Source organism: Acidovorax soli (assembly GCF_014207955.1).
GTDB lineage: Bacteria > Pseudomonadota > Gammaproteobacteria > Burkholderiales > Burkholderiaceae_C > Acidovorax > Acidovorax soli_A.
Genome location: NZ_JACHLK010000004.1, coordinates 391,301 through 444,470 on the forward strand (window position 1 = coordinate 391,301; position 53,170 = coordinate 444,470).

Annotated in this window: 61 protein-coding genes and 1 pseudogene (1 of these 62 only partly in view); 32 read left to right on the forward strand and 30 right to left on the reverse strand. The window is 66.0% G+C overall.

Features of this window, described 5'->3' with window-relative positions; translation table 11 throughout:
* Positions 1-272: 272 nt before the first annotated feature.
* Positions 273-959: a hypothetical protein gene (locus HNP48_RS13460; RefSeq protein ID WP_184857624.1), complete on the reverse strand. Its 687-nt coding sequence runs from the start codon at positions 957-959 to the stop codon at positions 273-275.
* A 369-nt stretch (positions 960-1,328) separates the two neighbouring features.
* Here HNP48_RS13460 and HNP48_RS13465 point away from each other — a divergent pair, with 369 nt between their 5' ends.
* On the forward strand, positions 1,329-2,357 hold the full coding sequence (locus tag HNP48_RS13465; RefSeq protein WP_184857626.1) for an ImmA/IrrE family metallo-endopeptidase: 1,029 nt from the start codon (positions 1,329-1,331) through the stop codon (positions 2,355-2,357).
* The gene (locus HNP48_RS13470) at positions 2,354-3,010 is read left to right on the forward strand and encodes a hypothetical protein (RefSeq protein WP_184857628.1); all 657 of its coding nucleotides are present in this window, start codon (positions 2,354-2,356) and stop codon (positions 3,008-3,010) included. The genes HNP48_RS13465 and HNP48_RS13470 overlap by 4 nt, the downstream gene beginning before the upstream one ends.
* Here HNP48_RS13470 and HNP48_RS13475 read toward each other — a convergent pair whose 3' ends face one another.
* Positions 3,011-3,568, reverse strand: coding sequence for a hypothetical protein (locus HNP48_RS13475; RefSeq protein WP_184857630.1), 558 nt, complete (start codon positions 3,566-3,568; stop codon positions 3,011-3,013). It lies immediately after the preceding gene.
* On the reverse strand, positions 3,565-4,410 hold the full coding sequence (locus HNP48_RS13480; RefSeq protein ID WP_184857632.1) for a bis-aminopropyl spermidine synthase family protein: 846 nt from the start codon (positions 4,408-4,410) through the stop codon (positions 3,565-3,567). Before HNP48_RS13480 ends, HNP48_RS13475 begins: the two co-directional genes overlap by 4 nt.
* Positions 4,411-4,702: 292 nt before the next feature.
* Between HNP48_RS13480 and HNP48_RS13485 the strand changes: the two genes are divergently transcribed.
* The 4 genes from HNP48_RS13485 (at position 4,703) to mnmH (ending at position 9,345) form a co-directional block, all read left to right on the forward strand.
* Positions 4,703-6,373, forward strand: a complete 1,671-nt coding sequence (locus HNP48_RS13485; RefSeq protein ID WP_184857634.1) for a hypothetical protein — start codon at positions 4,703-4,705, stop codon at positions 6,371-6,373.
* A 152-nt stretch (positions 6,374-6,525) separates the two neighbouring features.
* Positions 6,526-7,053: a GNAT family N-acetyltransferase gene (locus HNP48_RS13490; protein ID WP_184857636.1), complete on the forward strand. Its 528-nt coding sequence runs from the start codon at positions 6,526-6,528 to the stop codon at positions 7,051-7,053.
* A gap of 106 nt (positions 7,054-7,159) precedes the next feature.
* The gene (gene selD, locus HNP48_RS13495) at positions 7,160-8,278 is read left to right on the forward strand and encodes a selenide, water dikinase SelD (RefSeq protein WP_184857638.1); all 1,119 of its coding nucleotides are present in this window, start codon (positions 7,160-7,162) and stop codon (positions 8,276-8,278) included.
* Positions 8,275-9,345: a tRNA 2-selenouridine(34) synthase MnmH gene (mnmH, locus tag HNP48_RS13500; RefSeq protein ID WP_184857640.1), complete on the forward strand. Its 1,071-nt coding sequence runs from the start codon at positions 8,275-8,277 to the stop codon at positions 9,343-9,345. Before selD ends, mnmH begins: the two co-directional genes overlap by 4 nt.
* Positions 9,346-9,393: 48 nt before the next feature.
* On the opposite strand, the gene HNP48_RS13505 is transcribed toward mnmH, so the two are convergent.
* Genes HNP48_RS13505 through HNP48_RS13520 form a run of 4 tightly spaced genes read right to left on the reverse strand, consistent with a single transcriptional unit; the run spans position 9,394 to position 12,402 of the window.
* Positions 9,394-10,581 (reverse strand): VWA domain-containing protein, encoded by a 1,188-nt coding sequence (locus HNP48_RS13505; protein ID WP_184857641.1) that lies wholly within the window; start codon positions 10,579-10,581, stop codon positions 9,394-9,396.
* Between the two features lie 36 nt (positions 10,582-10,617).
* Positions 10,618-11,232, reverse strand: coding sequence for a GNAT family N-acetyltransferase (locus HNP48_RS13510; RefSeq protein ID WP_184857643.1), 615 nt, complete (start codon positions 11,230-11,232; stop codon positions 10,618-10,620).
* A gap of 5 nt (positions 11,233-11,237) precedes the next feature.
* Positions 11,238-11,537 (reverse strand): hypothetical protein, encoded by a 300-nt coding sequence (locus HNP48_RS13515; protein ID WP_184857645.1) that lies wholly within the window; start codon positions 11,535-11,537, stop codon positions 11,238-11,240.
* Positions 11,538-11,547: 10 nt separating this feature from the next.
* Positions 11,548-12,402: a MoxR family ATPase gene (locus tag HNP48_RS13520; protein WP_184857647.1), complete on the reverse strand. Its 855-nt coding sequence runs from the start codon at positions 12,400-12,402 to the stop codon at positions 11,548-11,550.
* A 109-nt stretch (positions 12,403-12,511) separates the two neighbouring features.
* Here HNP48_RS13520 and HNP48_RS13525 point away from each other — a divergent pair, with 109 nt between their 5' ends.
* Complete coding sequence (locus tag HNP48_RS13525; protein ID WP_184857649.1) at positions 12,512-13,177, forward strand: cytochrome c; 666 nt, start codon at positions 12,512-12,514, stop codon at positions 13,175-13,177.
* Between the two features lie 264 nt (positions 13,178-13,441).
* Here HNP48_RS13525 and HNP48_RS13530 read toward each other — a convergent pair whose 3' ends face one another.
* The 3 genes from HNP48_RS13530 to HNP48_RS13540 form a co-directional block, all read right to left on the reverse strand.
* Positions 13,442-13,906 carry a hypothetical protein gene (locus tag HNP48_RS13530; protein WP_184857651.1) on the reverse strand — a complete coding sequence of 155 codons (465 nt, stop codon included), beginning with the start codon at positions 13,904-13,906 and terminating at the stop codon, positions 13,442-13,444.
* Positions 13,907-13,984: 78 nt separating this feature from the next.
* Positions 13,985-14,419: a DUF1841 family protein gene (locus HNP48_RS13535; RefSeq protein ID WP_184857653.1), complete on the reverse strand. Its 435-nt coding sequence runs from the start codon at positions 14,417-14,419 to the stop codon at positions 13,985-13,987.
* A 103-nt stretch (positions 14,420-14,522) separates the two neighbouring features.
* The gene (locus tag HNP48_RS13540; RefSeq protein ID WP_184857655.1) at positions 14,523-14,819 is read right to left on the reverse strand and encodes a hypothetical protein; all 297 of its coding nucleotides are present in this window, start codon (positions 14,817-14,819) and stop codon (positions 14,523-14,525) included.
* 239 nt (positions 14,820-15,058) lie between these two features.
* Here HNP48_RS13540 and HNP48_RS13545 point away from each other — a divergent pair, with 239 nt between their 5' ends.
* Positions 15,059-15,286, forward strand: coding sequence for a hypothetical protein (locus HNP48_RS13545; protein WP_260420219.1), 228 nt, complete (start codon positions 15,059-15,061; stop codon positions 15,284-15,286).
* Positions 15,287-15,315: 29 nt separating this feature from the next.
* Here the strand turns inward: HNP48_RS13545 and HNP48_RS13550 are convergent, their stop codons facing one another.
* Together HNP48_RS13550 and HNP48_RS13555 are read right to left on the reverse strand one after the other, a co-directional pair.
* The gene (locus HNP48_RS13550) at positions 15,316-18,363 is read right to left on the reverse strand and encodes a VIT domain-containing protein (RefSeq protein ID WP_184857656.1); all 3,048 of its coding nucleotides are present in this window, start codon (positions 18,361-18,363) and stop codon (positions 15,316-15,318) included.
* Positions 18,364-18,455: 92 nt separating this feature from the next.
* Positions 18,456-19,253: an IclR family transcriptional regulator gene (locus HNP48_RS13555; protein WP_184857659.1), complete on the reverse strand. Its 798-nt coding sequence runs from the start codon at positions 19,251-19,253 to the stop codon at positions 18,456-18,458.
* Positions 19,254-19,387: 134 nt separating this feature from the next.
* Between HNP48_RS13555 and HNP48_RS13560 the strand changes: the two genes are divergently transcribed.
* The 6 genes from HNP48_RS13560 (at position 19,388) to HNP48_RS13585 (ending at position 24,750) form a co-directional block, all read left to right on the forward strand.
* A complete protein-coding gene (locus tag HNP48_RS13560) occupies positions 19,388-20,089 on the forward strand; it encodes a 3-oxoacid CoA-transferase subunit A (RefSeq protein ID WP_184857661.1) in 702 nt (233 codons plus the stop codon).
* A gap of 27 nt (positions 20,090-20,116) precedes the next feature.
* Entirely contained in the window at positions 20,117-20,776 is a 660-nt protein-coding gene (locus tag HNP48_RS13565) for a 3-oxoacid CoA-transferase subunit B (RefSeq protein WP_184857663.1), read from the forward strand.
* Positions 20,777-20,825: 49 nt separating this feature from the next.
* Entirely contained in the window at positions 20,826-22,031 is a 1,206-nt protein-coding gene (gene pcaF / locus HNP48_RS13570) for a 3-oxoadipyl-CoA thiolase (RefSeq protein WP_184857665.1), read from the forward strand.
* A gap of 38 nt (positions 22,032-22,069) precedes the next feature.
* Positions 22,070-22,849: a 3-oxoadipate enol-lactonase gene (pcaD, locus tag HNP48_RS13575; protein WP_184857667.1), complete on the forward strand. Its 780-nt coding sequence runs from the start codon at positions 22,070-22,072 to the stop codon at positions 22,847-22,849.
* A gap of 111 nt (positions 22,850-22,960) precedes the next feature.
* Positions 22,961-23,695, forward strand: a complete 735-nt coding sequence (locus HNP48_RS13580) for an SDR family oxidoreductase (RefSeq protein ID WP_184857669.1) — start codon at positions 22,961-22,963, stop codon at positions 23,693-23,695.
* 50 nt (positions 23,696-23,745) lie between these two features.
* On the forward strand, positions 23,746-24,750 hold the full coding sequence (locus HNP48_RS13585; RefSeq protein ID WP_184857671.1) for a tripartite tricarboxylate transporter substrate binding protein: 1,005 nt from the start codon (positions 23,746-23,748) through the stop codon (positions 24,748-24,750).
* A 137-nt stretch (positions 24,751-24,887) separates the two neighbouring features.
* Here HNP48_RS13585 and HNP48_RS13590 read toward each other — a convergent pair whose 3' ends face one another.
* Entirely contained in the window at positions 24,888-26,141 is a 1,254-nt protein-coding gene (locus HNP48_RS13590) for a benzoate/H(+) symporter BenE family transporter (protein ID WP_260420220.1), read from the reverse strand.
* 66 nt (positions 26,142-26,207) lie between these two features.
* Here HNP48_RS13590 and HNP48_RS13595 point away from each other — a divergent pair, with 66 nt between their 5' ends.
* A complete protein-coding gene (locus HNP48_RS13595) occupies positions 26,208-27,722 on the forward strand; it encodes a PLP-dependent aminotransferase family protein (RefSeq protein ID WP_184857675.1) in 1,515 nt (504 codons plus the stop codon).
* Here the strand turns inward: HNP48_RS13595 and HNP48_RS13600 are convergent.
* Positions 27,712-28,320: a short chain dehydrogenase gene (locus tag HNP48_RS13600; protein WP_184857677.1), complete on the reverse strand. Its 609-nt coding sequence runs from the start codon at positions 28,318-28,320 to the stop codon at positions 27,712-27,714. The genes HNP48_RS13595 and HNP48_RS13600 overlap by 11 nt on opposite strands.
* Before the next feature lie 132 nt (positions 28,321-28,452).
* Here HNP48_RS13600 and HNP48_RS13605 point away from each other — a divergent pair, with 132 nt between their 5' ends.
* From HNP48_RS13605 to HNP48_RS13625, 6 genes and pseudogenes are all read left to right on the forward strand, one after another.
* Entirely contained in the window at positions 28,453-29,352 is a 900-nt protein-coding gene (locus tag HNP48_RS13605; protein WP_184857679.1) for a LysR family transcriptional regulator, read from the forward strand.
* A gap of 168 nt (positions 29,353-29,520) precedes the next feature.
* Positions 29,521-29,898, forward strand: coding sequence for a TipAS antibiotic-recognition domain-containing protein (locus tag HNP48_RS13610; protein WP_260420221.1), 378 nt, complete (start codon positions 29,521-29,523; stop codon positions 29,896-29,898).
* A 781-nt stretch (positions 29,899-30,679) separates the two neighbouring features.
* The gene (locus tag HNP48_RS13615) at positions 30,680-31,198 is read left to right on the forward strand and encodes a hypothetical protein (protein ID WP_221480195.1); all 519 of its coding nucleotides are present in this window, start codon (positions 30,680-30,682) and stop codon (positions 31,196-31,198) included.
* A pseudogene (locus HNP48_RS35815) lies at positions 31,123-31,305 on the forward strand (hypothetical protein); the annotation flags it as partial. The gene HNP48_RS13615 and the pseudogene HNP48_RS35815, both read left to right, overlap by 76 nt.
* Complete coding sequence (locus HNP48_RS13620; RefSeq protein ID WP_184857685.1) at positions 31,292-31,528, forward strand: hypothetical protein; 237 nt, start codon at positions 31,292-31,294, stop codon at positions 31,526-31,528. The pseudogene HNP48_RS35815 and the gene HNP48_RS13620, both read left to right, overlap by 14 nt.
* A gap of 112 nt (positions 31,529-31,640) precedes the next feature.
* Complete coding sequence (locus tag HNP48_RS13625) at positions 31,641-31,889, forward strand: hypothetical protein (RefSeq protein ID WP_184857688.1); 249 nt, start codon at positions 31,641-31,643, stop codon at positions 31,887-31,889.
* A gap of 5 nt (positions 31,890-31,894) precedes the next feature.
* On the opposite strand, the gene HNP48_RS35375 is transcribed toward HNP48_RS13625, so the two are convergent.
* The 4 genes from HNP48_RS35375 to gcvA form a co-directional block, all read right to left on the reverse strand.
* Positions 31,895-32,029, reverse strand: coding sequence for a hypothetical protein (locus tag HNP48_RS35375; protein WP_260420222.1), 135 nt, complete (start codon positions 32,027-32,029; stop codon positions 31,895-31,897).
* A gap of 173 nt (positions 32,030-32,202) precedes the next feature.
* Entirely contained in the window at positions 32,203-32,499 is a 297-nt protein-coding gene (locus tag HNP48_RS13630) for a hypothetical protein (protein ID WP_184857690.1), read from the reverse strand.
* Positions 32,500-32,535: 36 nt separating this feature from the next.
* Positions 32,536-32,997: a surface-adhesin E family protein gene (locus HNP48_RS13635; RefSeq protein WP_260420223.1), complete on the reverse strand. Its 462-nt coding sequence runs from the start codon at positions 32,995-32,997 to the stop codon at positions 32,536-32,538.
* 233 nt (positions 32,998-33,230) lie between these two features.
* Entirely contained in the window at positions 33,231-34,148 is a 918-nt protein-coding gene (gene gcvA, locus HNP48_RS13640) for a transcriptional regulator GcvA (RefSeq protein ID WP_184857694.1), read from the reverse strand.
* Positions 34,149-34,285: 137 nt separating this feature from the next.
* Here gcvA and HNP48_RS13645 point away from each other — a divergent pair, with 137 nt between their 5' ends.
* The 4 genes from HNP48_RS13645 to HNP48_RS13660 all read left to right on the forward strand — a co-directional run bounded on the left by HNP48_RS13645 (position 34,286) and on the right by HNP48_RS13660 (position 36,598).
* On the forward strand, positions 34,286-34,885 hold the full coding sequence (locus HNP48_RS13645; protein WP_184857696.1) for a LysE family translocator: 600 nt from the start codon (positions 34,286-34,288) through the stop codon (positions 34,883-34,885).
* A 50-nt stretch (positions 34,886-34,935) separates the two neighbouring features.
* Positions 34,936-35,190, forward strand: a complete 255-nt coding sequence (locus HNP48_RS13650) for a hypothetical protein (protein ID WP_184857698.1) — start codon at positions 34,936-34,938, stop codon at positions 35,188-35,190.
* Between the two features lie 201 nt (positions 35,191-35,391).
* Positions 35,392-35,967, forward strand: coding sequence for a hypothetical protein (locus tag HNP48_RS13655; RefSeq protein ID WP_184857700.1), 576 nt, complete (start codon positions 35,392-35,394; stop codon positions 35,965-35,967).
* A gap of 100 nt (positions 35,968-36,067) precedes the next feature.
* Positions 36,068-36,598, forward strand: coding sequence for a GreA/GreB family elongation factor (locus tag HNP48_RS13660; protein WP_184857889.1), 531 nt, complete (start codon positions 36,068-36,070; stop codon positions 36,596-36,598).
* Positions 36,599-36,710: 112 nt separating this feature from the next.
* On the opposite strand, the gene HNP48_RS13665 is transcribed toward HNP48_RS13660, so the two are convergent.
* Positions 36,711-37,070 carry a hypothetical protein gene (locus tag HNP48_RS13665; protein ID WP_184857702.1) on the reverse strand — a complete coding sequence of 120 codons (360 nt, stop codon included), beginning with the start codon at positions 37,068-37,070 and terminating at the stop codon, positions 36,711-36,713.
* A gap of 287 nt (positions 37,071-37,357) precedes the next feature.
* On the opposite strand from HNP48_RS13665, the gene HNP48_RS13670 reads away from it, so the two are divergent.
* Positions 37,358-38,185, forward strand: a complete 828-nt coding sequence (locus tag HNP48_RS13670) for a GTP-binding protein (protein WP_184857704.1) — start codon at positions 37,358-37,360, stop codon at positions 38,183-38,185.
* A gap of 313 nt (positions 38,186-38,498) precedes the next feature.
* Here the strand turns inward: HNP48_RS13670 and HNP48_RS13675 are convergent, their stop codons facing one another.
* From HNP48_RS13675 to HNP48_RS13710, 8 genes are all read right to left on the reverse strand, one after another.
* Positions 38,499-38,816, reverse strand: coding sequence for a hypothetical protein (locus HNP48_RS13675; RefSeq protein WP_184857706.1), 318 nt, complete (start codon positions 38,814-38,816; stop codon positions 38,499-38,501).
* A gap of 311 nt (positions 38,817-39,127) precedes the next feature.
* Positions 39,128-39,421, reverse strand: a complete 294-nt coding sequence (locus HNP48_RS13680) for a hypothetical protein (RefSeq protein ID WP_184857708.1) — start codon at positions 39,419-39,421, stop codon at positions 39,128-39,130.
* 113 nt (positions 39,422-39,534) lie between these two features.
* Positions 39,535-39,753 carry a hypothetical protein gene (locus HNP48_RS13685; protein WP_184857710.1) on the reverse strand — a complete coding sequence of 73 codons (219 nt, stop codon included), beginning with the start codon at positions 39,751-39,753 and terminating at the stop codon, positions 39,535-39,537.
* An 83-nt stretch (positions 39,754-39,836) separates the two neighbouring features.
* Entirely contained in the window at positions 39,837-40,481 is a 645-nt protein-coding gene (locus HNP48_RS13690) for a trimeric intracellular cation channel family protein (RefSeq protein WP_184857712.1), read from the reverse strand.
* A 33-nt stretch (positions 40,482-40,514) separates the two neighbouring features.
* Positions 40,515-40,871: a hypothetical protein gene (locus HNP48_RS13695; RefSeq protein ID WP_184857714.1), complete on the reverse strand. Its 357-nt coding sequence runs from the start codon at positions 40,869-40,871 to the stop codon at positions 40,515-40,517.
* Positions 40,868-41,716: a hypothetical protein gene (locus HNP48_RS13700; protein WP_184857716.1), complete on the reverse strand. Its 849-nt coding sequence runs from the start codon at positions 41,714-41,716 to the stop codon at positions 40,868-40,870. The genes HNP48_RS13695 and HNP48_RS13700 overlap by 4 nt, the downstream gene beginning before the upstream one ends.
* Positions 41,713-42,855, reverse strand: a complete 1,143-nt coding sequence (locus tag HNP48_RS13705) for a PepSY domain-containing protein (RefSeq protein ID WP_184857718.1) — start codon at positions 42,853-42,855, stop codon at positions 41,713-41,715. The genes HNP48_RS13700 and HNP48_RS13705 overlap by 4 nt, the downstream gene beginning before the upstream one ends.
* Positions 42,856-42,895: 40 nt before the next feature.
* Positions 42,896-45,070, reverse strand: a complete 2,175-nt coding sequence (locus tag HNP48_RS13710; protein ID WP_184857720.1) for a TonB-dependent siderophore receptor — start codon at positions 45,068-45,070, stop codon at positions 42,896-42,898.
* Positions 45,071-45,320: 250 nt separating this feature from the next.
* Between HNP48_RS13710 and HNP48_RS13715 the strand changes: the two genes are divergently transcribed.
* Positions 45,321-45,569 carry a hypothetical protein gene (locus tag HNP48_RS13715; protein ID WP_184857722.1) on the forward strand — a complete coding sequence of 83 codons (249 nt, stop codon included), beginning with the start codon at positions 45,321-45,323 and terminating at the stop codon, positions 45,567-45,569.
* A gap of 7 nt (positions 45,570-45,576) precedes the next feature.
* On the opposite strand, the gene kefC is transcribed toward HNP48_RS13715, so the two are convergent.
* Complete coding sequence (gene kefC, locus HNP48_RS13720; protein ID WP_184857724.1) at positions 45,577-47,460, reverse strand: glutathione-regulated potassium-efflux system protein KefC; 1,884 nt, start codon at positions 47,458-47,460, stop codon at positions 45,577-45,579.
* A gap of 431 nt (positions 47,461-47,891) precedes the next feature.
* On the opposite strand from kefC, the gene HNP48_RS13725 reads away from it, so the two are divergent.
* The 4 genes from HNP48_RS13725 (at position 47,892) to HNP48_RS13740 (ending at position 50,776) form a co-directional block, all read left to right on the forward strand.
* Positions 47,892-48,530: a LysE family transporter gene (locus HNP48_RS13725; protein WP_184857725.1), complete on the forward strand. Its 639-nt coding sequence runs from the start codon at positions 47,892-47,894 to the stop codon at positions 48,528-48,530.
* Between the two features lie 111 nt (positions 48,531-48,641).
* Complete coding sequence (locus HNP48_RS13730) at positions 48,642-49,259, forward strand: ParA family protein (RefSeq protein ID WP_184857727.1); 618 nt, start codon at positions 48,642-48,644, stop codon at positions 49,257-49,259.
* A gap of 60 nt (positions 49,260-49,319) precedes the next feature.
* The gene (locus tag HNP48_RS13735; protein WP_184857731.1) at positions 49,320-49,784 is read left to right on the forward strand and encodes a MaoC family dehydratase; all 465 of its coding nucleotides are present in this window, start codon (positions 49,320-49,322) and stop codon (positions 49,782-49,784) included.
* 50 nt (positions 49,785-49,834) lie between these two features.
* Positions 49,835-50,776, forward strand: a complete 942-nt coding sequence (locus HNP48_RS13740; protein WP_184857733.1) for a LysR family transcriptional regulator — start codon at positions 49,835-49,837, stop codon at positions 50,774-50,776.
* A 222-nt stretch (positions 50,777-50,998) separates the two neighbouring features.
* On the opposite strand, the gene HNP48_RS13745 is transcribed toward HNP48_RS13740, so the two are convergent.
* A complete protein-coding gene (locus tag HNP48_RS13745) occupies positions 50,999-51,532 on the reverse strand; it encodes a tRNA (cytidine(34)-2'-O)-methyltransferase (protein ID WP_184857734.1) in 534 nt (177 codons plus the stop codon).
* A gap of 52 nt (positions 51,533-51,584) precedes the next feature.
* Entirely contained in the window at positions 51,585-52,358 is a 774-nt protein-coding gene (locus tag HNP48_RS13750; protein ID WP_184857736.1) for a ComF family protein, read from the reverse strand.
* A 38-nt stretch (positions 52,359-52,396) separates the two neighbouring features.
* Between HNP48_RS13750 and HNP48_RS13755 the strand changes: the two genes are divergently transcribed.
* Positions 52,397-53,170, forward strand: partial view of a biotin synthase gene (locus HNP48_RS13755; protein WP_184857738.1) — the 5' portion only. 135 nt of this gene lie beyond the right edge of the window; 774 of the gene's 909 nt are visible here — the first part of the coding sequence; the start codon lies at positions 52,397-52,399; its stop codon lies beyond the right edge, outside the window.

Here is a 53,170-nt window from a genome sequence, read left to right on the forward strand (position 1 = left end):
GGCTGCCGTTGTGGGAGTTGCCCATGCAGCACGCTAAAGCTAACGGATCGCCTGTCTGAGGCAGGCGTTCATTCTTTATGAAGGTGGCGCTATCGTTAAAGCGTTTCGCACTCCCTGTCGGGAGTGCAAACTTGCATGTCGGGCATTCCCCTCCGGCTAGATGGAGGGCGAAGACGCTCTGCAGCAGCAACGCCGATCGCTGTGCAGGCGTTTAGAAACAGCAATGCGCAAGAGTGGCTGCGCATAAACCTCTTCATCCTCGACGCACCGGGCTAGGCTGCCAGAAGAGATGGCTGATAGCCACTGGCCGCTATTCCCCTCGACCTTGGGAGTTGAGCCGAAGGGTTGACCGGCCGTTCAAGTCGGACGAAATACGGATAAACCAGTTCGGCGCTGAACGCCACAGGGTAGTGAGTGCTTGTCGTCAATTCAGTTTCGACACGCTGAACAACTGCGGTAACTTGTGATGCTCCCAATTTGTTTTTGCTGCGCAAGTTCACCAATTGCTCATACACCAAGCTTTCCGCGTTGAGCGGAACAATGGGAGCGGAGGACTTGCACACAAGCGCGAAATGCGAGCGCTTGTCTCGGCCACCTTCACTGCCCTGACGACTCGTGACATTGATGCCGTCTGGAATGGGCCACTCCGAGCCGTCGAGGCCCTGGGCGTAAGTCCATTGAAGAATTCCACTCGGTGCGACATCTATGGTTTTGGGCTTGCTACGCATCGGCGAGAACAACACCATCGGCCGCTTTTCCAGCAGTACCAGTTCCCTTATTGCCGGACCCACACTGTTGCCAATGCCCCATAGGAACATGCCATTTGTAGCTAGGCGCTCACGCTCCTTGCGGGCAAGAATGGTTCCGATGCCTTCGCCTGCTTCTGTTCCAAAGCGAGTCCAGCAAAAGTGGTTTGGCACCATAGACCCTCCATTCATATTTAGTTCGAAAATATTCATTTATTCGTTTATCATAGCGCCGATGAGTGCTTCAATCAAGGTGCGCTGGGAAGAAATGCGGTTTACCCTTCTGTCTACCAGGATGACGCAGCCCGAAATAGCAAAAGCTTCGGGGGTCAGTCAGCCTGCAGTTTCCAGATTGCTATCGAATTGTCCGGAAAGGCTTGGAGGTGCATTCAAGAAGTTATGCATTTATGCAGATGGTGTTCGGGAGAGTGCGCAGTCAACGCTCCCCCTGCCGGTCGATGACCCAGCCCTCGTATCGGCAATTCGGGAGGTGTGGAATGGCACACCAGAACACGCACAGGCATTGGCGGCGATGATTCGTGCCGCAGGCGCAGCAGCACGTATTGCGAGGGGGTGAATACGATGGCAAATATCGAAGACAAGTTAGTCAATAAGCTACTGGGCATAGGCCTGCCCCAGACGCTTGTTGACGCTTCCATCCCCGACTGGTGGGTTCCAGAAGACAACGATTCGCTGTCGGCGCGGACCCTTGCTTCGTTATTGTTGGCGAGGCGACTGAATCTCGACCCGCAGACCCTGCTAGATGATGGCGTGCCCGTCGGCTTTCTGCACACGGGCCCCACCAAGTTCAAGCATATGCGCTTGGCAGAGGGGCCGCGCCGTGATGCATTGGTTGGCTTTTCAATGGGCGTCGGACGCATCCTTCTGTCGATGCTCGATTCCTCCTCTACAAGACCGGTGCCTGCGGACCCTCTTGCGCTTCGTCGCGCATTGATGTTCGGCCGGCCATTTGTGTCTTTTGGCGATGTGATTGCTGCATGTTGGTCTCTTGGCGTGCCGGTTCTGCACCTTCGACTGTTTCCTGCGCAAACCAAAGGCGTTACCGCCATCGCCGTACGGCTCGGCGAGCGACATGCCATCTTGGTTGCTCGGGAGTCCGGGTTGGATGCTCAGTACATGTTTCATGTCGCGCACGAGCTAGGTCACATTGCTCTGGGGCACTTGAACGGCGCTGGTGCAATCATTGATGCAGACCCGTATGACCCGGCCAACCATGTCGATGAGCTCATTGATGATGACGAGGAGCGGGCTGCTGATGAGTATGCACAGGCGCTTTTGACAGGCCAGCACAGCTTTTCCGTCATGCGAGGCCATGGCGAGTCATCTCATAACTCCGTTGGAACGGCTCGAGAACTGGCCAGTCATGCAATGCAGACCGGCCAGCGGTTGAACATCGATCCAGGTCACATCGTCATGTCATTCGGCTACTCCACGCGTGAGTGGCCTCTGGCTTTCGCCGCAGCGAAACTCCTGCCGCAGCAGGAAGAGAAACCTGCAACGCTGGTGAATCGCATCCTATGGCAGCAACTCACCACTACCGGCGATGACGCGCAGGCGCTTGCGTACCTAAAAGCGGTAGCCACGATATGAGCGTGACCGTATTGATAGACAACGACGTTGTCATAAAGCTCTCCAAGATGGATGCTTACGTCGATGGCTTGGCCGCGATCGGCGTAACCCCAGCGCAGGTCGGCTCTTTGAAAGTCATGCTTCGCTATATGGGCCGAGCGGACCCGCAGCGACGTAGCCGCTTGACGGCTGGCCAAGCAGAGTCGGATCGTCTTCAGAATGCCCTGCAATCAATTACTGAATTGGAAATGACGCCTGAAGAGGCGAGAATCTCGACGCAACTCATGGCCGCTGTGCTGACCGCTGGACTGGACATTCAGGGTGGGGAGCTTGCTCTGTGTGTTGTCGCTGTCTGCCGCGGTGATCTTGATCTTTGCACTGGCGATAAGAAAGCAATTAGAGATTTTCCTGCCTTTGAGGGCATCTGGGCTCCGATGTCACAGCTTCGGGGGCGATGCATCTGCTTGGAGCAGATATTCCAGAAGTTGTGCAGTGAAGGCCGCCTCGCACGAGTGCGCAAAGCGGTCAGTTCCTCACCAAGGGCTGATGACACGATTTCCTTTGTTTATGACCAAACGGCAAAGCATGGGGAGCGGGGCTTCATTGCCGGGTTGGACCTTGTCATTAAGGATCACATTGAAGAGCCTGCTCCGGGATGGCTCAAGGTTCTCTAGCTATCGCAAGACCACGGCAAATGGCTCTGCCATCTTCGCGGATAGTCGCAAAGGTATGTCAGGCCCCGTAGCTGTGCCTGTACCTGGCTTATAGACAAGGCAAGCTTTGTCGACGTGCCCGCGAATGTATTGAGACCCACTCACACCTACCTTTCGGCCAATGCCGACAGCTGTGTCAGCCAGAGACACTGATTCATTGATTTCATCCAGACTGGTCAGCACCAGCGCATAGCGGGAGCCTAGTACCTTCACCCCTGTTGGCACTGGGTAGTAGTTCTTTCCATCGGGGCTGTACTCCTGTGCCTCTCCAACAGCGAAGTGCCTTGAAGTGATTTCCTGCATGAGCAAGCGCACGGTTGTGCCACCTTTCGTCACTTCTCTGACGAAAGGCTGTACCGCATTGAATGGATGACAGCTGCTGCCGCCGTATCCCCAGAAAGACATGCCAGCTTGTGCAATCTCTTTGCGCTTTCGCTCGATGATGTCCTGGAGCGACTCGTTGGCATGCACACCGACTTTCATATACAAAAACGAGTCACCGGGCTTCAACACGTTCATGATTTCTCCGGAAGTTCAAGGCTGTATGTGTCCTTAAAGGCTTTGCCATAGTCGACTCGATTGGTCTCCCGGACATATCGAACTCTCAGATTTTGGGAGCGACCGTAAAAATGTTCTAGCCGGCTGTCATGCAGGTCATAGCTCTTCGCTACAAGCGTGCGGTCTGGTAGAGAGCGTAAGAACAGATTGCACGAGCGCAGGTCGGGTGCGTCGTCCAGGTGGTATTCATGCAGATTTGTCTGCATCTCTTGGACATAAAAGCCCCCAGCCAACGCAAACTGCTGCGTCTCTGACAAAACTTTTTGCGACCAAGCCACGCCTGGGTCGTCAGCAATCACGATTGCCCCGACTGCATCAACCGAAGACGCCTCCATGCAGCGCTCCATGAAGACCTTCACGCTTTCACCGTCGTTGTGTGCCCCCCAGGGGGGGTTGGTGTAGAACGCGTTGAACTGTCCAAGAAGCTCTTCAGGTAGCTTGTCGATGCAGTTATAGAGCCTAGACTGGATCAGGTTCGAGATGCCCTCACGATCTGCGAATCGCTCGACTGCATTGACCATGCGCTCATCAAAGTCTAGGACGAGAATTTTCTCTGGCCCCTCCTGCAGGACCTCCCGCTTGACAAGGTAAGCCAAGCACAGGCTGATGCTGTCGCCATCTCCCATGAAAAGAAGCTTCCGGCCGGCAAATCGCTGGGCAATGAGACTGGTTTGCAAAACCATGTCCCCGGCTTTCATGTAAATCTGGTCAAACTCGCGAATGGGTTGGGGGCGGTTCTGGATGACGTCTGAAACAGCGTTGATAGCTCGACGCAGATCGAGTGGGCTGCTCGACTTTGCCATAGGGTCTCCTGGGTTCGGCTTTGTTTGAATCCTACCGAGAGAAAAAGATGAAGTGAAGCGAAAAGTTACCTTCAATAGCTAATCTTCTACGCTCAAGTGTATGTGTGCTTGACTCGCATCAATTGAAAAGACTTGGGCGCAGTAGCAGTACGTTGGTCTTGCAAGAAGGTGCTCGCCCTGTAGAGCTAGTAGCGTTTAAAGTGTGTGAGATCGTCCGTGGGGCGTTGGTGCTGGAGACGGCCCGATGCGAATTTAGATCCATAAGAGGCTGGGCAACATTGCCTACTGACACATGAATACTCAATCTAGAGATGCTCGAGAGTTGCTGACGCCGATAGCAGCAAAACTGAGGGAGGGGCGCTCGGTCATCCGGCCTGTAAGTCAGGTCACACTTCGACTCAAGCCGGTGCCGGGCGTTGATAGATTCGCAGCAACGGTCGATGAGATTCTGCGTTGGATAAATCGACGAGCTGGAAAGGCTCTTCCTGCCGTAGCGTGGCAACGCCAGTCATTCGAACTGTCGGCTATAGGCTCACAGCGAGCAGCCGGTGTAGCGTTACAAGATCCCAAGTATTGGGCTGCGCGCCTTGACGATGCTGACAAGAACGTTCCCCAGAGAACTTGGATCACCGAGATTGGGGTCGGCATCGATCCAAGCGGAGACATACTTTTTGGCGCCAGGCTCATTTGTACTACTCGCGGCGCTGATGAGGCGTTTGAGAGATCAATTCCTGGTTTCGTCAGAACTGTGATTTCTTCGGGGCCGGCGGAACTCGATGGGGTTGCTCTTCGCCAAGAGTTGAAAGTTCTTTCGAGTGACGATGACGTGGCCAATCTTGTGACCCTTCTCGAAGACCCAACGCGCCAATCTAACGTTATTGTTCTTGCGCTCCCGGAAGGGTCTAGTGACCCAGGAGATGCGGCAGCCTCAGCTGTAGAGCTGCACTCTAAGTTGCTTGGAGTTGCACATGTTTTTGCGCTCACCTCTCGGGCAAGCTTCGCCCTTACTGACAGCGTTGGTCGCGAACTCTCGGTCTTTCACGAGGCGGTAAGAACCTATCGGCCTGGGTTTCGTGCGTGGATCGATCAGCCTTCGAATCATCCGTTTGCGTTACCGAATCGCATCGCTAGCTGGGATGAATCAGGCCCGCCTTCGTTCGAGCGATGGATGGTCAATCAGTCTCTTGCTAGCTCAGTCAGTGGTGCTCATCGTGAGGAGAGTCTCCCCGCCTTCAACACAGTGCGCCAAATTGCGGCCTATGCAGAACGCTCTAAGCTGAGAAGTGCAGGCGGATCGGACGCTGAGCTTGCCCGGTTGTACGAACAAGATAACGAGCAGTTGCGCAAGGAGCTAAAAGAACAGAAGGAGCAATACGACGGATTGCTGTCCACAGCAGATATCGAGCGCGATCTGGCAGTAAACGCGGCGAATGCTGCGAAAGCTCAAGCGCTGGAGCGATTGCACCGTATTCGCTTGCTGGAGGCGCGTCTAGCGGAGGGCGATGAGTCACAGAGTACGCCAATTCCTGAGACCTTGGATACGTTTGCCGAATGGTGTCGTGAGCACCTCGTAGGTTCTGTCGAAATTACAAATCGTGCATATCAAGGTGTCCGAAAATCGGAGTATCACGAGCCTGCATTCATCTATCGAACATTGCTTCTTCTCAGGGATCACTATGTGCCGATGAGGATCCAAGCCACGCCCGGTCAACGGGAAGCGTATGCAGAAGCGCTTGCGCAGCTTCAACTTGAAGAGAGTGCTACAGGTGACGGGGTCAAATATGCCGCTGACTTGTACTCAGTTCAATACGGAGGGACTCGGCGGCCACTTGATCGACATCTTAAAGGCAGCGATTCCCGTGATCGTCGCTTTGGATTTCGGTTGTATTTCTTTTGGGATGAAGACGAGCAGGTGGTAGTTGTCGGCTGGCTCCCCTCGCACCTAGACAATCGTGCAAGCTGAGCTATGCCCACATCTTTAGTCGAGATGGCTTGTCCCGGATATTTGGAGCCTGCTGCCTTCGGGCGTGCTCGGCTCCGGCGAAACGCCCCCTGAGTTCAGGCAACGCTCGGCTCCATACTGCCCGCACTTCCAACAATCTCCTTTCAACCCCCATGCCCATCCGCACCGCCACCCCCGACGACGCAGCCGCCATCGGCGCCATCCGCGTGGCGGCCTGGCAGGCGGCCTACCGGGGCGCCATGCCGGATGCGTACCTCGATGCGCTGGACCCGGGTGCGAACCTGGACGGGCTGCGTGCGGCGCTGGGTGCAGAGCCGCCGCCCTTCACGCTGCGCGTGGTGGACGATGGTGTGGAGGGCCAGCCGGTGGCGTTTTCCATCGTGGGCAAGCCGCGGTATGCGGTGGTGGCGAGCCCTGCATCCACCGTGGAGCTGTGGGCGCTGAATGTGCACCCCCTGCACTGGCGCAAAGGCGCGGGTCAACAACTGGTCCGGCAGGCGCTGGTGGATGCCCGGGCGCAGCAGGGGGTCGCCGTGGTCGAGCTGTGGTGCATTCACAGCAACGCGGCCGCGCGGGGGCTGTACGAGGCGTGCGGGTTTCGGGCCAGCGGCGCGGTGCGCACGACCAGCCATCTCACTGGCCATCCGCTGCAAGAGGTGGCGTACCGGGTTGCGCTCTGACCCTTGCGGCGGGAAGGCGCGCGCGCATGGCTCAGGTAGAGCGCCAAACCACAGGCGCCACAATAGGCGCAGCAAGCCCGGCGCCCCCCACTTCTCCATGACAACGATGAGCACCACCACCACTTCCCCTACCACCACCCCCATCCGCCTCACCCAGTTCTCCCACGGCGGTGGCTGCGGCTGCAAGATTGCGCCGGGCGTGCTCTCCGAGATCCTGCGCGGGAGCGGGGCGGCGGGCATGGTGTTGCCGCCGGAGCTGCTGGTGGGCATCGAGACGGCCGACGATGCCGCCGTGTACCAGCTCAACGATGAACAGGCGCTCATTGCCACCACCGATTTCTTCATGCCCATCGTGGACGATGCGTTCGATTTCGGGCGCATTGCGGCGACCAATGCCATCAGCGATGTGTATGCCATGGGCGGGCGCCCCATCATGGCGCTGGCCATTGTGGCCATGCCGGTCAACCAGTTGCCGGTGGAGGTGATCGGGCGGGTGCTCGAAGGCGGGCAGTCGGTGTGCCGCGCGGCGGGCATTCCCATTGCCGGGGGCCACACCATCGACTCGGTGGAGCCCATCTACGGCCTGGTGGTGCTGGGCCTGGTGCACCCTGCGCGCGTGCGCCGCAACCGCGATGCGCGCGCCGGCGATGTGCTGGTGCTGGGCAAGCCGCTGGGCGTGGGCGTGCTGTCTGCCGCGCTCAAGAAGGGCCTGCTCGACGATGCCGGCTACGCCTGCCTGGTGGACACCACCACGCGCCTGAACACCCCCGGCATGGCGCTGGCCGGGCTGGACGGCGTGCACGCGCTGACCGACGTGACCGGCTTCGGCATTGCCGGCCACACGCTGGAGATGGCGCGCGGCGCCGGCAACCTGCACGCGGTGCTGGAGTGGCAGCGCCTGCCGCTGCTGTCGGGCGTGGAGGCCTGGGCCGCGCAAGGCACCGTCACCGGGGCATCGCGCCGCAACTGGGAGGGCTATGGCGCCGAGGTGGCGCTGGCCCCGGGCCTGCCCGCGCACGCCCAGGCCTTGCTCACCGACCCCCAGACCAGCGGCGGCCTGCTGGTGAGCTGCGCGCCGCAGGCGGTCGATGCGGTGCTGCGCACCTTCCGCGAGCAGGGCTTTGCCGATGCCGCGGTGGTGGGCCGCATGGAAGCACTGGCCACGGGCGGCGACGGAGAAGAAACGGCTGGCGGCTCCGCCACCCGCCTCACGGTGGCGCCATGAAGGAGCCTACGCGCGTGCACGACCGGCACGCCTTCGACACCCTCATCGACGCGCGCAGCCCGGCCGAGTTCGCCATCGACCACATCCCCGGCGCCATCAACCTGCCGGTGCTCGGCAACGAGGAGCGCCGCATTGTGGGCACCCTGTACAAGCAGGTCGGCGCCTTCGAGGCGCGGCGTGTGGGCGGGGCCATGGTGGCCGCCAACCTGGCGCGCCACCTGCAGGGCCCGCTGGCCGACAAGCCGCCCAGCTGGAAGCCGCTGGTCTACTGCTGGCGCGGCGGCCTGCGCAGCGGCTCCATGACCGCCTGGCTGCGCCTGGTGGGGTGGGACGCGCAGCAACTGGCGGGCGGCTACAAGGCCTGGCGCCGCCATGTCATCGACACCATCGAACAGCGCTCGCCCAGCCTGCCCCTGGTGGTGGTGTGCGGCGCTACCGGCAGCGCCAAGACGCGGCTGCTGCACACCCTGGCGGCCCAGGGCCAGCAGGTGCTGGACCTGGAGGGCCTGGCCCGGCACAAAGGCTCGCTGCTGGGTGCGCTGCCGGGCGTGGAGCAGCCCTCGCAGACCGCCTTCGAGACCGCCATTGCCAGCGTGCTGGAGCGCGTGGACGCCGCGCGCCCGCTGTATGTGGAAGGCGAAGGCCGCCGCATCGGCCGGCTCACCCTGCCCACGCCGCTGGCTGAGCGCATGCGCGCCAGCCCCTGCATCGAACTGCAGGCCAGCACCGCCGCGCGCGTGGAGTACCTGCTGCGCGACTATGCCTACCTGGGCGAGCGCCCGCAGTGGCTGGCAGACCAGCTCGACCCGCTCAAGCCCCTGCACGGCAACGCCACCATTGCGGCCTGGCAGGCCATGGCCCACGCGCGCCAGTTGCCCCAGCTGTTCGAGGCGCTGGCCACGCTGCACTACGACCCCTCGTATGCGCGGTCGCAGCGGGCGTACTTCAAGGCCTGGGCAGGCCGGCAGGTGGTGCCGGCCGACGACCTGAGCGCAGAGGGCATCGAGGCGCTGGCGCAGCGGGTGGCGGCGGCATGGCCCGGTGGGGCGGCCACGGCGCCCGCCTGAGCGCAGGGCGGGCTGGGCAGGGCAGGGCCAGCGCTGGGCCCCACCCCCTCACTTAGACAACAACCGCATCGTCTCTTCCAACCCCTTGAGCGACAGCGGGTACATCCGGTTCCCCACCAGCTGCTGGATGATGCTGATGCTCTGGCGGTACTGCCACACGCCCTGGGGCTCGGGGTTGATCCAGGCGAACTTGGGGAAGGCGTGGGTCAGGCGCTGGATCCATTCGGCGCCGGGTTCTTCGTTGTTGTATTCCACGCTGCCGCCGGGCTGCAAAATCTCGTACGGGCTCATGGTGGCGTCGCCCACGAAGATGAGTTTGTAGTCCTTGTTGTACTTGCGGATGATGTCCCAGGTGGGGAACTTCTCGGCAAAGCGGCGGCGGTTGTTCTTCCACATGTAGTCGTACACGCAGTTGTGGAAGTAATAGAACTCCAGGTGCTTGAACTCGCCCTTCACGGCGCTGAACAGTTCTTCCACGCGCTGCACGTGCTCGTCCATGGTGCCGCCCACGTCCATGAGCAGCAGCACCTTCACGTTGTTGTGGCGCTCGGGCACCATCTTGATGTCGAGGTAGCCGGCATTGGCGGCCGTGCTGCGTATGGTGTCGGGCAGGTCCAGTTCCAGGTCGTTGCCTTCGCGCGCAAACTTGCGCAGGCGGCGCAGCGCGACCTTGATGTTGCGCGTGCCCAGCTCCTGCTGGTCGTCGTAGTCTTTGTAGGCGCGCTGCTCCCACACCTTGACGGCGCTCTTGTTCTTGCCGGCGCCGCCAATGCGCACGCCCTGGGGGTTGTAGCCGCCGTGGCCAAAGGGGCTGGTGCCGCCCGTGCCGATCCACTTGTTACCGCCCTCGTGGCGCTCTTTCTGCTCTTCGAGGCGCTTTTTGAGCGTCTCCATCAGCTCGTCCCAGCCCATCTTTTCGATGGCGGCCTTTTGCTCGGGGGTGAGCTCGTTTTCGAGGATCTTGCGCAGCCAGTCGGCGGGCACTTCCTTGGTGAAGTCGGCCAGCATTTCCACGCCCTTGAAGTAGGCGCCAAAGGCCCGGTCGAACTTGTCGTAATGCTTCTCGTCCTTGACCAGGGTCAGGCGCGAAAGGTTGTAAAAATCGTCCAGGCTCCAGGCGTCGTCCGACCGGGGGCCCACCACGCCGGCGTCCAGCGCTTCGAGCAGGGTCAGGTATTCCTTGACCGACACGGGCAGCTTGGCCGCGCGCAGGGTGTAGAAGAAGTCGATGAGCATGGTGGGGTGCCTCCTCGGTCAGGCAGGGTCAGGCGGTCAGGTCGTCTCGCGGCGTGCGCGCAGGTACAACAGCTGGGCGCGGGCCTCGGCCCATTCGCCGGCGCGCATGCTGTACATCACGGTGTCGCGGATGGTGCCGTCGCGGCGCAGGGCGTGGCCGCGGATCACGCCGTCCTTGTGCGCGCCCAGGCGCTCGATGGCGCGCTGCGATGCAAAGTTGTAGTTGTCGGTGCGCCAGCCCACCACGTTGCAGCCCAGGGTGTCGAAGGCGTGGCCCAGCAGCAGCAATTTGCAGGTGGTGTTCACATGGCTGCGCTGCACGCTCTGGCGGTACCAGGTGTAGCCGATCTCCACGCGCTTCACGGCGGGCAGGATGTCGTGGTAGCTGCTGGTGCCCAGCACGGTGCCCGTGGCCTCATCGATCACGGCAAAGGCAAAACGGTCACGCGTGGCCAGCGCCGTTTCGATGTAGGCGCGCGTGGTCTGGGGCTCGGGCACCGAGGTCACGCGCAGGGTCCACAGTTCACCATCGGCTGCGGCGGCCTTCAGGCCCTCTTCATGGCCCAGGGCCAGGGGTTCCAGGCGCAGGCCGTGGTCGCGCAGGGTGACGGCTTGCACGAAGGGGGAGGGCTGGGGGCTGCTGCTGCTCATGGCGGTTATTTCTTCTTCTTGGCGGGCGGTTGCTGCTGTTGTGATTGCTGCGCTTGTTGTTGATCAGCCTGCAGCTTCTGGCGCCGTTGCTGTTGCCAGCGCCGCGCGGCGTGCAGGCCCAGGCCGCCGCCCAGGCCCACCAGGGCAATGCCGAGCAGGGCCTTGGTGCCGTAGCCCGGCGCAAAGATGTCGAAGCCCGCGAGCTGGCCCAGCCAGAAGCCGGCCAGCGCGCCGCCGACAAAGCCGATGGCGTCGGCCACGCCGTCGATGAGCGAGGGGGTGGTGGGCGGGGTGGGCTGGCTCATGGTGGCCCGTTCAACGGTTCCTTTGGTTCATGAAGACCAGTTTTTCAAACAGGCTCACGTCCTGCTCGTTTTTCAGCAGCGCGCCCACCAGCGGGGGCACGGCCACCTTGTTGTCGGCGCTTTGCAGGGCGCTGAGCGGAATGTCTTCGGCCACCAGCAGCTTGAGCCAGTCGAGCAGCTCGCTGGTGGAAGGCTTCTTCTTGAGGCCGGGCAGGTTGCGCACGTCGTAGAAGGTCTTCATCGCCACGCTGAGCAGGTCGCCCTTGAGCGTGGGGAAGTGCACGCCAATGATCTGGCGCATGGTCTCGGCTTCAGGGAACTTGATGAAGTGGAAGAAGCAGCGGCGCAAGAAGGCGTCGGGCAGCTCTTTCTCGTTGTTGGAGGTGATGAACACCAGCGGCCGGTGCTTGGCGCGGATGAGTTCGCGCGTTTCGTAGCAGTAGAACTCCATGCGGTCGATTTCGCGCAGCAGGTCGTTCGGGAATTCGATGTCGGCCTTGTCGATCTCGTCGATCAGCAGGGCCACGGGGCGGTCGGCCGTGAAGGCCTGCCACAGCACGCCCTGCACGATGTAGTTGCGGATGTCCTTCACGCGCTCGGCGCTGTCGCCATCGTTCAACTGGCTGTCGCGCAGGCGGCTCACCGCGTCGTACTCGTACAGGCCCTGCTGGGCCTTGGTGGTGGACTTGATGTGCCACTGCAGCAGCGGCATGTCCAGCGCCTTGGCCACCTCTTCGGCCAGCATGGTCTTGCCGGTGCCCGGCTCGCCCTTGATGAGCAGCGGGCGCTGCAGGGTGATGGCGGCATTCACGGCCAGCATCAGGTCTTGGGTGGCAACGTAATTCTGGGAACCTTGGAATTTCATGGCAGGGAAAACACCGGATCGTTGATGAATGGGCTTGACAGGCGCTGGCTATAATCAGCCGGTTAAGCAGAGCCGTAGAGTTGAACTTCCACGAGATTGTGCGCGCAAAATGAACAAGACGTTGACCACGATATTTGCCCTGGCTGTCGCTTCCGTGACGGCTCTGTCCCACGCCCAGGAGACCAAGGGCGATGTGAAGGCGGGAGAAAAGAAGATTGCCATGTGCATCGGCTGCCATGGCATCCCCGGCTACCAGGCCAGCTTTCCTGAAATCCACAAGGTGCCCATGATCTCGGGCCAGAGCGGCGCCTATATCGCTTCCGCACTCGACGCTTACCGCAAGGGCGACCGCAAGCACCCCACCATGCGCGGCATTGCCGACTCGCTGACCGACCAGGACATCGCCGACGTGGCCGCCTACTACGCCCAGCACGGCAAGGCCGGCGCCGCCGAGCTGCCCGCCAAGCCCAAGCGCGAACCCAGCGTGCAAGTGGCCGAATTACTCAAGAAGGGTGCCTGCGTTTCGTGCCATGGCGACAACTTCGCCAAGCCCATCGACCCATCCTACCCCCACATCGCGGGCCAGCACGCGGACTACCTGTTCGTGGCGCTCAAGTCGTACAAGGCCGAGAAGAACGCCAATGTGGGCCGCAGCAACGCCATCATGGCCGGCGTGGCCAAGCAGTTCACCAACGCCGAACTCAAGGCCCTGGCCAACTACCTGGGCAGCCTGGAAGGTGACATGCACACGGTGCCGCAATCGCGCTTCCGCTGAGAGCGGCTAACAAAACTCTTCTGGCGTTGTTGCTGCGTCTTGTCGTACTACTCGTACTGCCTGCGACCCAGCGCCTAGCCAGAACCGCTTCGCTGAGTTTTGTTATCCGCTCTGAGTAAATCTCGGATCTCAGAAATGCAAAAAGCCCGCAGTTGCGGGCTTTTTGCATGGGGGGCCATTTCAGCAGGAGCCTTACACCGAGGCCCTTTTGAAGGGGGTTCGATGCAGCAAGCGTCACCCGCTCCAGGTGGCGCGCCTATCTGTCTATTCACGCCCGCGAAAATCCCGCCATTGCACGCGGGTGAACCAGGCGCACACAGCGCCGAGCACAGCGTAAAAGGCCAACAGGCCCCAATCCACCGCGGGGAACTTCCAGGCGTAGCTGATCACGGCCGACACGCTGATGGCACACAGCAAGCCGCTGAGCAGTGCCAGCACCAAGGCCAGGAGCCGCTGCACGCCGGACTTGGCGTTCTCCAGGGTGCGCTGGGTTTGCTGCCATGCGTCGGCCGCATCTTGCAGCGGGCTGGCTGCGGCCTGCGCGGCCAGCGCCTGCGCCACGTTGCCTTGCTTCACCAGGGCGGCAAAGTCGCCCTGCCGGGGGCGCGCCGCGCGTTTGCGCCACCACAGGCCCCCAAAAACCAGGGCAATGATCGCGACGATGAGGCCGGCGTACAGCAACTGGTCTTGCCAGGGGACCGTGGATGCATGGAACAGGTAGTGGAGCATGGGGGGCGCAGGTCCCGCAACGGGGTCTCCAAAAAATGGCAGCCGGCGATGGTGCCGTGTCTGCCGTGCCTCAGCTCATCAATCGCGCGTGGCGCGGCGCTGCACGGCGGCGATGTAGGCGTTGCCATCGGGCGGGCGGCCCGAGCGCTGGCTCTCCCACAGCATCTGGCCCAGGCACTCCATGGTGGCGTGGTGGGCATCGTGCAGCGAATCCAGGCGCTTGGCCAGCAGCTCCACCGCCTGGCGAATGCCGCGCGGCTGGTCGATGCTGCACTGCTCGCTGATCGACAGGTGCATGGACAGGTGCAGAAACGGGTTGGTGCGGTCGGGCGTCTCGTCGTAGTTGCGGGCCACGGCGGCCTCGGCGTCGGACAGATCGGCGTGGTACTCGGGGTGCTCGGCGATCCACAGGCTGGCCAGGGTCTCGATGGCCTCCATGGGTGCACCGGCCTGTGACTTGGCGTGCACCCCGCAGAGAAAGCGGCGCACGTCGGCTTGGGACGGGTTGAACATGATGGCCCGCAGGGTAGCACGCAGCGCGTGCCGGGGTGGGGCGCGGGGGTATGGGGCGGTGCTCGCCCGAGGGGCCGCCAGCCAAGGGGCTGGGGTCGTCTACCTACCGCGCCTTGAATCTACCGGGTTCGCACCAGAAACGGGTTTTCACGCCCGGCTGGCCCTCGAACAGGTCGGCCGCGGCGTTGCAGTTGGTCTGGTTGTAGGTTTTGCCGTCTGCCGCGTCGAAGGTGGCGACATGCATGCGCAGCGCGCCATTGACGGCGCTGTTGCGGTACAGGGTGAACACCACGGCGTTGTCATCCGTGGCGGCAGTGGTGGTGGTTGCCGTGATGGCCGCGCAGCACGCAAAAAAGAGTACCGCGAGGCCCGGCGAGCGGGGGCCTGGAAGGGACGTCATCGGCCCAATCTAGCAGCCTGGCGCGGCAAGTGGTAGCGCCAAATTACCAGCGCCCGGCGCGCGGTTTTTGGGGCCAGGCGGTGCCCCGCGTGCAGGCCGGCTGGCGAATTTGCTGCACAGGGCGGTGCGCATCCGTCCTACGAGGCCCGCCCGGGCCCGAACCTACATTGGAGCCGCGGGGACACACACAGTTGGTCACCGCGCGCTACATCCCAAGACAAACCACCAAGGAAACTGCCATGAACAACAACGCAATGCGCATCATCGGGGCCCTGCTGCTGGTGGCCGGCCTGGCTGGCTTCTTCACCGGCGGCTTCAGCTTCACCAAGGAGACCACCCAGGCCAAGCTCGGCCCGCTGGAGCTCAAGGTGCAGGAGAAAGAGGCCGTCAACGTGCCCCAGTGGCTGAGCGTGGGCGCCATGGCGCTGGGTGCGGTGGTGCTGGTGCTGGGGTTCAAGCGCAATTGAGGCAACTGGGGCGATGCAGGCCCCGGCCCTCACGGCCGCGGCCCAATCGTAAAACTCCCCACCGTCACCACATCCCCCCGGCCCGTGAGGCGCAGCACCACGTCCTGGTCCTTCTGCGCGGGCGTGCCGAAGCCGGTGGAGAGGCGCAGCATCAGCGTGGTGGCCGGGGTCACCAACTGCTGGTTGTGGCCGAAGAAGCGGGCGCGCACGGTGTAGGTGCCGGGCTTGGCGTGCTTGAGTGAAAACTCCTCAGGGCCATAGCCGCCCGTGAAGTCGGCCGACATGCGCCCGCCCTGGGTGGTGAGGCGGTGGCCGTAGTAGGCCTGCTGGCCGTTCGGGTCTTCCACGTAGAGGTCGATGTCGGTGTTGTCCGCGTCCCACGAGAGCACGGCGCGCAGGTCCAGCGGCAGGTTGCGCAGCAGGCGCGGGTCCATGGCGGCGGTGTTCACGGGCTGGCCCGCGGCCTGGGCCTGGGCCTGGGCGGCGATGGCGTTGAGTTCGGCCAGCGCGATCAGCTCCACGCCGGGAAAGCGCCCATCCCAGGGCTTGGCAACCACCTGCCACAGCTGGTCCACTGCCGCCTGGTGTTGGCCAGCCTTGGCGAGGGCCAGGCCCAGGTCGCGCCACGATTGGGGCTCGTCGGGCGCCAGCGCGAGCACGCTGCGCAGCACGGGCAGGGCCACGGCGGTGTCGCCCGCCTGCAGCAGGCGGTAGGCCAGGATGCGCAGCACATGGCGGTTCTCCAGCTCCATCTCGGCCAGGTTGGAGAGCACGCGCCGCGCCAGGGCGCTGTGGCCGCGCTCGTACAGCAGGTCGGCCACATCGAGGAAGAAGGCCGTGCTGTGGGTGTGCGAGGGGCGCTCGTCAAGGTAGATGGCCTCCATATCCTCCACCGAGCCGGCAGCGCGCAGGCGGCGCAGGTAGGGCGCATCGGGCTGCCAGGCGCGCAGCTGGATGGAGGCAGAGGGCGGGGCAGCAGGGCCACCGGGCGCAGCGGTGGCCATGCGCAATGCAGGTTGTCCGCTGGCGACCGGCGCCGACTGGGCCATGGGGGCGGGCGCCGACTGGGCCATGGGGGCTGCAGCGGGGGGCGGCAGTGCAGCCGACTGGGCCGTGGGCGCCGCTGCGGCCCTCACGCCCTCGCCCGCGGCCTCCTTGGGCTTGGCGGGTAGGTCGCCCTTGGGGAAGTCTTGCTCCCACCAGGCGATCTTGTCGCCGAACTGGCGCGCAATGCGGTCCAGTTGCTCGGCACTGCGGGCCGCCTCGCGGCTGGCGCTGTCGGTGCGCAACTGGGCCCAGCGGGCGCGCAGCGCGGGCGGGGGCTCGATGCCGTGGCGTGCATAGTCCTGCACGGTGTCGAGCACGATGAGCGAGGTCTCGCGGCTGGCAATGCGAAAGGCCTGCCCCAGGCGGCGCACGGCGGCGCGCTGGCGCTCGCCTTCGGCTTCGAGCCGCGCCATGCGCAGCGCGGCCCAGCGGTGGGCGGCCACGCCGGTGGCCAGGTTGGCCGGTGCGTCGTCGGCAGCGGGCGCCTGGATGCGCAGGCTGCGCGTTTCGCTTTTGCCTCCGGGCAGGGGCCACTGCAGCGTGACCACCGCCTCGGGCCCGGTAAAGCGCCCGGCCAGCGCAATGCGGCCCTGCTCGGGCAGGGTGGAGGCCAGCTCCACGTCGTCGGCGCCTTCGGCGGCCGTCACCTGCACGCGCGGCGCCTGCCGGGCCAGGGCGTCGAGGGCCTGGGTGGTGGACACGGCCAGCAGATCCAGGTAGTTACCGCCGCTGGCCTCGGCCATGCGGCGCAGCGCGGCCGCGTTGCTGCCGGCACTGGCGCTCAGGGCATAGGTGGGCACGGGCTGCGCGGGCAGGGCGGTGGCATCATTGCCCGCGCCCCAGTTGCCCAGTCCGTCGCTGAAGACCAGCGCCATCTGTACGCCCTCGGGTGCGCGCAGTGCGGCGGCCTGGGTGGCGCCGTCGTAGGCCATGGCCTTGAGCCGGTCGCGCAGGGCCGACCAGTTGCCGCCCTGCACGCTGTAGCGTTCGATGGGCCCGGCCACGTCGCGCACGGGCTGCAGCAGCACCTCCACCGTGCCCAGGCGGCGCAGCCAGGCGTCGAGCAGCGCGAGCTCGCGTGTGTGGTCGCGCGCCGCGCCCGAGCCCGAGGCATCCCACACCAGGCCCACGCGCTCGGGCCGTGCGCGCTCGGCACTGCGTGCGGCCACGGGCAGCTCGGCATAGAAGTAACTGGCGCCGTCGAAGCGCTGCGTGGCCACCAGGGGCCGGGCCGCCTGGGGGGCGGTGGGCAGCTGCACGCGCAGCTCGTCGCCGCGGCTGTGGCGCGCGCTTGCCAGGGTGATGCGCGCGTCGGCCCCCTCGGCGTGGGCCGGCAGGCGCAGCGTGCCCAACTGGGCCTTGATGCCGCCCGGCGCCACGCCGGCCACGCGCACCGATACATCGAGCCGCGCGGCCGGTGCCTGCAGGCCCATTGGCAGGCGCCACACGGGCGCGGCGGCGTTGGGCAGCACCTCGGCGAGCTCCAGCACCACGCGCCGGCTGCCGTTGGCAGGCAGCGGGTACACGCGCAGGCGGTGGTGGTTGCCGCCCACCGATTCGAGCAGGGCTGGGTCCACGCGGGCGCGCGTCACGTCCTCGAAGACCTGGCGGCCCTTGGCTTTTTCGACCGGCACCGCCGGGCGCAGCTCGCCCTCGATGTCGAGCGCAAAGCCGGTCACGCTCTGCCCCTCGGCCAGGGGGAACTGCAGCTGCGCTTCGAGCACGCGTGCATTGGGGTTGAACAGCTCCAGCTCGATGCGCGTGGCCGCCGTGCGCCCGACGATGGTGGCCTGCACGTCCATTCGGCGCAGCTCGATGGGGGTGCGGGCCTCGGGTGCCTGCCAGGCGAGGAAGCGTGGGGGCTGCACGGGACTCTGGGGCTGTACGTGCACCTGGGGCGGGGGCGCTGTGCGCTGGGCCTGCGTGGGGGCTGCAAGCGGCAGCAGCACCAGTGCGCACAGGCCGCCCAGCAGGCGGCGTTGCCAGGTGCGGTACGGCCGCAGGGGGGCCGGCGCGAAGGTCATCGTCATGGTCACTCGCTCGGGGTGGAACAGACCCCGCACGATACGCGCGAAGCCCGCCCCGGCGTGCCGTGGCGTGTGCACCCTTTTGGGGGATGGCCCTAGCGCGGCGCACCCATCATGCGCGAGATGGTGCGCGCCGCCTTGAGCAGCGCGGGCAGCATGGTTTCCTGCATCACCTCGGCACTCGTGCGGTTGGCCTGGCCGCTGATGTTGAGCGCGGCCACGGTCTGGCCGGTGCGGTTGGTGAGCGGTGCGGCGATGGAGATCAGGCCCTCTTCCAGCTCCTGGTTCACCAGGCACCAGCCCTGCTGGCGCGCCTGGCGGATGCGCGCGAGCAGGGTGGGCACGTCGGTGGCGGTGTGCTCGGTCCAGCGCTGCAGGGTGTGGGCTTCGAGGCGCTGCTGCAGTTCCTCGTCGGGCAGGGCGGCCAGCAGCACGCGGCCCATGGACGTCCAGCACGCGGGCAGGCGCGAGCCCACGCCCAGGTTGGTGCGCATGATCTTGTGCGTGGGCACGCGCAGCACGTAGACGATATCCAGGCCGTCGAGCACGGCGGCCGAGGACGACTCGCGCACCTCCTCCACCAGGTCTTCCATCACCGGCTCGGCCAGGTTCCAGATGGGCAGCGACGACAGGTAGGCAAACCCGAGGTCCAGGATGCGCGGCGTAAGGCGGAACTGCCGGCCATCGGTCTCCACATAACCCAGCGTCTGCAGCGTGAGCAGGATGCGGCGCGCCCCGGCACGCGTGAGGCCGGTCTGCGCGGCCACCTCGCTCAGGGTCTGCTGCGGCGCGCTGGCGCTGAACGAGCGGATCACCTCCAGCCCGCGCGCAAAGGATTGCACGTAGCTGTCGCTGGGTTTGGGGTCTTTGGCGGGCGCGGTTTGGTCGTTCATGGTCGGCATGACTATAATTCTTTTGGCGAACATTTGTTCTATATTCGAACAAATGCGGGCGCATTTTCCAGGCGAAGTTGCGGGCGCGAGACAACGAACGCGCAGCTTGCCTCCATTCTCAGGAAAGCAGATCGATGATCAACAAGATTGCGGACTCGGTGGCCCAGGCGCTGGCCGGGGTGAAGGATGGCGCCACGGTGCTGATCGGTGGCTTCGGCACGGCCGGCATTCCCGGCGAGCTGATCGACGGGCTCATCGCCCAGGGCGCCAAAGACCTCACGGTGGTCAACAACAACGCCGGCAATGCCGACCACGGCCTGGCCGCGCTGCTCAAGGCGGGCCGGGTGCGCAAGATCATCTGCAGCTTTCCGCGCCAGGTGGACAGCTACGTGTTTGACGAGCTCTACCGCAGCGGCAAGCTGGAGCTGGAGCTGGTGCCCCAGGGCAACCTGGCCGAGCGCCTGCGCGCCGCGGGGGCCGGCATCGGTGCCTTCTTCTGCCCCACGGCCTACGGCACCGAGCTGGCGGCGGGCAAGGAGACGCGCGAGATCAACGGCAAGCACTACGTGCTCGAATACCCCATCCACGGCGACGTGGCCCTCATCAAGGCCGAAAAGGGCGACCGCTGGGGCAACCTCACCTACCGCATGTCGGCGCGCAACTTCGGCCCCGTGATGGCCACCGCCGCCAAGACCACCATCGCCACGGTGCATGAGATCGCCGAACTCGGCACGCTGGACCCCGAGGCCATCGTCACGCCGGGCATCCATGTGACCCATGTGGTGCGCATCGACCGGGTGGCCACCCAGGCCGGCGGCATCAAGAAATCGGCTTAACGAGCAGCGGACCGAGTGCACACCACCATGACCACTTCCACCAGCTACCAAAAACGCAGCAAAGACGACCTGGCCCGCCGCGTGGCGCAGGACATCCACGACGGCGCCTACGTGAACCTGGGCATCGGCCAGCCCACGCTGGTTGCCAACCACATCCCCGCAGGGCGCGAAGTTATTCTGCAAAGCGAGAATGGCATCCTGGGCATGGGCCCGGCGCCCGCCGCGGGCAGCGAGGACTATGACCTCATCAACGCCGGCAAGCAGCCCGTGACCTTGCTGCCCGGTGGTGCCTATTTTCACCACGCCGACAGCTTTGCCATGATGCGCGGCGGCCACCTCGACATCTGCGTGCTGGGCGCCTTCCAGGTGTCTGCCACGGGCGACCTGGCCAACTGGAGCACGGGCGAGCCCGGCGCCATTCCCGCCGTGGGCGGCGCCATGGACCTGGCCATCGGCGCCAAGCAGACCTGGGTGATGATGGACCTCTTGACCAAGCAGGGCGCGAGCAAGGTCGTCGCTGCCTGCACCTACCCGCTCACCGGTGTCGCCTGCGTGAAGCGCATCTACACCGACCTGTGCACACTGGCATGTACGCCAGCGGGCGTGCAGGTCATCGACATGGTGGACGGGCTCACGCATGCAGAGCTGGAACGCCTCGTCGGCCTGCCGCTCCTTGCCGCTGCCTGACCGCTTTTTCCCATCACCGCTTTCACAACCATCCTCAGGAGACAAGACCATGAGCCAACAAGCCTTTATCTGCGACGCCATCCGCACCCCCTTCGGGCGCTACGGCGGCGCGCTGTCCAGCGTGCGCACCGATGACCTGGGCGCCATCCCCCTCAAGGCGCTGATGGAGCGCAATGCCAAGGTGGACTGGGCGGCAGTGACCGACGTGCTCTACGGCTGCGCCAACCAGGCCGGCGAAGACAACCGCAACGTGGCCCACATGTCCAGCCTGCTGGCGGGCCTGCCCATCGACGTGCCGGGCGCCACCATCAACCGCCTGTGCGGTTCGGGGCTGGACGCCGTGGGCTCGGCCGCGCGCGCCATCAAGGCCGGCGAGGCGGGCCTCATGATCGCGGGCGGCGTGGAGAGCATGAGCCGCGCGCCCTTCGTCATGCCCAAGGCCGAGTCGGCCTTCAGCCGCAGCAACGCGGTGTACGACACCACCATCGGCTGGCGCTTCATCAACAAGCTGATGAAGGACAAGTACGGCGTGGATTCGATGCCCGAAACGGCCGAGAACGTGGCCGTGGAGTTCGGCATCGAGCGCGAGGCGCAGGACCGCATGGCCCTGGCCAGCCAGCTCAACGCCGTGGCCGCGCAAAAGGCCGGCCACCTGGCGCGCGAGATCACGCCCGTGACCATCCCCCAGAAAAAGGGCGATGCCATCGTGGTCGACAAGGACGAGCACCCGCGCGAGACCAGCCTGGAAGCGCTGGCCAAGCTCAAGGGCGTGGTGCGCCCTGACGGCAGCGTGACGGCCGGCAACGCCAGCGGCGTGAACGACGGCGCTTGCGCCCTGCTGCTGGCCGACGAAGCCAGCGCCGGCAAGTACGGCCTGACCCCGCGCGCCCGCGTGGTGGGCATGGCCACGGCCGGCGTGGCGCCGCGCATCATGGGCTTTGGCCCCACGCCCGCCACGCTCAAGGTGCTGGCCCAAACCGGCCTGACCATCGGCCAGATGGACGTGATCGAGCTCAACGAAGCCTTTGCCGCGCAAGGCCTGGCCGTGCTGCGCGCCCTGGGCCTCAAGGACGACGACGCCCGCGTGAACGCCTGGGGCGGCGCCATTGCCCTGGGCCACCCGCTGGGTGCCAGCGGCGCGCGCCTGGCCACCACGGCCGTGAACCGCCTGCACGCCACCGGCGGCCGCTACGCGCTGTGCACCATGTGCATCGGCGTGGGCCAGGGCATCGCCGTCATTCTCGAGCGCGTCTGACGCCAGGAGCCCAGGCCGTGCCCACGTCTACCACCACCATGTTGCAGACCCCCGCCGGGGCCTTTCGCGTCGCCATCGACGGCCCCGAGGGCGCGCCTGTGCTGGTGCTCTCCAACTCCCTGGGCACCACCCTGGAGATGTGGGACGCGCAGGCCGCGCGCCTGTCCACCCGCCACCGCGTGGTGCGCTACGACACGCGCGGCCATGGTGGCAGCGTGGTGCCGCCGGGCCCGTACACATTCGAGCAACTCGGTGGTGACGTGATCGCGCTGCTCGATGCGCTGCAGGTCGAGCGCGCGAGCTTCTGCGGCATCTCCATGGGTGGCTTCACCGGCCTGTGGCTGGGCGTGCACGCCGGCCACCGCCTGAGCCACCTGGTGGTGGCCAACAGCGCCGCCAGGATCGGCACCGAAGACGGCTGGCGCACGCGCGCCGCCATGGTGCGCGAGAAGGGCGCCGCCGCCATGGCCGAGCTGGCCGCATCGTCGCCCAGCCGCTGGTTCACCGAGGGCTTCACCGCCGCGCAGCCGGAGCTGGTGCGCCGCGCCCAGGGCTGGATCGCCGGCATTGCCCCCGAGGGCTATGCCGCCTGCTGCGACGCGTTGGCCCAGGCCGACCTGCGTGCCGACATCGCACGCATCACCGTGCCCACCTTGTTGATTGCCGGCGTGGCCGACCCCGTGACCACGGTGGCCGATGCGCGTGCCATGCACGCCGCCATCCCCGGTGCGCAGCTGGTGCAGCTGCCGGCATCGCACCTGTCCAACCTGGAATCCCCGGCCGAATTCGACGCCGCGCTCGCCGCCTTCGTGGCCTGAACGAGACCGAACGCAACCGCCCCTGCCACCGCGCCGAAGGGCGTGTGTGGCGCCCGCTGGCTGGGCGCAAGCCCGGCCACCCCCGAGTTTTTTGATGAAGGAAGCACCCCCATGACCACCCCCGCAAGCAGCCAGCAGCGCCCGCGCGTCCTCATCACCGGCGGCGGCGCCGGCATTGGCGCGGCCACGGCCGAGCGCTGCCGCGCCGACGGCTACGAGCCCGTGGTCATCGACCGCGTGGTGGACCATGTGCCCGGCGGCATACAGGCCGACCTGTCGAACACCGCCGACACCGCGCGCGCGCTGCAGCAGGCCCTGGCCGGCGGCCCCATCACGCGGCTGGTGAACAACGTGGGCGTGGTGGTGCCGGCCGATGCCGAGCAGCAGACGCTGGAAGAGTTCGACCTGGCCGTGGCGCTGAACCTGCGCTGCAGCCTGCAGTGCATGCAGGCCCTGCTGCCGGGCATGAAGGCAGCGGGCTTTGGCCGCATCGTCAACATGTCTTCGCGCGCCGCGCTGGGCAAGGAGCTGCGCACCGCGTATTCGGCCACCAAGGCCGGCCTGATCGGCATGACGCGCGTGTGGGCGCTGGAGCTGGGGCGCCACGGCGTCACGGCCAACGCCATCGGGCCCGGCCCCATCCGCACCGAGCTGTTCGACCGCGCCAACCCGCCCGACGCACCGCGCACGCGCGCCATCATCGAATCGGTGCCCGTCAAGCGCGTGGGAACGCCCGACGACGTGGCGCATGCCGTGTCCTACCTGCTCGACGAGCGCAGCGGCTTTGTCACCGGGCAAGTCCTCTACGTCTGCGGCGGCATGACGGTCGGCGTGGCCGGCGTTTGACGCCCCTTTTTCTTTTCCGTTTTACGCAACCGCTGTTCAAGGAGACTTTGATGAACACCACCACCCGCTTCCCCTCGTCCCGCCGTGCCGTGCTGGCCGCCATCGCCACCGCCGCCATTGGTGCTGCCATCCCTGCCGGCGCTTTCGCGCAGGCCGCCTACCCCAACAAGCCCGTGACCATCGTCGTGCCGTTTGCGGCCGGCGGCACCACCGACATCCTGGCGCGCATCATCGCGCAGGCCCTCACGGTGGAGATGGGCCAATCGGTCATCGTGGACAACCGCGCGGGCGCGGGCGGCAACATCGGCGGCGCACTGGCCGCCAAGGCCCCGGCCGACGGCTACACCCTGTTCATGGGCACGGTGGGCACGCACGCCATCAACGCCGCGCTGTACAAGAAGATGCCCTTCGACCCGGTGAAGGACTTCGCGCCGCTCACGCGCGTGGCCAATGTGCCCAACCTGCTGGTGGCCAACCCCGCCCAGCCCTACAAGAGCGTGAAGGAGCTGATTGCCTACGCCAAGGCCCACCCCGGCAAGGTGAACTTCGGCTCCTCGGGCAACGGCAGCTCCATCCACCTGTCGGGCGAGCTGTTCAAGTCGCTGGCCAAGGTGGACATGGTGCACGTGCCCTACAAGGGCAGCGCCCCCGCCGTGACCGACCTGCTGGGCAACCAGATCGGCATCATGTTCGACAACATGCCCTCGGCCATCCAGCATGTGCGCTCGGGCAAGCTCGTGCCCATCGCCGTGACCACCGCCAAGCGCTCGCCCGAGCTGCCCAACGTGCCCACCATCGCCGAAGCCGGCGTGCCCGGCTATGAGGCGACCTCGTGGTTCGGCATGTTCGCCCCCACCGGCACGCCCGCGCCGGTGCTGGCCAAGCTCAACGGTGCCCTGGTCAAGGTGCTGGGCCAGGCCGACGTGAAGAAGAAGATCAACGAGCAGGGCGCCGAAACCTACAGCGAAACGCCCGAGCAGTTCGCTGCCTTCATCAAGACCGAGAGCGTGAAGTGGGGCAAGGTGGTGCACGAGTCTGGCGCAAGTCTTGACTAACCCCCTGAGTCGCTTCGCGCCTTCCCCCTGAAGGGGGACGCCCCCAGCGCGGCGGGGCGGCCCTTGCGCGGGGGCGCTGGCCTACGCCGCGCCGGTTTCCACGGCCGTGGGGGCCGCACCCCTGTTGCGCGGGGCGTTCAGCGTTGGCGCAAGGCCCACCAGGTCAGCAGCCCCAGCGCCAGCCCCCAGCACGCCGAGCCCAGGCCCAGCAGGCTGGCGTTCGATGCCGTGACCACGAAGGTGACGAGCGCGGCCTCGCGCTCGCTGGGCTCGGCCAGGGCGCCGGCCAGGCCGTTCTGGATGGCGCCCAGCAGCGCCAGCCCGGCCACGGTGCTCACCAGCGCGGCGGGCAGCTGCGCAAACGCAAACGTGATGGCCCCGGCAAAGCTGCCCAGCAGCAGGTAGAACACGCCGCAGGCCACGCCCGCCACCCAGCGCCGTTCGGGCAGGGGGTGGGCTTCTTCCCCGGTGCAGATGGCGGCCGTGATGGCCGCGAGGTTGGTGCCGTGCGCGCCGAACGGCGCCAGCAACAGGCTGGCCAGCCCGGTGCCGGCGATCAGCGCATTGTTGTTGTGGCGGGTGTAGCCCGATGCGCGCAGCACCGCCACGCCCGGCACCTGCTGCCCGGTCAGGCACAGCAGCGCCAGCGGCAGGGCCGTGCCCAGCGCGGCGTTCCATGAGAACTCGGGCGTGGTCCACACCGGCCAGGCAAAGCCCCAGCCGGCCAGCCCGGCGGCGGTGGCAGCGGCCGGCGTGGCCGCCTGCCCCCAGCCCAGGCCCTGCCACAGCGCCACACCCAGCAGCAGGGTGAGCGCAATCGCATAGCGCGCCGAGCGCTGCTTGAACAGCAGGTAGCCCGCGAACATGGCGCCCACCAGCCAGGGCGCGCCCGGCACGGTGCTGCGCGCGGCGCCAAAGGCGTCCATGCCAAAGCGCAGCAAAATGCCCGCCAGCATGGCCGCGCACAGGCTGCGCGGTATGCGCGCCATCAGCCGGTCGAAGACGCCGGTCGTGCCGATGAGCAGCAGCGCCGCCGCGGCCAGCAGGTAGGCGCCGATGACCTGGCTGTAGGGCAGGGCCACCAGGGTGCTGGCCAGCAGCGCCGCGCCCGGCGTGTTCCAGGCGCAGATGACGGGCACGCGCTGGCGCCAGCTCATCCACACCCCGCAGACCCCGGCGCCGATGGAAATGGCCCACACCCACGAGGTGAGTTGCGCCGCAGGCATGTGGCCGGCCTGCGCGGCCTGCAGCACCAGCAGCAACGGGCCGGCGTAGGAGATGAGCACGGCCACCAGGCCGGCCAGCACGGCGGGGAACAGGTCGCGCGCGGTGGCCAGCAGGCTGGCGCTGGCGGGGAGCGTGGGGGCAAAAGAGCTGTGGGGTGTCGTCATGCAGCCCATGGTGCCCGCGCGCCGCGCGCCGGCGCGCACAGAGCGCGCTGGGTTTATGCTGTACAGATGGCGAAGAACTCATCTGTACTGCAGCACAGTTACCTGCAGCTGGCGCAGCAGTTGCGCCGCGACATCGCGCGGCGCCGCTACGCGCCGGGCGAGCGCCTTCCCTCGGTGCGCGCGCTGGCCGCGGCGCAGGGCGTGAGCGTGGACACCGTGGTGCGCTGCTACCGCCACCTCGAAGCCCTGGGCGTGGTGCAGGCGCGCCACAAGTCGGGCATGTACGTGGCCGAGCTGGAGCCCGCGGGTCGTGCACCCGCGGTGGCCACCGCGGCCGCCGTCGCAAAGGCCGACAACAGGCCTGCGCCGCCGCCCCCGGTGGAGCTGGACCGCCTGGTCTCGCTGGAGCACCGCATGACCCAGCTGTACGCGCTGACCACGCAGCAGCCCCTGCAGTGGGGCTTGCACCTGGCCAACGCCGCGCCCGCCTGGTACCCCACGGCGGCGCTGGCGCGCATTGCCCAGCGCCTGCTGCGCAGCCAGCCCGAGATGCTGGGCACCTACCCCACGGGCAGCGGCCTGCCCGCGCTGCGCAGCCAGCTGGCCGCGTGGATGGCGGGCTACGGCCTGGACCTGCAGCCCCAGGAACTGATGGTGACCCACGGCAGCACCGAGGCGCTCAACGTCGCGCTGCGCGCCGTGGCCCGGCCGGGCGACGCGGTGGTGGTCGAGTCGCCCGTGTACTTCGGCCTCTTGCAGATGCTGGGCAACCTGGGCCTGCGTGCCATCGAGCTGCCCTGCACGCCCAGCGAGGGCATGGGGCTCGAAGCACTGGAGTACGTGCTGGAGCACGAAAGCGGCGTGCGCGCCGTGGTCGTCATGCCCAACTTCCAGAACCCGCTGGGCCACACCATGCCCGAGCGCAATAAGCGCCGCCTGCTGCGCCTGGTGGAGCAGCACGACCTGGCGCTGATCGAGGACGACGTGTTCGGCGACCTCTCGCACACGCCGCACCGGCCCCAGCCCGTGAAGGCCTGGGACCGGCATGGCCGCGTGATCTACTGCGGCAGCAGCAGCAAGAGCCTGGCGCCCGCCTTCCGCCTGGGCTGGGCCGCGGGCGGGCGCTGGCATGCGCGCATGGAATCGCTCAAGCTCAGCACCTCGCTGGCCGCCCCCTGGCTGGAGCAGGCCGTGCTGGCCGAGTTCTTGCGCACCGGCGGCCTGCAGCCCCACCTGCGCAAGCTGCGCGAGCGCCTGGCCCAGACCACGCCGCGCGCGGCCGAGGCCGTGCAGCGCCACTTTCCGGCCGGCACGCGCGTGCACAGCCCCGCCGGCGGCTGGTGGCTGTGGCTGGAACTGCCCCAGGCCGTGGACGCCCTGGCCCTGCTGCGCCTGGCCGTGGGCCAGGGCATCGCCTTCACGCCCGGCGTGCTGTTTTCCACCACCGCCAAGTACGCCCACTACCTGCGCCTGAACATCGCCCGCCCCTGGACTCGCGAGCTGGAGCAGGCCGTGCGCGTGCTGGGGCAGCTGGCGGGTGGCTTGCAACATGCGGCGGGCGCCGCCAGCATCAGCCGTTGACCCGGTACACCCGCCCCGTCTGCCCGCCTTCCACGCTGCGCTGGTAGGCCAGGGCCACGCGCACGGCGGGCACGGACTCGAAACCCGGGAAGAAGGGGCCGTAGGCGCCCATCGATTCGGTCAGCACGGTGGGGCTCACGGCGTTGATGCGAATGCCGCGCGCCAGCTCGATGGCGGCGGCGGCCACGAAACCTTCGATGGCGGCATTCACCGCCGTGGCGTTTGCGCCGTTGCGGATGGGTTCGATGCCCACGATGCCGCTGGTCAGCGTGATCGAGCCGCCGTCGTTCAGCACATGCTGGCCCAGCAGCGCCAGCCGCACCTGGCCGAGCAGCTTGTCTTGCAAGCCCAGGTTGAACTGCTCGGCCGTCATCTCGGCCAGCGGGCCGAAGTGCAGGTTGCCGGCGGTGCTGACGATGGCGTCCACCTTGCCCACGGCTTTCAGCAAGGCTTCCACCGAACCGGGCTGCGCGAAGTCCACGCGCTGCGCACCGCTGCTGCGGCCCGCGGTGATGACCTCGTGGCGTGCTGCCAGGTTGGCGAGGACGGCCTGGCCGATGGTGCCGCTGGCGCCGATGAGAAGAATCTTGCTGGACATGGCTTGTTCCTTGGAAAGTAGTGCTCTGAAAGCGTTGAAGAGGAAGAAAGAAGCCTCGATTGTTTTGTGAATCAATCAGCGCATAAAGTACAGTGAAGTTCTTCTTGAACTAACCTAGGGTTTGCAATCGCCATGGACAAGCTGCGCAACATGGAGGTCATGGTGGCCGTGGTCGAGGCCGGCAGCTTTGCCGCCGCCGCGCGCCAGCTCGATCTCTCGGCCGTGATGGTGGGCAAGCACATCCGCCAGCTCGAAGAGCACCTGGGTGCGCGCCTGTTCCAGCGCAGCACGCGCCAGAACAGCCTGACCGAGGTGGGCGCCGCCTTCCACGAGGACTGCCGGCGCGTGCTCGAACAGGTGCGCTGGGCCGAGTCGGCTGTGGAGCGCCAGCGTGCCGTGCCCCAGGGCCTGCTGCGTGTGAGCGCGCCCTTCACGCTGGGCAACGAGGTGGTCGCGCCGCTGGTGGCCGACTTTCTGCTGGCGCACTCGCAGGTGCGCGTGGAGCTGCTGCTGACCGACAGCGTGGTGGACCTGGCGGGCGAGGGCTTCGACGCGGCCGTGCGCATCGGCGCCATTGCCGACGAGGGCCTGGTGGCCCGGCCGCTCAAGCCCTACCGCATGGTGATCGCGGCCACACCCGGCTACCTGGCGCGCCATGGCCGGCCCGAGCGCCTGGCCGACCTGGCGCGGCACCAGTGCCTGAGCCACTCGGTCTGGCAGCGGCGCGTGGAGTGGACGCTGCGCGACGGCGCCGACGCCGTGCAGTGGCCCGACATCGCCCGCTTCACCTGCAACCAGGGCGACGGCCTGCGCCAGGCCGCGCTGCGCGGCCTGGGCCTCATCATGCAGCCCGAGGTGCTGCTGGCCGAAGAGATCCGCGAGGGCCGGCTGGTGCCGGTGCTCACGCACTGCGTGCCGGCGCCGCGCCCGGTGCACATCGTCTACGCGCCCGACCGGCGGCAGTTGCCCAAGCTGGCGCGGTTCATTGAGTTTGTGGTGAGGGCGCTGGGGGTGGAGGGCAGGGCGGTGTGACGGGTTGGGGCGGGCATGCGCGTGTTATGGTTCGCGTCCTTTTGAATGCACTCAGTGAGGGTAGGTTATGACTGTTGTTTCGAACCATTCGCGCCACTATCCAACAACCACGATCCCGGTGGGCTCGGCCCGTTAGCAGTCGGCCGGCCGGGATTCAAAGGAACCGCATTGAAATCCCTGACCGATCATTTCCTGAACGAATGCAGAGCGAGCCTGCAACGCGAACAAGCGCAGTCGCTCGCTGCCACCCAGAACTGGAGCCATGTAGACAAGACCCAGGTCCATTCCGATTGGGATGCGCTGTACAAGCAGCTGGCCCCCTTGGTCGGCACCCTGGCGCCCGAGGACGAGGAGGTCCAGCAGTGGATGGCCCGGCATTTCTCCATCGTGTCGCGCTTTTACGTCCCGACGAAGCAGGCGTATATCGGGCTTGGCATCTTCTACCGAGAAAATCCCGACATGCGCGCGTTTCACAATGGCTACCATCCCGCGATGGCCGATTTTCTGGAACTGGCCATCCGGTGCTATGCCCTCGACCATCTGTGACCTGAGCTGAGCGCCAGCTAACAGAAGCCCCTGCGGGTAACACTGCAGGGGCTTTTTTTGATGGCTGACGGGACCACCAGTCGCCTCGGCTTTGAGCGCCTGCAGGCGCCGATGTGCAGCCGCCATTGGCGACAGACAGAGCCTACGCTTCACGTTAGATACCAGCCGAGTGCAGAGGCAATGTCGGCTGCACAGACAGCTTAGGCTTTGGGCTTCCAAACAAGCGCTTCAAAGGGTTCATCCACCCACCTTGCGAGACACCGTCCAAATTCATTGATTGACGCGGGCTCAGACAGGACGCGCAACTCCGCTCGTGCAACGAATGGGCTACTTACGTGCGAAGAAACGTGCACCAGCATTGCAGAGTGCCCAACTTGGTCCACGACTTCGGCTCGCATCAAGAGGTGATACGGGTACTCACCGGATTCATCTCCATATTCGAAGACTACAGTGTCATCAACAGAGGCGGGGAAAGCAGTGAGACTTAGTGCAAAGTTCTTTACGTGTTGCGGAGTCACATAAACCTCTGCAAACCCAGAAAAGCCTTCGCCTGAGGCCCAGACAAGCAGATTCAGAACTCCGTCTTCCTCGTACGGTTCCGATTGGATGCAGATTTGATTCATCGAGTCGAATTCTAGGAAGACTGCAGTGATGTATCTCGCAGCGAAACTCTGCAAGCGTGCACTGAGCAAACCATATCTTGCCAGCGGGCAGGGACCGGCCCTCCAATCGCATTGTCGTGCTGCGGCCAGACCTCGTGTCCAAGTTCCTCAGCCAGCCTATGACGAGCTATAGTTTGCTGAGTTGGTACCTGCAGCCTTCGGCGGGCACTCAAACGTGGGACAAGATGAATCACAACTTTCTTCGAGCGATTCTGTTGATCGCGTTGATACCGACTGCGCTCAGCGCGCAGCCAAGTTCCGTCCTCTTGTTGGGCGAAGGCCGCGACAACGTCATGCAGAACTGGGAGGTGCCTCGCGAGAAGTGGCGCGCACAGTCCAAGTGGACACCGTCGTCTGCCGGGCCACCGCCATTGTCTATTGCGAAGGCTGTAGAAGCCAGTGAGCTATGGCTGCGCAAGCGCCACCCTGATCTCAAAAAACTGCAAGTCAGTCAGATAGTTCTGCGGATGCAGTCCACGTCTGGCTCTGGTACTGAAGACGGCTGGTTTTACCGCGTTGAATTCCAGCCCATAGTCGCAGGAAAAAAGGTCTGGGGAGCTGATCTGGTGGCTGTGGTTCTGTTCGACGGAACGCTCGTCGAGCCGAGGACCGAGCCATACACAAGCCCGCGGAATTGATCAGAGACATCTATGCAAGAGCGTTTAACCCTTCGTTTCAGCGGACCGCCTTCGGGGGCCGCTGTACTCAAAAAATGTTAGACGGCAGAAACCATGACTCTGTTTGAGCGACTGCGCTACGCCCTTGGTGCCGCTGCGGTCGGAGGTGCGACGCTTTCCCTTGTCATCGCTTTGCTTTCCGCGGACGCAATCGCCGTATTGCCGCAGCGCGCGTTTGACTGGATCATGAGTCCCCTCTATGGACTCGTCGTTTACGTGGTCGCATTCATCTTCGCTCCCGTGCTGGAAGAGCGCTTCCCTATTAACCGACCACATGCAAAAAAGCCATGAAACCCGCCGTGCGTCTGCCGTCTAACAGGTCGGTCGTCGGACACTCTCCGGCGGTGTGCCACCAACGATAGGTTTCATGGGGGCGTAGTGACCAAACTCGGTTTGAGATGACATGAAGATCTATGGCTATGCCGATGCGGGGCTCCCAATAGAACAGGTCGTTCCTGAAGAATTGGCCGAAATAACGGTGTGTGCGGACCCGTCTGAGCTCCGTCAGATGGCTGCGTTTCTTGAGAGCTGCGCGATAGAAATGGAGCGCATGGGCTCAACCTACAGCCATGTGCATCTTGCCGACCGAATCAAGCAGTTCGAGTCTTCGCCGCACTTCGTCGTTGCCGGTTCCGAAAGCGATGAAACCTAACCCTTCTAGCTGGAACGCTCTTCCTCTTGGGCCAAAAATAGGTTGAGCTTGTGCCTGGCACCAACGGCTGGAGCCTCCCATTCAAAGTCGCCATGGCCGGCATAGGTGGCTTCACAGCCATACACATAGATCGTGGTCATGTCGTCTCTCTACGAGGCACTTCGGTCAGGTCCGCTTGCTGGAGTGCCGCGATGATGAGCGAAGTGCCGCGGCGGGGTTGCTGAAGCAGCCAGCCAGCAAGTGCTCCTTGAGGTCCTTGGACTCCCGGGCGAGGGCGTCGGGGCTGACCGCGAGGGCAAGGCAGGCGCATCGCTCATGGGTCGGTTGGAGGCTGGGTGGGCCGGGTGGGCCTGGCAGGAACAAAGGCAAACCGCCGCATGCAGACCACGCACAGGAACCCCACGGGCAGGTACAGCACGCCATCCAGGCAGGCCAGGCAATGCCCGGAGGCCAGCACGAAGGGCGCGGCCCAGAACAGCGGCACCAGCAGCGCATACAACGCCAGTGCACGCCAGCGGCCGGCCAGGAAGATGCCCACAGCGCAAATAGCCTGCACGGCCAGCCCCAGGGCAAGCATCACCTCGGGCGGCAGGCTGGCAAGCAGGGGCATGGGGAGAACAGAGCGAGCGTGCCTACCGGCCGGCCGCTACAGCCTGCGCACCTTGCACGCCGCCGAAATCATGCGCCGCGACCATTCGCTGGACATGTCCTTGAACAGCACGGGCGCCTCGCCCTCCTGGTACTCCTCGCGGCCGACGATGGGGCCACCCCACTCGGGCTGGGCGTAGTACGACAGCCACAGGTACCAGGCCTTGCGCGTGGGGCAGTCGACCACGACCTTGGCGTAGTACGAGCGGTACTTCTGCCCGCGGAACGAGGTGCGCTGCTGGTCGCGCGAGACGCGCAGGTCGAGCACCACGCGCTGGTCCACGCCGATGGGTTCGGGCAGGATCTCGATGAGGTTCTTGCCCGCGTCGGCGCGGTCGCCGCTGAGCGTGAACCAGCCGTCGGAGGAGGCACGTTGCGTCTGCAGCTGCGGTTGTGCTGGCGGTTGCGCCGGCTGGCCTCCAGCCAGGGCTGCAATACACAGGACAACGGCGCAGAGCATGGGCGGCTTGGGGGTGCGTCCGGGGACGGGGTGGCGATCGGGTAAAAATTCATTATCCCCGAGGCGGGCGCCCGGCATTTCACCGTTACACAAAAGGGCTGCGCAGGGCCGTGGCATGGCCACCCGTTCATACGGATTTGCCTTCAACCGTCTAACGTCGTTGGTTCGCCTTGCCGTGCTACAGCACTGTCTGCGGCTTCCCGCCTAGTTGTACGGTCGAATGCAAATCCGTATCAGGTGTTGCGCCAGGCCGATGTTTCTGCCAACACCCAGTCGCGAAACGCAGCCAGGCGGGGCTGCCCGGCCGCCGCCGGCGGGTAGGCCAGCCAGTAGCTGTAGTCGTTGGGCAGGTCCAGCGCAAAGGGCTTGACCAGCCGCCCCGCCGTGATGTCGGCCGAGGCCAGGAACATGCGGCCCAGCGCCACGCCCTGGCCCTCGGCAGCTGCCTGCAGCACCAGGGCCGAATCGCTGAAGCCCGGGCCCGTGCGTGCGATGGCATCGGCCTCGCTGCGGCTGGCGCCGGCCAGGGCCAGCCAGCGCGGCCACAGGTCGCCGGGCTGGTCGTGCAGCAGGGTGTGCGCGCGCAGGTCGGCCACCGTGCGCAGGGGCCCCTGCGCCGACAGCAGCGCCGGGCTGCACACGGGCGAGAGGCGCTCGCGCGAAACCAGGTCGGCCTGCAGGCCGGGCCAGCGGCCCAGGCCCAGGCGGATGGCGATGTCGAAACCCTCGTCGCGCGCAAAGTCGTGCAGCGCCAGGTCGCTCGTGACCTGCAGGTCGATGCCCGGGTGCAGCGCCCGAAAGCGCGCCAGCCGTGGCACCAGCCAGCGCGTGGCGAACGAGGGCAGGGCGGTCACGCGCAGCGGGCCCAGCAGGCTGTGGTCGTGCCCGGCCACGCGCTCGGTGGCGCCGGCCAGGGCGTCGAGCAGGCGGCTCAGCTCGGGCGCATAGGCCTTGCCGGCCGCGGTGCTGGTCAGCGCATGGCCGTGGCGCTCGAACAGCCGGCAGCCCAGCCACTCTTCGAGCAGCCGCACCTGGTGGCTGATGGCCGCCTGCGTCACATGCAGCTCCTCGGCCGCGCGCGTGAAGCTGTGGTGGCGCGCCGCGGCCTCGTAGGCGCGCAGGGCGTTGAGCGGGGGCAGGCGGCGGGCCATGGTGTGGAGGAGGGGGAAAGGGGAGGGATTCGATCAATACAGCTTATCGAGGGCATGAGATTACATCGTTTGGCAACGGCGTGTGCCATCGCTGTAATCGCTGCTTTCCCCCACTTCTTGTACTGGAAGCGCCGCCCATGATCGCCCTGTCCACCTGGCTCCTGATCCTTGCCTTTGCCGTGCCCATGATCGTCAGCCCCGGCCCGGGCAACACCGTGCTCGCCGCATCGGGCGGGCAGTTCGGGCTGCGGCGCACCGTGCCGTTCTGGATGGGTTTCGAGGCCGGCAACCTGGTGTGGTGCCTGGTCTATGGCTTTGGCCTGAGCGAGGTGTTCGCGCGCCACCCGCTGGCCTACAGCGTGCTCAAGTGGGGCGGCACGGTCTACATCGTGTACTTGGCCTGGTGCTTCTTTCGCAGCGCAGGCGCCACCGAGCGGCAGGACCTGCGGCCGCTGGGCTTCATCGACGGCTTTGTGTCGCTGAGCCTCAACCCCAAGGTGCACTCGATGATCCTGGTGATGTTCTCGCAGTTCCTCTCGCCCGGCCTGCCACTGTCGGCCCAGGTGCTGCAGATGGCCGTGGTCTTCGTCGTGGTGGGCCTGGCCTGCCACTTCCTGTGGATCTACGGCGGCCAGGTGCTCTTCAGCCGCGCGCAAAGCCCGCGCGCGATCCGGCTGCAGGGGCTGGCGTTCGGGGCGTGCATGCTGGTGGTGGCGGGGGTGATGGCGGTGTCGTGAGGGGGGCGGCCGGTTAGACTCGCGGCATTGGTCAAGAGTGGACGTGCGATATGGCTATAAAAGTTGAACCCGTCGCGCTGAAGGTTATGGGAGTCGTTGGCCTCGATGCGGCTCAAGAGATGTTGAATTCTCGCCTCATCGACGTCGGCTGTGCCGTGGTGAAGGGAGAATCGCTGCTGGTCAGTCCGGATGACGCGAACCTGCGCGACGAGGGCGATTACAGGTGGTTTGAGGCGGTCGTGATTTCGTTGCTTCACGAGCACGGGGAAGCGGCTGCGCGCGGGACTGTCCATCCTCCGCAGTAGACGCAACTGGCGAACAGAGCCTTGTCCTCAGCTTCATCACCATTGCGAGCCTGGGACAGTTTCAAAAAGGCCAGCGAAGCTGCCTGATCACTACGGGCATATGGTTTAGGCTGTCCGACCATCGAAAGCGGCAGCGTCTCTGGTGGGCCCCTACCGGGCCCTGGGCTTTCTACAAATTCTGCTGGATCCAGCAGCGCAACAATGACTCCACACCAAGCTCTTGAAGGCTGGCAATCGGTCGAAAGTGGACCATTTTTTGAAATCGATGCTGACCGAGCCTGGAGTCAGGCGGCCCTTCCAAGGGACTACTTTGAAGTCGCAGAGCTCTACGGCGGTCGAGAAGGATTTCTCGGTCGGCAGTACCTGCGCTTGTATTGCCTGGAGGAACTCCGGCATTTGAATGAGGCGTATCAAATATCGCTTTGTCGCCCAGATTTGGTTGTCTTTGCTTCCGACGGGTACGGCGAAGGCTTCGCTTTCTACAAGGGCAGCTCACAGCTGCTCAACATCCCACTCATCCCCATCCCGGTCATCAACGAAAATATAGACTCGGTTGCCCCCGACTTCAACGCATTTGCACAAGCCAATTTGAGCAAGCCGGCGGCGGCATTGAGCCAACATCCTGTCGGGCAAGAGCTTCATCTCAAGCAGCCCTTGTGCTTTGGGGGCGACTGGAATGACGAAAAGAACATGGTCTGGGTCACTCCCACTCAACATGCAGAGCTAGTTCGCTACTGGAATCGCATTTACAGGGATGTGTCCCGCCAGAAGGGCTGATGGTCGAACCCGTATGGCGGGTCACCAAGAGAGCACCCACCGTATCAGCGGCAGCCACGGACCGAAAGCAAAGGTCTGCCTGCCTTTCACTTTCATGATGATCGATAAATCCTTGCTGCAACAGCAGGTGCTGGCACAGCTCGCGCAAGACCTGCTGCAGGCCGAAGAGGCCGTGCGCGTGGCCCATGAAACGGCGACCCACGAAGAAAACATCGCCGAGAACAAATACGACACCTTGGGGCTCGAAGCCGCCTATCTGGCCTCTGGCCAGGCCCGGCGCGCCGAAGCCATTCGCCAGGCGATGGCCCATTGGCGCCAATGGCGCCCGCTGCCCTACGACGCCAGCCTGGGCATACAGTTGGGCGCGCTGGTCTGCCTGATCGATGCCAACGACCCGCAGCAGCAGCAGCAACAGCAACAGCAGCAGCAGCAGCAGCAGCAGCAGCAGCAGCAGATCTTTCTCGGCCCGGCCGGGGGCAGCATGAAGCTGGTGAGCGGCGCCCAGACCGTACAGGTCATCAGCACCGAAGCCCCCTTGGGCCGGGCCATGCTGGGCAAATGCGAGGGGGATGAGGTGTCGATACAGGGGGCGCCTGTAAGGCAGCTGTTTGAGGTGCTGTGGGTGCATTGAGCGCATCCAACAAAACTCTTTCGGCATCGTTGCCGCGCCTTGTCGTGCTGCTCGTACTGCCTGCCGCGCAGCGCCTGGCCAGGGCCACTTCGCTGAGTTTATTTGTACGCTCTTAGTGCTGCACAGTGCCTTGCGCTGCGGCTTTCAAGACTCTCTCTTGAGCCCTGCGCCAGGCCCATTGCATGTTCCCCAACAGGTGTTGGTCGGATTGATCGAGCACCCACTGGGCAATGGAGCGCCGAAAGCTCTCAGTCGAATCATTGACCAGCAACTCATATGTACAAGCTGCGACGCGATGCTGAATCTCATTGATCCGACGAAGATGGGTGGGATGTTCCAACTCTTCGGTCTCAGGGATGTAGCTATCACGGCCAGCAATGGTCAAAGAATGGCTAAGTGCCGTCAGAAAAAGAACTTGGTATTTGGATGGCAGTGACTCCAGCCATTCCCCTTGAAATTCGTATTCCGCCATCTTGATTCTTCAGTTGAACGTCAGGTCCTGGCCGTTGGTCGCCATCGTAGCAGCGGCTGCGCAGGACCCGCGGTAGGGGGCTGCTGAGCTACTGCCCTATCCCCTGGTGCCACTTTCTCACGATGGCCGTGCCCATCAGCTTGTCTGCACCAGGCGCTGTACATCGTTGACCAGTGCGGCGAGCTGCATCAGGGGGAGGCAGTGTCCAGGATGGATGTTCCGCATAGCCTCGTAGTGACGCAGCTGCTGCGAGATACATTACCTGGGCCATATCAGCAGGAGCCTCCGTGCACTCCACTCGCATCTTGTTCTTCTATCTTGCAGCCCTGCTGAGCATCTCCTTTCCCTTGAGAGCGCACGACATTGTTTTGCTCGGGGACGAAAGCCGAACGAGACTGTTGGCCTCGTGCAAGATGTGTCAGGGCCAGATGGTCACAGTTGCCACACCAAGGTCACGGGCTTCCGCCCAGGATGTAGCAAGTTCAGCCCATAAGGCGCGCCATGCCGTTATCGTGATCGATGCCTCTGTCGGACCGCTTCCAGTGGCCCGGGAGCATATTCTGATAGCGCGTCAGGCGGGCGTTCCAAGCCTCTCGCTGATGTTCACCAACATGAATCGGCTCGAAGGCATGCAAGATGCAGGCGAACTTCTGGAGCTGGAAGAGCTTGAAGTACGAGAGCTTCTGGACAAGTATGAAATGGGTGGTGACAAGGCGATGGTCTTTCACGATGCTTCCATCCGCTCCATCAAGCGGCTTCACACAAACGGCGTGGGAATGGAAGCGATGCTCAGAGCGGTCCAGGCGCTCCCTGAGCGAAAGGTCCATTCACTTGAGCCCTTCTCCGGGACAAGATTCCTTGCGCACCTGTACCTGCTGACACCCCAAGAATCAAAATTCACCGCTCCCCTGTCAAATGCTTCGTCCATTGGCCTGTGGATCAACGGTCAGTCACTGCGGGCACGCGTGCGGACAAAGCAGGCAGTACAACCCGGCAGCGTTCGTGAGCTGGAGTTCGAGACCGACAAGCCGATAGTCGCCCCCATCGGCTCCAGACTCCTCCTTGAGCAAAGCGGGAACATCGTGGGCGCCGGTGTCCTGTCACGTGGCGGCTAACCCCGCCAACGAGAGGCCTCGCTTCGGCAAGCCGGGTCTGGTCGGGTCTTGCCGCCTGTACGAATCTGATTTTCCGGAGCGGCGCTGTTCGTACTTTGCGGACGGACACGCGACGAAGTGCTTTTCGGTTTACGTCTGGGCGGTGATCGCCCTGACCGTGCGGAACCCGCTGCTCGTATTGCTGATCTCGATGTTCACGGGAAGACAGCCGGGAGAAGCGCAGGCCGCCGGGGCATCGCTCGCCGGGTTCCTGCACCGCAAGACCCGTTGTACCTCCGCGCCTGACTGCCTGCCACTTTTTTGAGAAGAAGGCTCATTCGGATGTTTCTTCTTCCTGCTGCACCGCAGCGGGAGTCAGCAACATCACAAGCCAGTTCAGCGGCACTGCCAGAAGCGGATACCCGAGACTCCACACCGTGTGGTCCGTTGTAGGGTCACACACGTCGATGCCGGCACATGCTGCGTGCAGAACAGCGACGCCAATAAATTGGCCAATTCCAAGGAAGATGGCGGGGAACAGCAGGACCACTACCGAACCGAGCCCTTCGAGCCGGCTCGCCCGGCCTAACTTCACCGACGCGACCAGACCCATCAGAACTGCTGCCAGGGAAATACCCGCAATAGAGGACATGCAGGTCTAACCTCGGTGTTGACCGGCAACCATCAGGAAGGACTTGTGGGACACAGAATGCGTGGGCCTTGACTGGATGTGCGAGCTTTTGGTCATTGCAAGTATTCTTGTAAAGGCGAGGCATGAATGGCCAGTCAAACATCGGGATCGTAGCCCGTGCTAACCAACTTTGAGAAGACCGCTTTGAAACCTGTTGCTGAGTCGTGGCCCCGGCCGTGAACTCAGCGGGCCGACACCACCGGCAGCGACCGGTGCAAGGCGGTCGCCGGGGTTGGCCTGCGCAAAGGAAGATCGAGGTCCATCCCGGACGTTCAAGTGCCCGCCCAGTTCAGAGTCGCTGCAGCCCACACGGCCCGCTCGGCGTGTACCACTGCATCAGAAAGCGTGGGGAATACTGCAGAAGCGTAGTTGCCGTAGTCGTGCGGCTTCGTTGGTGAAGCCCACTGCACATCAAATCCTGGCACCGCTTGGTCTTCCCGCACCTCTGGCGGATCCTGGCAATCGCCGGAGCCATAGCGGATCGAGCAACTGACGATGCGCACACCCGTTGGGACACGGCCGTCGTACAACCACGTTCCTTCTCTCACGACGATGAAATCGCTCATTGCTGTGCCCGCTCCCGGCTGGTTGCCCCCATCGTAGCAGCGGCTGCTCGGGGCCCGAACCAAGGCCTGCAGCCCTATCCCCTGGTGCCACCCTCCCGGGGTGGCTGTGTCCCTCAGCGGAGCCCGATCTTTGCCTGCACCAGGCGCTGCACCTCGTTGACCAGGGCGGCCAGCTCCGGCCGATCCCCGTACATGTCGAACTCGCGCACAGCGATCAGGCCCATGGACAACGGGCCCGGCGGGTCCTCCTGCGGAACGCCCAGAACGAAATGGCGGCACCACAGCAGTTGCCGCTCGATGCTCACCGCGGGTGCGAAAGCCTGCGCAGCCATGGGGCGGATTTCTGCGAGGGCAGTGTCAATTTTGCGGAGAAGTTCTTCGTCCATGGCACCGCACGACCCACGCAACTCCCGCCTCACACTCGCCAAGCCGGCAACTCCCAATTGCGCCACAGCGCCAGCCCGCGCAGACCGGCCGTGGCCAGCACGCAGGCCAGCAGCGGGGCCCACGGGGGCGTGTCCATCTGCCGCAGGGCCACGTCGATCCAGCCGCCGGCAAAGGCGCACAGGGCGTACGGGCGGTGGTCGCTGAAGGCCTGGGGCACCTCGTTGCACAGCACGTCGCGCAGCACGCCGCCGAAGACGCCGGTGGTCACGCCCATCATCACGGCGATGATGGGGGGCATGCCCACGGCGGTGGCGGTGTCGATGCCCACGGCGGCGAACAGGCCCAGGCCGATGGCGTCGGGCAGCAGCATGGCGCGCTCCGTCGGCTTGAAATGGCGCTGGCGCATGAACAGCATGGCGCACACGCACAGTGCCAGCAGGCCCCAGATGAAGCCGGTGTGGCGTATCCAGAAAAACGGCCGCTGGTCCAGCAGCAGGTCGCGCAGTGTGCCGCCGCCGAAGGCTGCCACAAAGGCCACCACGCACACGCCCACCACGTCCATGCGCTTGCGCGCCGCGGCGATGATGCCCGACAGCGCGAAGGCAATCGTCGCCGCCACCTCGATGAGAAAGCGCAGCGTGTGAATCCAGGGGGCGTCGAGCAGCAGGTCCATGGGCGCGATTGTGCAGCGCCACCCGCCCAAAGACTACGCCAATGCGTGCACCAGCAGTGCCAGCGTGCAGCCCGCACAGCCTGCGATGCCAAGGCGCCGCGCCCAGCGCAGGCTGCCCTCTGGCCACAGGTTCATGGCCAGCACCAGGCCCCAGCCCAGCACCATCCACGAGGCGATGGCAATCGCCACACCGGCTGCAATGCCGGCCGCCGCGGTGGCCGTGGCGGCCTGCAGCGCCAGTGTGGCCAGTGCCAGGCACCAGGCCTTGCGCTGCGGTAGCGGGCCGGCCTGCGCATCGCCCCAGGCGCGCGTGTCAGTGGCCTGGGCCCAGTGCACCAGGGCCAGCAGGCAGGCGGCGGCCGCGCAGGCCAGGGCCAGGGTGTCCGTCATGCCGTGCCCTCCACCGGTTGTTGTGCGCCGCTTACGGGCGCTGCGGTATGTCGCTGTTGCCGCCGTTGCCGGTACAGGCGGCGCAGCACGGCCACCATCATGGCCAGGCACAGGGCTGCGGCAATGCCCCACACGGCCATGCTGGACCGCCAGGCCAGCCACGCCAGCGCCGCAGCGGCCAATGCCGCCAGCACGGCGGCGGCGCGCGGCCACCAGGCCTGCAGCGTGGCGGCAGGCAGCACCAGGAAGAAGGCCAGGAGCAGGCCCAGCATGCCGGCCCCGCGCGCGGGCTCGCCGGCCGCCAGGGCAATGCGCAAGGACTCGGCTGCCAGCAGGCCCGCGAGCCAGAACGACAGGGCCTGCGTGGACGGCCGCCGTGGCCGCCGCCAGCGCAGCGCGCGGCGGGGCGTGTGTGCACCGGGGCCGCCCGCTGCCTTGCGCGGGGCCTGCACCCGCGCCGGGCCGATGAAGGCGGCCAGCCCCGCCAGCACGGCGCCCAGCGCCAGCAGCCCGGCCAGCATGGGCCACTGCAGCGGCGCGCCCAGCACCAGGCCCGCAGCACCCGCCAGCGCCAGCAGCGCACCGGCCGCGCAGAGCGACACGCGCCACAGCACAATGTGGCGCAGCGCCCAGGCCGCCAGCAGCGAGATGGCGAGCCAGGTGGCGATCAGCGTCCACACGGCCCACACCGGCCGCTGCGCCAGCGGCGCCAGGCCGGCAGGGGGCCACAGGTGCACGAGCACGGCCACCAGCATGGCGGCGGGCACGGTGGCATGCAGCGCGAGAAAGCAGCGCACCACGAACGAGGGGGCAGGGGCGCCCGGGGCAGTGGCCGGCTTGGTCATGCCCGCAGCCCTCCCTGCACGCCAGCCCGTTGTTGCTGTGCTTCACGCCGCCGCTGCTGGCGCGAGTCCAGCCAGATCAGCGTGCCCGAGATCGACAGAAACGCCGGCGTCATGCCCAGAATGAAGTACAGCCACTTGAGCGCCAGCCCGCCGAAGTCGCCAAAGTGCAGCGGCTCCATGAGCCCGTTGACCAGCGACCAGAAGCCCGCCGTGCGCGGGTCCAGCGTCTTCTTGGCATCGCCCGTGGCGGCGTTCATGTCCACGCGCGCCGTGCTGGCCAGGTGGCCGGCCAGGGCGCCGGTAAAGCTGGCCTCGGCGGCCGTGGTGCCCCAGCGGCGCAGCGACACGTAGCGCGCCTGCAGCCCCGGCACGGCCTGCTGGGCGCTCTGGTACAGCGCGTCCAGCGACTGCATGGGGGCGGGCTCGGCCGTCGGTGGTGGCTTGCGCGCGGCACTGGCCGCAGGCGCGCCGCTGGTCATCACGTATTTGGTGCCCTGCTCGAACAGTGGCGCCAGCCCCAGCCAGGCGCCCGTGGCCGCGATCAGGATGTGAAAGCCCAGGCCCCAGATGCCGGCGGACTTGTGCAGGTCCGACATCATCACCCGAAAGCTGCGGCCCCAGCGCTGGGTGAACAGCTCGGCAATGATTTTGCGGTGGATGACGATGCCCGTGCCAATCAGCACCAGCATGGCCGCGCCGAGAAACCCCACGATCCAGCGCGGCCCGAAGAACAGAAACACGTGCAGCATGCGCAGGTACTGGCCGAGCTGGCTGTCCACCGGGCCCACCACGGCGCCCGTGTCCGAGCGCAGGGCCACCTTGGTGCGCTGGCTGGCGGGGGCACCGCGCTCGCGCACATGGGCGAAGTAGTTGGGGTTCACGTCGTCCGGCAGCGCGATGGTCTCCACCGTGGCGCCCGGGTAGCGCGCCTGCAGCTGCGCCAGCACGGTATCGAGCGGCGCGGGTGGCTCGCTGCGCGGCAGCCCGGCCAGCGAGGGGTTGGCCCACAGGTCGATCTCGTTCTTGAACACCACCACCGCGCCCGAGAAGCACACGATGAACATGAGCAAGCCCGTGACGATGCCCGCCCACGAGTGCAGGACGAACAGGCGGTTCAGGGTGCGCTGGCTGGTGGGCATGGTGGCTGGCGGTGGGGCTGGCGTTTTGGGGTGAAGGTCTTCAGAAGAAGTACGTCAGCCCCAGGCTGAAGTTGCGCGGCAGCGCGGGCGAGACCACGTTGGCGTTGATCGCGCCGTCGTAATACGCCTTGTTGAACAGGTTCTTCACCCCGGCCGTGAGGCGGTAGTTGGGGCCCCCGTAGCTGATGGAGGCATCGGCCACCACATACGAAGGCAGGGTGAAGGGGTAGGAGCCCACCTGCTCGCTCACATAGCGCCCGCCCAGGCCCAGCGTCACGCGCTGGTACTGCGGCAGCTTGTAGGTGGCCCAGGCCGTGAGCGTGTGGCGCGGCGTGAGGTTGAGCGGCAGGCCCACGATGGCGGCGTTGTTGTCGCGCGTGACCTTGGTCTGCGTGTAGGTGTAGGCGCTGGTCAGCTTGATGCCGTTTTTCAGGTCGGCGCCCAGCTCCACCTCCAGCCCGCGCGCGCGCTGCTGGCCGGTCTGCACGCTGAAACCGGTGTTCACCGGGTCGGCCGTGGTCACGTTCTCGCGCACCAGGTCGAAGATGGCCAGCGCACCCGTGAGTTGGCCGCCCGGGGCCTCGTACTTCAGGCCGGCTTCCCACTGCTTGCCGGTCTCGGGCACAAAGGGCGTGCCGTTGAAGGCCAGGCCCGAGGTGGGCAAAAAGGATTCGCCATAGCTGCCGTACGCCGCCCAGCCGGGCTGGAACTCGTACACCAGGCCGGCCGACAGCGTGGTGGCGCTGTCCTTCTGGCGCGTCTGCACGCGGGTGAGGCGGTTGTCGGTGTCGTTGGTGGACCAGTCGCGGCGCAGGCCCACCAGCGCCGTCCAGCCCCGGCCGAACTTGATCTGGTCCTGCGCGTACAGCGCGCCCACGGTGAGCTTGCCGGGTGCGTCGCTCGTCAGGTTGGCCGGGCAGTTGGCCTGCACGCCATAGGCCGGCGCAAACAGGTCCAGCGCGGCAATGGAGCAGCTGCGGCTGGCCAGCAGGCTGTGGCCGCTGCGCACATCCAGGCCGGTGACCAGCTGGTGCTTCACGCCCAGCGCCTCGAAGCGCGTGAGCAGCGAGGTGTCGGTGGCCAGCAGGTCATAGTCCATGTACTGGCGCGAGGCGCTGCGGTTCTGCAACCGCTGGTTGGCCTGCAGCGCCTGGTTGGAGACAAAATTGCCCGTGCCCTTCTCGGTCTCGTAGCGCACGTTCTGGCGGAAAGTCATGGCGGGCGACACCTGGTGCTCCAGCGCATAGCCGATGGTGGTGCTCTCCACGTCGTACACGCCAAATGCCGGCTCGCCCGTGAACAGGGTGCGCGACAGCGTGCCGTTGCGGTTGGGCAGCAACGTGCCATAGGGCGTGATGCCCTGCTGGCGCATCCACTCGCTGCGGCTGTAGGTGGCAAACAGCACCAGGTCGGTCTGTGCCCCCAGGTCGATGGACAGGGACGGCGCAAACCAGCGGTCCTTGCGGTAGACGAACTGCGTCGGGTCATCGGCATCCGTCACCTGCGCATTGATGCGCAGCGCCGTCTTGCCCGACTCGGACAGCGGCCGGTTCACATCGGCCTGCAGCGTGCGCTGGCCAAAGCTGCCCACCTCGATACCCACCTCGTTCAACGGCTCCTTGCGCGGGCGCTTGCTCACCGCGTTGACGATGCCGCCCGGCTGCACCTGGCCATACAGCACCGAGGCCGAGCCCTTGAGCACCTCGAAGCGCTCGTACCCATAAGGCTGCAGCTTGGCCCACATGCCGGGGCTCTGCACCAGGCCATCGACCAGAATCGATTCGGTCGAGCGAAAGCCGCGGATGTTCAGGTCATCAAAACCCCGGCGCCCAAAGTTCACGGGGCTCACGCCGGCCACCGTCTGCAGCGCCTGCTGCACATTGGTGATCTGGCGCGACTCCATCTGCTCGCGCGTCACCACGCTGACCGATTGCGGCGTTTCGAGCCGCCGCATGGGCGCCTTGCCGGCGGTCTGTGCTTCGACCGGGGCAAAGCCCATGTCTTTTTCGGTGCTGGCGTTGATGCGCACCTCTTGCAGCTGGGGCGCGGTGGTGGTGGCGTTGGGCGGGGCGTCAGCGGCAGCTTGTGCAAAGGCCGATTGCGCCAGGCACAGGGCCAGCGGCGTCAGGGCGAACAGGCCGGCGGTGCGGGCGGATGTGCGGGAAACAACAGGCGCGCGTGAACGCAGCGCGGCGCGGGAAGGCGAAGAGGGCATGAAAGGGTCCGGGACAACAGGAGCGGCGGGCGGGAGCTGGCGGGCATCCTGAGGGCGGGACACTTGGCTTGCGGGATGGTGTGAATTGTAATGCGAATGACTCGCGTTTGCGAAGAATTGTAAAGAACACCGGTGTGTTGCGCAGGCGAGCCCCTGCGGGCTGACCGGGTTGCAGCCATGTCCTTGGAAAAACGCAATCACCTTGCGCTTGGCGGATACTGCCCGCGCTACGTCGAACAAAGGGCACACGATGGACCGCGAACACCAGGGAGCACGCTACACAACGCTGATGGCCAGCGACCTTCAACGCGATGGCTTGGGGCTGGAACTGCATTCGACAGTGCAGGGGCAAGAGGCCCGCACCGTTGCCGAAGTCTTCTACTCAGACGCCGAGCACACCTGGACGCTGAATACCTTTGGCTGCGATGTTCCGTTGGGCATCATCGAAGAACTGATAGCCGAGGCGAGGTGCCGGCTTCCGCCCAAAACGGTCGCCTGACCGATCCTCAGCCCTTGTCGGTGCCGGGCGCCCCACCGGCGGGGTGTTCGTCCTGCGCCACCCCATACCCCGGATACCCCCCAGCGCCCCCACCCTCCGCCGCCTCCTGCCGCTCCCTGGCCATCTGCTCCGCCAACTGGTTCCTCCCCTCGCGCGCCACGGCGATCATCTTGGCGCGGTCCTTGTGGTGGGGGTACATACGGTCGGACAGGGCGATGTTGTGTTCCCTGAAGCGGCGGGTCATCTCGGTGGCCTGGTCGGGCGGCAGGCCCATGAGTTCGAGCACGGTGCGGGCGCTGTGCATGCTCGACTCGAACAGCTCGCGCTGCACCAGGGTCACGCCCTCGTCGCGCAGCCGGTTCCAGTGCGTGAGGTCGCGCGCGCGGGCCACCACCTGCAGGTGGGGGAAGTGCTTGCGTGCGAGCACGGCGATCTTCACGGACTGTTCGGGGTCGTCCACGGCGATGACCAGGATGCGCGCCTGCCCGGCGCCGGCAATGCGCAGCAGGTCGAGCCGGGTGGCGTCGCCGTAGTGCACGCGGTAGCCGAAGGTGCGGGCCACTTCGAGCATCTCCACGCTGTGGTCGAGCACGGTGGTGCGTATGCCCTGCATCAGCATCACGCGCGCCACGATCTGGCCGTAGCGGCCGAAGCCGGCGATGACGATGGGGGCGTCCTGCGGCTCCGAGATCTCTTCGGCCTCGGGCGCCTTGAGGTGGGCATAACGGCGCAGCAGCACGCGGTCCAGCATCACCAATAGCAAGGGGCTCAGCAGCATCGACAGGGCCACGGCGCCGATCAGCAGCGAGGCGGTTTCGGCCGGGAACACCTGGGCACCCGCGGCTGCCTGGAAGACCACGAAGGCGAATTCGCCACCCTGGGCCAGCAGCAGGGTGAACACGGGGCGCTCCTGGTAGGGGATGTTCACCGCGCGTGCCAGCGCGTAGATCACCACGGCCTTGCAGGCCAGAAAGCCCAGCAGAATGCCGGCCATGAGCCAGGGCGAGCGCATGAGCACGCCGAAGTCGATGCTCATGCCCACGGCAATGAAGAACAGGCCCAGCAGCAGGCCCTTGAAGGGCTCGATGTCGGCCTCCAGCTCACGCCGGTACTCGCTGTCGGCCAGCAGCACGCCGGCGAGGAAGGCACCCAGCGCCATGGACAGGCCCACCATCACCATCAGCATGGCGATGCCCACCACCAGCAGCAGCGCGGCGGCGGTGAAGACCTCGGGCGTGCGGCTCTTGGCGATCCAGCGCAGCAGGGGGCGCAGCAGCAGCCGGCCGCCGAGGATGATGGCGGCGATCACGCCGACGATCTTGGCCACCTCCCACACCACCTCGCCGGGCGAATGGCTGGTGGTGTCTGCGGCGGCGCCCAGCAGCGGCAGCAGCGCCAGGATGGGGATGGCCGCCACGTCCTGGAACAGCAAGATGGAAAAGCCCGCCTGCCCGCTGACGGTGCGCATCAGGTTGCGCTCGGCCAGGCTTTGCAGGGCGATGGCGGTGGACGACAGCGCCAGCCCCAGCGCCCCGACCAGGCCCACGCGCCAGGGCAGGCCCACCAGGCTGGCCAGCGCGAACAGCACCGCCGCGCAGCCCAGCACCTGGGCCGTGCCCATGCCGAAGATGGGGCGGCGCAGCGCCCACAGCCGGCTGGGCTGCAGCTCCAGCCCCACGAGAAACAGCATGAGCACCACGCCGAACTCGGCGAAGTGCAATATGTCCTGCACATTGCTCACCAGGCCCAGGCCCCAGGGCCCGATGGCGATGCCCGCGGCCAGGTAGCCGATGATGGCGCCCAGGCCCAGCGCCTGGGCAATGGGCACGGCCAGCACGGCGGCCGTGAGGTACAGAAAACCGTAGGTGAGCCAGGTGGGTGCGTGTTCCATGGGGCAGGTCGGGCCGGGGAGGTTTGTTGTGTGAGGGATATCCCGGCCTTCCCATTCTGGCATCCTAGAACCTGTTTACGATCTCGCAGGGGATCGCGTTGGAGTGCAATCGGGATGAGTGGATGCTTCGGGTGCGCCGCATGGGCTCGTGCCCATGCAAGCAGACGAGGCGTCCAATCGCCCGATTTCACTCCAACCCTTCGGGCAGTGGCCTTGGCGGGCGGTCTGCGGCGTTGCGGCGCTTGTTGATAGTCGGGCTATCAACTGCGCACCGCGCCTAGCATCCCATCCCGCCAAGGCCGCTGCGCGACCCCTGGGAGGTCGTAAACAGGTTCTTGCTCCGCTTTTGGTAGCGCAATAGGCCCGCAAGCCATGGAGGGTGCTCGCATTGATAAGATACGTGCCCTTGCTTTTTGTGTGGTGCGTGCTCCATGGAATTCCAGACTTGGTTGGCTTTTTTCGCGGCCTCGTGCCTGATTGCGGTGTCCCCGGGCTCGGGCGCGGTGCTGTCCATGAGCCACGGCCTGTCGTTCGGCGTGCGCAAGACGGGCGCCACCATCCTCGGTCTGCAGCTGGGGCTCTTGCTCATCTTGCTGATAGCAGGGGCGGGCGTGGGCTCGCTGCTGCTGGCGTCGGAGCTGGCCTTCAGCGTGGTCAAGGTGCTGGGTGCCTGCTATTTGATCTACGTGGGCTTCAGCCAGTGGCGCGCGGGCGATGCCTCGCCGCTGCAGGGCGACGAGCAGGAGCCTGCCGGCACTTGGCAAAAGCGCTGCCTCACGGGCTTTCTGACCAACGCCACGAACCCCAAGGGCATCATCTTCATGGTGGCCGTGCTGCCCCAGTTCATGACCGACACGCGCCCGCTGTGGACGCAACTGCTGGTGATGGCCGCCACCACGGTGGCCGTGGACGTGACCGTGATGCACGGCTACGCGGCCGGTGCCAGCGCCATGCGCCGCCTGATGCGCAGCGCACGCGCCGTGCGCACGCAGAACCGGGTGTTTGGCGGCCTGCTCATGGCGGTGGGCGCCGGCCTGTTCTTCGTCAAGCGCGGTGGGCAACACGCTTGACCGGCTTGCGCAATGCTATCAATTAGGTAGCATTGCCGCAGGAGGTGTAGATAGCGCCTTCTCTTTCTCGGCTGATTTCTTCATTGACAGACCCAACGCAAGGAGTTCGTGATGCCAGTGATCGTCGTTGCCAACCCGAAGGGGGGCGTGGGCAAGTCCACGCTGTCGACCAATGTGGCGGGCTACTACGCCCGCCAGGGCCACCCCGTGCTGTTGGGCGACACCGACCGCCAGCAATCCGCACGCCTGTGGCTGGGCCTGCGCCCGCCGGCCGCGCGGCCCATAGGCGTGTGGGACGCCAGCGCCGACGTGATCGCCAAGCCCCCCAAGGGCACGACGCATGCGGTGCTCGACACCCCCGCCGGCCTGCATGGCTGGCGCCTGAACGACGTGCTCAAGCTGGCCGACAAGATCATCGTGCCGCTGCAGCCCAGCGTGTTCGACATCTTCGCCACGCGCGGCTTTCTGGACCAGCTGACCGAGCACAAGCGCTCGGAGGGCGTGCAGGTGGGCATCGTGGGCATGCGCGTGGATGCGCGCACGCGTGCGGCCGACCAACTGCACCAGTTCGTGGACAACCTCGGGTTTCCGGTGCTGGGCTATTTGCGCGACACACAGAACTACATCCACCTGGCGGCGCACGGGCTCACGCTGTTCGACGTGGCCCCGGGCCGCGTGGCACGCGACCTGGAGCAGTGGCAGGGCATTTGCGAATGGCTGGACGCATGAGGGTTAGTACCTGTCACTCGGCCGACATGGGACGGCGTGCCCCGGCGCTACATTGGCGCCATGAAAATCTTCCGCTCCTACTCCGAAGTCAGCGCCTGCGTGGGCCAGGAGGTCGCAGTCACCGACTGGATCACCATCACGCAGGAACAGGTCAACCTGTTCGCCCAGGCCACGGGCGACCACCAGTGGATCCATGTGGACCCCGAGCGCGCCAAGGCCGGGCCCTTCGGCGCGCCCATTGCGCATGGTTTTCTCACGCTGTCGCTGATACCGCGCTTCTTCGAGTCGGGCCTCTCCATCGAGGGCGCGCGCATGGGCGTGAACTACGGGCTGAACAAGGTGCGCTTCACCTCGCCGGTGCCGGTGGGCAGCCGCGTGCGCGCACGCCTGACGCTGCAGGCCGCCGAGCCGCTGGCACCCGATGGCATGCAGATGACCTGGCTGGTGACCGTGGAGCGCGAGGGCAGCGACAAGCCGGTGTGCGTGGCCGAATCGCTCGCCCGCAACTACGGCGCGAAGCCCTGAGGGCAGGGCGCTCTGCGCCCTTTCTTCACTTTTTGCAGGAGGCCTGAGCCATGGACCGCCTGCAAGCCATGAAAGTTTTCGACCGCGTGGTCGACGAGGGCGGCTTTGCCGCCGCCGCGCGCGCGCTCGACATGTCGCCCCCGGTGGTCACCCGCATGGTGGCCGAGCTCGAGCAGCACCTGGGCACGCGCTTGCTCCAGCGCACCACGCGCAAGGTGGCGCTTACCGATGCCGGCGAGGTCTACCTGCAGCGCGTGCGCAGCATCCTGGGCGAGATCGACGATGCCGAGGCCGAGGCCGTGGCCAGCACGCGCGACCTGCGCGGCACCATCCGCATCGTGGCGCCGCCCGTGCTCACCACCCATTTCCTCGCGCCGCTGGCGGCGCTGTGGCATGCACGCTACCCCCGGCTGATGCTGGACATCAGCGTCGATGCGCTGGCCCTGCGCCGCATCGACGAGTTCGATGTGGCCCTCATGGTGGCCGGCGAGGACTTCGACGCCAACATCGTGGCGCGCGCGTTGCTGCATGGCGAGGCCATCGTGGTGGCATCGCCCGAGTACCTGGCACGCAAGGGCGTGCCCCGGGATCCGGCCGACCTGCTGCAGCACGAGTACCTGCGTGACACGGGCGCACCCACGCGCGCCGAGATGGGCGGCGGGCGCAAGCTGCGCCTGCACCCGGCCGTGGGCGACGGCGACTGGCAGGAGGTGGATGCGCCGGCCGTGCTGCAGTCCGACAGCAGCGGCGTGCTGCTGCGCGCCGCGCTGGACGGTGCGGGCCTGGCCGTGACCTCGCGCCTGCTGGTGCAGGAGCACCTGGTCCACGGCGAGCTGGTGCATGTGCTGCCCGACTGGATCGTCTCGCGCTACACCGTGTACGCGGCGCTGCCCTCGGGCCGCATGCTGCCCGCGCGCACCAAGGTGTTCCTCGACTTCCTGTCGGAGCAGGCGCCCCAGGCCGCAGAAGACCTGCGCCATCCGGCTGGATGAACACCCCCTGAGTCGCTTCGCGCCTTCACCCCTCTCTCAAATTGCTTCGCAATCTGGGAGGGGGACGCCCCCAGCGCATGCGCTGGATATGCCGCCTTCGCGGCGGGGCGGCCCTTGCGCGGGGGCACTTGCTTAGGCCGCGCCAGTTGCATGCATCGCGGGTGACGCGCAGCGCAATGAACAACGGATACGGATTTGCCGTCAACCGCCTAAAGTCGTTGGTTACACGATCGAATGCAAATCCGTAGGATTCGCCGCCAGGGGGGCGGGAGCGCTTGCCGCGGCGGCGTTCGCGGCGCCAAAGCTGTTCTGGCGCCAGGCCTCGAACACCGACACCGCGACCGCGTTCGACAGGTTCAGGCTGCGCTGGCCTTCGATCATCGGCAGGCGCAGGCGCTGCGCGGGGGGGAAGGTCTCGCGCAGCTCGGGCGGCAGGCCGCGCGTCTCGGCGCCGAAGACCAGCCAGTCGCCGGGCAGAAAGCAGTTGTCGAACAGGTCCTGCGAGCCATGCGTGGTCATGGCGAACATGCGCGCCGGGTCGGGCTGCGCATCGCGCAGGAACGCCGTCCAGCCCGCATGGCGCAGCACCGCGGTGTACTCGTGGTAATCCAGGCCGGCGCGGCGCATGAGCCGGTCTTCCATGGAAAAGCCCAGCGGCTCGATCAGGTGCAGCGTGCAGCCGGTGTTGGCCGCCAGCCGGATCACATTGCCGGTGTTGGGCGGAATCTCGGGCTCGACGAGGACGATATGGAACATGGCTGGTATTTTGCTGCGAACCAGGCCGCTTGCGGCCGCGGGTTGTAACAAATTACGGGGGGCTTGCGGCGCTGCCCTGCTGCGGCTCGGTGCGGGCAAACACCACGGCGCACAGCGAGGCCACGCCCGCCTCGCGCAGCGCCATGGCGGCAGCATGCAGCGTGGCGCCGGTGGTCATCACGTCGTCGATGAGCACGACGTGCCGGCCGCGCAGTCCGGCCGCCTGCGTGGGCTCCACGGCAAAGGCGCCGCGCAGGTGGCGCAGGCGCTCGGCACGCGGCAACTGCGCCTGGTGCACCTGGCTTGCCTGGAGGTCCCCCGCGTGCAGCCGCAGCAGCAGCGCGGGGTGGGCCTTGGCGGGGGCCAACTGCCGGGCCAGCAGCCAGGCCTGGTTGAAGCCGCGCTCGCGCAGGCGCTCGGCCGACAAGGGGATGGGCAACACCAGGTCGGCCGCATCGAGCGCGGGCGCCAGGCCCGGGGTTGTGCGCACCAGTGCCGTGAGCGCAGCCGCCCAGCCGGGATCGGCGCGGAACTTGAAATCGGCCAGCACGCCGGACCAGGGGTAGGCATAGTCCACGGCGGCCAGGCAGCGGTCGAACAGCGGCGGTGCCTTGAGGCAGGCACCGCACACCGCCACGCCATCGGGCACCCGCAGGGCGCAGCGGGTGCAGCGCGGCACCGGCTGGGCGAAGCGGGCCGTGCACGCCGGGCAGACGCGCGTGGAAGGCCAGGCATGGCAGACGGCGCACTGGCTGGGCAGGGTGCCCGCCAGGGCGCGCAGCCTGCGGCCCACCCCCGATAGCCCCGTGAATGCCTTGAACTGCATGAGTCAATATACTTGTTCGGCCCCCCGGTTCTTCCCCTATGCCCACAGAGCGCCCCCCCACGATCGATCCCGTTGCCGCGGCCCGCTGGCATGCTGCCGCACCCGCTGCCGCCCCCTGGCTCCACGAAGAGGTGGCCCGCCGCATGGAAGACCGCCTGCAGTGGATACGCCAGGCCCCCACCGCCTGGTGCCACTGGGACCCCGTGCGCGGCGGCCTGCAGGGCCATGCGCTGGTGAGTGCCCGCTATCCCAAGGCTGCTTGCCAGGTGGCTGAAACCGCTGCCCACTGCCTGCCCGCGGCCGAGCAGGCCCTGGCCCGGCCCTGGTGGAGCCCGGCACGCTGGACCGGGCCGGCCCCGCAGTTCGGCCTGCCGCTCGATGCCAGCGTGCAGATGCTCTGGGCCAACATGGCGCTGCACATGGCGGCCGACCCGCAGGCCCTCATCGCCCAGTGGCACCGCGCGCTGGCGACGGATGGCTACCTCATGTTCTCGTGCCTGGGGCCCGACACCGCGCGCGAGCTGCGCGGCGTGTATGCCGCCCTGGGCTGGCCGCCGGCCGGCCACGCCTTCACCGACATGCACGACTGGGGCGACATGCTGGTGCATGCCGGCTTTGCCGAGCCCGTGATGGACATGGAGCGCATCACGCTCACCTTCGCCACGCCCGAGCGCCTGCTGCAGGAGCTGCGCGAGCTCGGCTGCAACCTGCACCCCGGGCGCTTTGGCGCGCTGCGCGGGCGCGGCTGGCGCGAACGCCTGCACGCGGCCCTGGCCGAGCACCTGGCCGACCCGGCCCAGCCAGGGCAGTTG

Excerpts from the sequence above, each read along its gene's own strand:
- HNP48_RS13475 (WP_184857630.1), bottom strand. The coding sequence starts at position 3,568 with ATGAACGTGTTGAAGCCCGGTGACTCGTTTTTGTATATGAAAGTCGGT.
- HNP48_RS13710 (WP_184857720.1), bottom strand. The coding sequence starts at position 45,070 with ATGCCCTCTTCGCCTTCCCGCGCCGCGCTGCGTTCACGCGCGCCTGTT.
- HNP48_RS13460 (WP_184857624.1), bottom strand. The coding sequence starts at position 959 with ATGAATATTTTCGAACTAAATATGAATGGAGGGTCTATGGTGCCAAAC.
- HNP48_RS13515 (WP_184857645.1), bottom strand. The coding sequence starts at position 11,537 with ATGAGCCAGCCCACCCCGCCCACCACCCCCTCGCTCATCGACGGCGTG.
- HNP48_RS13560 (WP_184857661.1), top strand. The coding sequence starts at position 19,388 with ATGATCAACAAGATTGCGGACTCGGTGGCCCAGGCGCTGGCCGGGGTG.
- HNP48_RS35375 (WP_260420222.1), bottom strand. The coding sequence starts at position 32,029 with ATGACCACGATCTATGTGTATGGCTGTGAAGCCACCTATGCCGGCCAT.
- HNP48_RS13545 (WP_260420219.1), top strand. The coding sequence starts at position 15,059 with ATGAACAACAACGCAATGCGCATCATCGGGGCCCTGCTGCTGGTGGCC.
- HNP48_RS13675 (WP_184857706.1), bottom strand. The coding sequence starts at position 38,816 with ATGTCCTCTATTGCGGGTATTTCCCTGGCAGCAGTTCTGATGGGTCTG.
- HNP48_RS13635 (WP_260420223.1), bottom strand. The coding sequence starts at position 32,997 with ATGCTCTGCGCCGTTGTCCTGTGTATTGCAGCCCTGGCTGGAGGCCAG.
- HNP48_RS13650 (WP_184857698.1), top strand. The coding sequence starts at position 34,936 with ATGGCTATAAAAGTTGAACCCGTCGCGCTGAAGGTTATGGGAGTCGTT.
- HNP48_RS13470 (WP_184857628.1), top strand. The coding sequence starts at position 2,354 with ATGAGCGTGACCGTATTGATAGACAACGACGTTGTCATAAAGCTCTCC.
- HNP48_RS13465 (WP_184857626.1), top strand. The coding sequence starts at position 1,329 with ATGGCAAATATCGAAGACAAGTTAGTCAATAAGCTACTGGGCATAGGC.
- HNP48_RS13550 (WP_184857656.1), bottom strand. The coding sequence starts at position 18,363 with ATGACGATGACCTTCGCGCCGGCCCCCCTGCGGCCGTACCGCACCTGG.
- HNP48_RS13680 (WP_184857708.1), bottom strand. The coding sequence starts at position 39,421 with ATGAGCGATTTCATCGTCGTGAGAGAAGGAACGTGGTTGTACGACGGC.
- HNP48_RS13585 (WP_184857671.1), top strand. The coding sequence starts at position 23,746 with ATGAACACCACCACCCGCTTCCCCTCGTCCCGCCGTGCCGTGCTGGCC.
- HNP48_RS13605 (WP_184857679.1), top strand. The coding sequence starts at position 28,453 with ATGGACAAGCTGCGCAACATGGAGGTCATGGTGGCCGTGGTCGAGGCC.
- pcaD (WP_184857667.1), top strand. The coding sequence starts at position 22,070 with ATGTTGCAGACCCCCGCCGGGGCCTTTCGCGTCGCCATCGACGGCCCC.
- HNP48_RS13580 (WP_184857669.1), top strand. The coding sequence starts at position 22,961 with ATGACCACCCCCGCAAGCAGCCAGCAGCGCCCGCGCGTCCTCATCACC.
- HNP48_RS13690 (WP_184857712.1), bottom strand. The coding sequence starts at position 40,481 with ATGGACCTGCTGCTCGACGCCCCCTGGATTCACACGCTGCGCTTTCTC.
- pcaF (WP_184857665.1), top strand. The coding sequence starts at position 20,826 with ATGAGCCAACAAGCCTTTATCTGCGACGCCATCCGCACCCCCTTCGGG.
- kefC (WP_184857724.1), bottom strand. The coding sequence starts at position 47,460 with ATGGAACACGCACCCACCTGGCTCACCTACGGTTTTCTGTACCTCACG.
- HNP48_RS13615 (WP_221480195.1), top strand. The coding sequence starts at position 30,680 with ATGACGAGCTATAGTTTGCTGAGTTGGTACCTGCAGCCTTCGGCGGGC.
- HNP48_RS13530 (WP_184857651.1), bottom strand. The coding sequence starts at position 13,906 with ATGCTCCACTACCTGTTCCATGCATCCACGGTCCCCTGGCAAGACCAG.
- HNP48_RS13745 (WP_184857734.1), bottom strand. The coding sequence starts at position 51,532 with ATGTTCCATATCGTCCTCGTCGAGCCCGAGATTCCGCCCAACACCGGC.
- HNP48_RS13485 (WP_184857634.1), top strand. The coding sequence starts at position 4,703 with ATGAATACTCAATCTAGAGATGCTCGAGAGTTGCTGACGCCGATAGCA.
- HNP48_RS13525 (WP_184857649.1), top strand. The coding sequence starts at position 12,512 with ATGAACAAGACGTTGACCACGATATTTGCCCTGGCTGTCGCTTCCGTG.
- HNP48_RS13490 (WP_184857636.1), top strand. The coding sequence starts at position 6,526 with ATGCCCATCCGCACCGCCACCCCCGACGACGCAGCCGCCATCGGCGCC.
- HNP48_RS13715 (WP_184857722.1), top strand. The coding sequence starts at position 45,321 with ATGGACCGCGAACACCAGGGAGCACGCTACACAACGCTGATGGCCAGC.
- HNP48_RS13600 (WP_184857677.1), bottom strand. The coding sequence starts at position 28,320 with ATGTCCAGCAAGATTCTTCTCATCGGCGCCAGCGGCACCATCGGCCAG.
- gcvA (WP_184857694.1), bottom strand. The coding sequence starts at position 34,148 with ATGGCCCGCCGCCTGCCCCCGCTCAACGCCCTGCGCGCCTACGAGGCC.
- HNP48_RS13725 (WP_184857725.1), top strand. The coding sequence starts at position 47,892 with ATGGAATTCCAGACTTGGTTGGCTTTTTTCGCGGCCTCGTGCCTGATT.
- HNP48_RS13510 (WP_184857643.1), bottom strand. The coding sequence starts at position 11,232 with ATGAGCAGCAGCAGCCCCCAGCCCTCCCCCTTCGTGCAAGCCGTCACC.
- HNP48_RS13700 (WP_184857716.1), bottom strand. The coding sequence starts at position 41,716 with ATGACCAAGCCGGCCACTGCCCCGGGCGCCCCTGCCCCCTCGTTCGTG.
- HNP48_RS13750 (WP_184857736.1), bottom strand. The coding sequence starts at position 52,358 with ATGCAGTTCAAGGCATTCACGGGGCTATCGGGGGTGGGCCGCAGGCTG.
- HNP48_RS13625 (WP_184857688.1), top strand. The coding sequence starts at position 31,641 with ATGAAGATCTATGGCTATGCCGATGCGGGGCTCCCAATAGAACAGGTC.
- HNP48_RS13630 (WP_184857690.1), bottom strand. The coding sequence starts at position 32,499 with ATGCCCCTGCTTGCCAGCCTGCCGCCCGAGGTGATGCTTGCCCTGGGG.
- HNP48_RS13730 (WP_184857727.1), top strand. The coding sequence starts at position 48,642 with ATGCCAGTGATCGTCGTTGCCAACCCGAAGGGGGGCGTGGGCAAGTCC.
- selD (WP_184857638.1), top strand. The coding sequence starts at position 7,160 with ATGAGCACCACCACCACTTCCCCTACCACCACCCCCATCCGCCTCACC.
- HNP48_RS13740 (WP_184857733.1), top strand. The coding sequence starts at position 49,835 with ATGGACCGCCTGCAAGCCATGAAAGTTTTCGACCGCGTGGTCGACGAG.
- HNP48_RS13535 (WP_184857653.1), bottom strand. The coding sequence starts at position 14,419 with ATGTTCAACCCGTCCCAAGCCGACGTGCGCCGCTTTCTCTGCGGGGTG.
- HNP48_RS13665 (WP_184857702.1), bottom strand. The coding sequence starts at position 37,070 with ATGGCGGAATACGAATTTCAAGGGGAATGGCTGGAGTCACTGCCATCC.
- HNP48_RS13590 (WP_260420220.1), bottom strand. The coding sequence starts at position 26,141 with ATGACGACACCCCACAGCTCTTTTGCCCCCACGCTCCCCGCCAGCGCC.
- HNP48_RS13695 (WP_184857714.1), bottom strand. The coding sequence starts at position 40,871 with ATGACGGACACCCTGGCCCTGGCCTGCGCGGCCGCCGCCTGCCTGCTG.
- HNP48_RS13555 (WP_184857659.1), bottom strand. The coding sequence starts at position 19,253 with ATGAACGACCAAACCGCGCCCGCCAAAGACCCCAAACCCAGCGACAGC.
- HNP48_RS13505 (WP_184857641.1), bottom strand. The coding sequence starts at position 10,581 with ATGCTCATCGACTTCTTCTACACCCTGCGCGCGGCCAAGCTGCCCGTG.
- mnmH (WP_184857640.1), top strand. The coding sequence starts at position 8,275 with ATGAAGGAGCCTACGCGCGTGCACGACCGGCACGCCTTCGACACCCTC.
- HNP48_RS13735 (WP_184857731.1), top strand. The coding sequence starts at position 49,320 with ATGAAAATCTTCCGCTCCTACTCCGAAGTCAGCGCCTGCGTGGGCCAG.
- HNP48_RS13705 (WP_184857718.1), bottom strand. The coding sequence starts at position 42,855 with ATGCCCACCAGCCAGCGCACCCTGAACCGCCTGTTCGTCCTGCACTCG.
- HNP48_RS13685 (WP_184857710.1), bottom strand. The coding sequence starts at position 39,753 with ATGGCTGCGCAGGCTTTCGCACCCGCGGTGAGCATCGAGCGGCAACTG.
- HNP48_RS13645 (WP_184857696.1), top strand. The coding sequence starts at position 34,286 with ATGATCGCCCTGTCCACCTGGCTCCTGATCCTTGCCTTTGCCGTGCCC.
- HNP48_RS13480 (WP_184857632.1), bottom strand. The coding sequence starts at position 4,410 with ATGGCAAAGTCGAGCAGCCCACTCGATCTGCGTCGAGCTATCAACGCT.
- HNP48_RS13520 (WP_184857647.1), bottom strand. The coding sequence starts at position 12,402 with ATGAAATTCCAAGGTTCCCAGAATTACGTTGCCACCCAAGACCTGATG.
- HNP48_RS13565 (WP_184857663.1), top strand. The coding sequence starts at position 20,117 with ATGACCACTTCCACCAGCTACCAAAAACGCAGCAAAGACGACCTGGCC.
- HNP48_RS13540 (WP_184857655.1), bottom strand. The coding sequence starts at position 14,819 with ATGACGTCCCTTCCAGGCCCCCGCTCGCCGGGCCTCGCGGTACTCTTT.
- HNP48_RS13595 (WP_184857675.1), top strand. The coding sequence starts at position 26,208 with ATGGCGAAGAACTCATCTGTACTGCAGCACAGTTACCTGCAGCTGGCG.
- HNP48_RS13655 (WP_184857700.1), top strand. The coding sequence starts at position 35,392 with ATGACTCCACACCAAGCTCTTGAAGGCTGGCAATCGGTCGAAAGTGGA.
- HNP48_RS13620 (WP_184857685.1), top strand. The coding sequence starts at position 31,292 with ATGACTCTGTTTGAGCGACTGCGCTACGCCCTTGGTGCCGCTGCGGTC.